The sequence below is a fragment of the Microcella sp. genome (assembly GCF_040286215.1).
GTDB lineage: Bacteria > Actinomycetota > Actinomycetes > Actinomycetales > Microbacteriaceae > Microcella.
The window spans coordinates 1-56,322 of the sequence record NZ_JAVKCK010000014.1 but is presented as its reverse complement, the minus strand read 5'-3'; the positions used below and the strand labels follow the sequence as shown (position 1 = coordinate 56,322).

The 56,322-nt window shown below is 69.8% G+C and carries 50 protein-coding genes (1 of these 50 only partly in view); 15 read left to right on the top strand and 35 right to left on the bottom strand.

Annotated elements, in window-relative coordinates:
• The 9 genes from murD to RJQ01_RS07500 form a co-directional block, all read right to left on the bottom strand.
• Positions 1 to 1,325, bottom strand: partial view of a UDP-N-acetylmuramoyl-L-alanine--D-glutamate ligase gene (murD, locus tag RJQ01_RS07540; RefSeq protein WP_350476126.1) — the 5' portion only. It extends 151 nt beyond the left edge of the window; only the first 1,325 of its 1,476 coding nucleotides appear in the window; its start codon is at positions 1,323 to 1,325; its stop codon lies beyond the left edge, outside the window.
• Positions 1,325 to 2,419 carry a phospho-N-acetylmuramoyl-pentapeptide-transferase gene (gene mraY / locus RJQ01_RS07535; RefSeq protein WP_350476125.1) on the bottom strand — a complete coding sequence of 365 codons (1,095 nt, stop codon included), beginning with the start codon at positions 2,417 to 2,419 and terminating at the stop codon, positions 1,325 to 1,327. Before mraY ends, murD begins: the two co-directional genes overlap by 1 nt.
• The gene (locus tag RJQ01_RS07530) at positions 2,416 to 3,066 is read right to left on the bottom strand and encodes a glutamate ligase domain-containing protein (RefSeq protein ID WP_350476124.1); all 651 of its coding nucleotides are present in this window, start codon (positions 3,064 to 3,066) and stop codon (positions 2,416 to 2,418) included. Before RJQ01_RS07530 ends, mraY begins: the two co-directional genes overlap by 4 nt.
• 3 nt (positions 3,067 to 3,069) lie before the next feature.
• Complete coding sequence (locus RJQ01_RS07525; RefSeq protein WP_350476123.1) at positions 3,070 to 4,608, bottom strand: UDP-N-acetylmuramyl-tripeptide synthetase; 1,539 nt, start codon at positions 4,606 to 4,608, stop codon at positions 3,070 to 3,072.
• A 25-nt stretch (positions 4,609 to 4,633) separates the two neighbouring features.
• Positions 4,634 to 6,406: a peptidoglycan D,D-transpeptidase FtsI family protein gene (locus RJQ01_RS07520; protein WP_350476122.1), complete on the bottom strand. Its 1,773-nt coding sequence runs from the start codon at positions 6,404 to 6,406 to the stop codon at positions 4,634 to 4,636.
• A gap of 31 nt (positions 6,407 to 6,437) precedes the next feature.
• Positions 6,438 to 7,043: a cell division protein FtsL gene (gene ftsL, locus RJQ01_RS07515; protein ID WP_350476121.1), complete on the bottom strand. Its 606-nt coding sequence runs from the start codon at positions 7,041 to 7,043 to the stop codon at positions 6,438 to 6,440.
• Positions 7,040 to 7,993 carry a 16S rRNA (cytosine(1402)-N(4))-methyltransferase RsmH gene (gene rsmH / locus RJQ01_RS07510; protein ID WP_350476120.1) on the bottom strand — a complete coding sequence of 318 codons (954 nt, stop codon included), beginning with the start codon at positions 7,991 to 7,993 and terminating at the stop codon, positions 7,040 to 7,042. The genes ftsL and rsmH overlap by 4 nt, the downstream gene beginning before the upstream one ends.
• A 102-nt stretch (positions 7,994 to 8,095) precedes the next feature.
• Complete coding sequence (mraZ, locus tag RJQ01_RS07505) at positions 8,096 to 8,527, bottom strand: division/cell wall cluster transcriptional repressor MraZ (protein ID WP_350476119.1); 432 nt, start codon at positions 8,525 to 8,527, stop codon at positions 8,096 to 8,098.
• Positions 8,528 to 8,818: 291 nt separating this feature from the next.
• Entirely contained in the window at positions 8,819 to 9,205 is a 387-nt protein-coding gene (locus tag RJQ01_RS07500) for an SCO2097 family morphological protein (RefSeq protein WP_350476118.1), read from the bottom strand.
• A gap of 85 nt (positions 9,206 to 9,290) precedes the next feature.
• Between RJQ01_RS07500 and RJQ01_RS07495 the strand changes: the two genes are divergently transcribed.
• Positions 9,291 to 10,412 (top strand): polyprenyl synthetase family protein, encoded by a 1,122-nt coding sequence (locus RJQ01_RS07495; protein WP_350476117.1) that lies wholly within the window; start codon positions 9,291 to 9,293, stop codon positions 10,410 to 10,412.
• A gap of 14 nt (positions 10,413 to 10,426) precedes the next feature.
• Here the strand turns inward: RJQ01_RS07495 and RJQ01_RS07490 are convergent, their stop codons facing one another.
• Positions 10,427 to 10,765, bottom strand: a complete 339-nt coding sequence (locus RJQ01_RS07490; RefSeq protein ID WP_350476116.1) for an Rv2175c family DNA-binding protein — start codon at positions 10,763 to 10,765, stop codon at positions 10,427 to 10,429.
• Between the two features lie 176 nt (positions 10,766 to 10,941).
• Here RJQ01_RS07490 and RJQ01_RS07485 point away from each other — a divergent pair, with 176 nt between their 5' ends.
• The gene (locus RJQ01_RS07485; RefSeq protein WP_350476115.1) at positions 10,942 to 12,294 is read left to right on the top strand and encodes a LysM peptidoglycan-binding domain-containing protein; all 1,353 of its coding nucleotides are present in this window, start codon (positions 10,942 to 10,944) and stop codon (positions 12,292 to 12,294) included.
• Positions 12,295 to 12,359: 65 nt separating this feature from the next.
• The gene (gene pknB / locus RJQ01_RS07480) at positions 12,360 to 14,306 is read left to right on the top strand and encodes a Stk1 family PASTA domain-containing Ser/Thr kinase (protein WP_350476114.1); all 1,947 of its coding nucleotides are present in this window, start codon (positions 12,360 to 12,362) and stop codon (positions 14,304 to 14,306) included.
• Here pknB and RJQ01_RS07475 read toward each other — a convergent pair.
• From RJQ01_RS07475 to RJQ01_RS07465, 3 genes are all read right to left on the bottom strand, one after another.
• On the bottom strand, positions 14,303 to 15,676 hold the full coding sequence (locus RJQ01_RS07475) for a class II 3-deoxy-7-phosphoheptulonate synthase (RefSeq protein WP_502885245.1): 1,374 nt from the start codon (positions 15,674 to 15,676) through the stop codon (positions 14,303 to 14,305). The genes pknB and RJQ01_RS07475 overlap by 4 nt on opposite strands.
• 62 nt (positions 15,677 to 15,738) lie before the next feature.
• On the bottom strand, positions 15,739 to 16,428 hold the full coding sequence (locus RJQ01_RS07470) for a lysophospholipid acyltransferase family protein (protein WP_350476113.1): 690 nt from the start codon (positions 16,426 to 16,428) through the stop codon (positions 15,739 to 15,741).
• Between the two features lie 42 nt (positions 16,429 to 16,470).
• Positions 16,471 to 17,418, bottom strand: a complete 948-nt coding sequence (locus RJQ01_RS07465; RefSeq protein ID WP_350476112.1) for an ROK family protein — start codon at positions 17,416 to 17,418, stop codon at positions 16,471 to 16,473.
• Positions 17,419 to 17,507: 89 nt separating this feature from the next.
• Here RJQ01_RS07465 and RJQ01_RS07460 point away from each other — a divergent pair, with 89 nt between their 5' ends.
• Positions 17,508 to 19,334 carry an AMP-dependent synthetase/ligase gene (locus RJQ01_RS07460; protein WP_350476111.1) on the top strand — a complete coding sequence of 609 codons (1,827 nt, stop codon included), beginning with the start codon at positions 17,508 to 17,510 and terminating at the stop codon, positions 19,332 to 19,334.
• A gap of 114 nt (positions 19,335 to 19,448) precedes the next feature.
• Here the strand turns inward: RJQ01_RS07460 and RJQ01_RS07455 are convergent, their stop codons facing one another.
• From RJQ01_RS07455 to RJQ01_RS07445, 3 genes are all read right to left on the bottom strand, one after another.
• On the bottom strand, positions 19,449 to 19,946 hold the full coding sequence (locus tag RJQ01_RS07455; protein WP_350476110.1) for a peptide deformylase: 498 nt from the start codon (positions 19,944 to 19,946) through the stop codon (positions 19,449 to 19,451).
• Positions 19,947 to 19,955: 9 nt separating this feature from the next.
• A complete protein-coding gene (locus tag RJQ01_RS07450) occupies positions 19,956 to 21,275 on the bottom strand; it encodes a MinD/ParA family ATP-binding protein (RefSeq protein ID WP_350476109.1) in 1,320 nt (439 codons plus the stop codon).
• Between the two features lie 122 nt (positions 21,276 to 21,397).
• A complete protein-coding gene (locus RJQ01_RS07445) occupies positions 21,398 to 24,802 on the bottom strand; it encodes a pyruvate carboxylase (RefSeq protein WP_350476108.1) in 3,405 nt (1,134 codons plus the stop codon).
• 114 nt (positions 24,803 to 24,916) lie between these two features.
• Between RJQ01_RS07445 and RJQ01_RS07440 the strand changes: the two genes are divergently transcribed.
• Positions 24,917 to 25,720, top strand: coding sequence for a ParA family protein (locus RJQ01_RS07440; protein ID WP_350476107.1), 804 nt, complete (start codon positions 24,917 to 24,919; stop codon positions 25,718 to 25,720).
• Positions 25,721 to 25,772: 52 nt separating this feature from the next.
• Here RJQ01_RS07440 and RJQ01_RS07435 read toward each other — a convergent pair whose 3' ends face one another.
• The 4 genes from RJQ01_RS07435 to RJQ01_RS07420 all read right to left on the bottom strand — a co-directional run bounded on the left by RJQ01_RS07435 (position 25,773) and on the right by RJQ01_RS07420 (position 28,268).
• Positions 25,773 to 26,318, bottom strand: coding sequence for a MerR family transcriptional regulator (locus tag RJQ01_RS07435; RefSeq protein ID WP_350476106.1), 546 nt, complete (start codon positions 26,316 to 26,318; stop codon positions 25,773 to 25,775).
• A gap of 118 nt (positions 26,319 to 26,436) precedes the next feature.
• Positions 26,437 to 27,141: a transcriptional regulator FtsR gene (ftsR, locus tag RJQ01_RS07430; RefSeq protein WP_350476143.1), complete on the bottom strand. Its 705-nt coding sequence runs from the start codon at positions 27,139 to 27,141 to the stop codon at positions 26,437 to 26,439.
• Positions 27,141 to 27,620 (bottom strand): FHA domain-containing protein, encoded by a 480-nt coding sequence (locus RJQ01_RS07425; RefSeq protein WP_350476105.1) that lies wholly within the window; start codon positions 27,618 to 27,620, stop codon positions 27,141 to 27,143. The genes ftsR and RJQ01_RS07425 overlap by 1 nt, the downstream gene beginning before the upstream one ends.
• A gap of 12 nt (positions 27,621 to 27,632) precedes the next feature.
• Positions 27,633 to 28,268 (bottom strand): CDP-alcohol phosphatidyltransferase family protein, encoded by a 636-nt coding sequence (locus RJQ01_RS07420; RefSeq protein WP_350476104.1) that lies wholly within the window; start codon positions 28,266 to 28,268, stop codon positions 27,633 to 27,635.
• A 77-nt stretch (positions 28,269 to 28,345) separates the two neighbouring features.
• Between RJQ01_RS07420 and RJQ01_RS07415 the strand changes: the two genes are divergently transcribed.
• Both RJQ01_RS07415 and RJQ01_RS07410 read left to right on the top strand, forming a co-directional pair.
• On the top strand, positions 28,346 to 29,179 hold the full coding sequence (locus RJQ01_RS07415; protein WP_350476103.1) for a DUF1295 domain-containing protein: 834 nt from the start codon (positions 28,346 to 28,348) through the stop codon (positions 29,177 to 29,179).
• A gap of 14 nt (positions 29,180 to 29,193) precedes the next feature.
• Positions 29,194 to 29,700: a hypothetical protein gene (locus RJQ01_RS07410; RefSeq protein WP_350476102.1), complete on the top strand. Its 507-nt coding sequence runs from the start codon at positions 29,194 to 29,196 to the stop codon at positions 29,698 to 29,700.
• Here RJQ01_RS07410 and RJQ01_RS07405 read toward each other — a convergent pair.
• Together RJQ01_RS07405 and RJQ01_RS07400 are read right to left on the bottom strand one after the other, a co-directional pair.
• Complete coding sequence (locus tag RJQ01_RS07405; protein ID WP_350476101.1) at positions 29,697 to 30,482, bottom strand: SDR family NAD(P)-dependent oxidoreductase; 786 nt, start codon at positions 30,480 to 30,482, stop codon at positions 29,697 to 29,699. The genes RJQ01_RS07410 and RJQ01_RS07405 overlap by 4 nt on opposite strands.
• 9 nt (positions 30,483 to 30,491) lie before the next feature.
• Entirely contained in the window at positions 30,492 to 31,856 is a 1,365-nt protein-coding gene (locus RJQ01_RS07400; protein WP_350476100.1) for a glucose-6-phosphate dehydrogenase, read from the bottom strand.
• Between the two features lie 52 nt (positions 31,857 to 31,908).
• Between RJQ01_RS07400 and RJQ01_RS07395 the strand changes: the two genes are divergently transcribed.
• Positions 31,909 to 33,699, top strand: a complete 1,791-nt coding sequence (locus RJQ01_RS07395; protein ID WP_350476099.1) for a glycoside hydrolase family 15 protein — start codon at positions 31,909 to 31,911, stop codon at positions 33,697 to 33,699.
• A 10-nt stretch (positions 33,700 to 33,709) separates the two neighbouring features.
• Positions 33,710 to 34,126 carry an RNA-binding S4 domain-containing protein gene (locus tag RJQ01_RS07390; RefSeq protein WP_350476098.1) on the top strand — a complete coding sequence of 139 codons (417 nt, stop codon included), beginning with the start codon at positions 33,710 to 33,712 and terminating at the stop codon, positions 34,124 to 34,126.
• A 45-nt stretch (positions 34,127 to 34,171) separates the two neighbouring features.
• On the opposite strand, the gene RJQ01_RS07385 is transcribed toward RJQ01_RS07390, so the two are convergent.
• From RJQ01_RS07385 to RJQ01_RS07365, 5 genes are all read right to left on the bottom strand, one after another.
• On the bottom strand, positions 34,172 to 35,128 hold the full coding sequence (locus RJQ01_RS07385; protein WP_350476097.1) for an L-lactate dehydrogenase: 957 nt from the start codon (positions 35,126 to 35,128) through the stop codon (positions 34,172 to 34,174).
• A gap of 73 nt (positions 35,129 to 35,201) precedes the next feature.
• Positions 35,202 to 35,495 (bottom strand): Fe-S cluster assembly protein HesB, encoded by a 294-nt coding sequence (locus RJQ01_RS07380; protein ID WP_350476096.1) that lies wholly within the window; start codon positions 35,493 to 35,495, stop codon positions 35,202 to 35,204.
• Positions 35,496 to 35,621: 126 nt separating this feature from the next.
• Positions 35,622 to 36,581, bottom strand: a complete 960-nt coding sequence (locus RJQ01_RS07375; protein WP_350476095.1) for an SDR family oxidoreductase — start codon at positions 36,579 to 36,581, stop codon at positions 35,622 to 35,624.
• Entirely contained in the window at positions 36,578 to 37,543 is a 966-nt protein-coding gene (locus tag RJQ01_RS07370) for a bile acid:sodium symporter family protein (protein ID WP_350476094.1), read from the bottom strand. The genes RJQ01_RS07375 and RJQ01_RS07370 overlap by 4 nt, the downstream gene beginning before the upstream one ends.
• Positions 37,540 to 38,970 (bottom strand): flavin-containing monooxygenase, encoded by a 1,431-nt coding sequence (locus RJQ01_RS07365; protein ID WP_350476093.1) that lies wholly within the window; start codon positions 38,968 to 38,970, stop codon positions 37,540 to 37,542. The genes RJQ01_RS07370 and RJQ01_RS07365 overlap by 4 nt, the downstream gene beginning before the upstream one ends.
• Positions 38,971 to 39,137: 167 nt before the next feature.
• Here RJQ01_RS07365 and RJQ01_RS07360 point away from each other — a divergent pair, with 167 nt between their 5' ends.
• Both RJQ01_RS07360 and RJQ01_RS07355 read left to right on the top strand, forming a co-directional pair.
• Positions 39,138 to 41,642, top strand: a complete 2,505-nt coding sequence (locus tag RJQ01_RS07360) for an FAD-dependent oxidoreductase (protein ID WP_350476092.1) — start codon at positions 39,138 to 39,140, stop codon at positions 41,640 to 41,642.
• Positions 41,643 to 41,664: 22 nt separating this feature from the next.
• The gene (locus RJQ01_RS07355; RefSeq protein ID WP_350476091.1) at positions 41,665 to 43,020 is read left to right on the top strand and encodes an FAD-binding oxidoreductase; all 1,356 of its coding nucleotides are present in this window, start codon (positions 41,665 to 41,667) and stop codon (positions 43,018 to 43,020) included.
• Positions 43,021 to 43,038: 18 nt separating this feature from the next.
• Here RJQ01_RS07355 and RJQ01_RS07350 read toward each other — a convergent pair whose 3' ends face one another.
• The 3 genes from RJQ01_RS07350 to RJQ01_RS07340 form a co-directional block, all read right to left on the bottom strand.
• A complete protein-coding gene (locus tag RJQ01_RS07350) occupies positions 43,039 to 43,752 on the bottom strand; it encodes a polyamine aminopropyltransferase (protein WP_350476090.1) in 714 nt (237 codons plus the stop codon).
• A 38-nt stretch (positions 43,753 to 43,790) separates the two neighbouring features.
• Positions 43,791 to 45,164, bottom strand: coding sequence for an NAD-dependent succinate-semialdehyde dehydrogenase (locus RJQ01_RS07345; RefSeq protein ID WP_350476089.1), 1,374 nt, complete (start codon positions 45,162 to 45,164; stop codon positions 43,791 to 43,793).
• 157 nt (positions 45,165 to 45,321) lie between these two features.
• Positions 45,322 to 46,518, bottom strand: a complete 1,197-nt coding sequence (locus RJQ01_RS07340) for a M20/M25/M40 family metallo-hydrolase (protein WP_350476088.1) — start codon at positions 46,516 to 46,518, stop codon at positions 45,322 to 45,324.
• Between the two features lie 62 nt (positions 46,519 to 46,580).
• Between RJQ01_RS07340 and RJQ01_RS07335 the strand changes: the two genes are divergently transcribed.
• Positions 46,581 to 47,390 carry an EI24 domain-containing protein gene (locus tag RJQ01_RS07335; RefSeq protein ID WP_350476087.1) on the top strand — a complete coding sequence of 270 codons (810 nt, stop codon included), beginning with the start codon at positions 46,581 to 46,583 and terminating at the stop codon, positions 47,388 to 47,390.
• Positions 47,391 to 47,398: 8 nt separating this feature from the next.
• Here RJQ01_RS07335 and RJQ01_RS07330 read toward each other — a convergent pair whose 3' ends face one another.
• Positions 47,399 to 48,541: a CaiB/BaiF CoA transferase family protein gene (locus RJQ01_RS07330; protein ID WP_350476086.1), complete on the bottom strand. Its 1,143-nt coding sequence runs from the start codon at positions 48,539 to 48,541 to the stop codon at positions 47,399 to 47,401.
• 69 nt (positions 48,542 to 48,610) lie between these two features.
• Between RJQ01_RS07330 and RJQ01_RS07325 the strand changes: the two genes are divergently transcribed.
• Positions 48,611 to 49,774 (top strand): acyl-CoA dehydrogenase family protein, encoded by a 1,164-nt coding sequence (locus RJQ01_RS07325; RefSeq protein ID WP_350476085.1) that lies wholly within the window; start codon positions 48,611 to 48,613, stop codon positions 49,772 to 49,774.
• Here the strand turns inward: RJQ01_RS07325 and RJQ01_RS07320 are convergent.
• From RJQ01_RS07320 to RJQ01_RS07305, 4 genes are all read right to left on the bottom strand, one after another.
• Positions 49,771 to 51,216 carry a glyceraldehyde-3-phosphate dehydrogenase gene (locus tag RJQ01_RS07320; RefSeq protein ID WP_350476084.1) on the bottom strand — a complete coding sequence of 482 codons (1,446 nt, stop codon included), beginning with the start codon at positions 51,214 to 51,216 and terminating at the stop codon, positions 49,771 to 49,773. The two genes, RJQ01_RS07325 and RJQ01_RS07320, sit on opposite strands and share 4 nt — an antisense overlap.
• Before the next feature lie 128 nt (positions 51,217 to 51,344).
• Positions 51,345 to 52,595: a dual-specificity RNA methyltransferase RlmN gene (gene rlmN / locus RJQ01_RS07315; protein ID WP_350476083.1), complete on the bottom strand. Its 1,251-nt coding sequence runs from the start codon at positions 52,593 to 52,595 to the stop codon at positions 51,345 to 51,347.
• Positions 52,596 to 52,658: 63 nt separating this feature from the next.
• Positions 52,659 to 53,441, bottom strand: a complete 783-nt coding sequence (locus RJQ01_RS07310) for a hypothetical protein (RefSeq protein WP_350476082.1) — start codon at positions 53,439 to 53,441, stop codon at positions 52,659 to 52,661.
• Positions 53,438 to 54,079: a SatD family protein gene (locus RJQ01_RS07305; protein WP_350476081.1), complete on the bottom strand. Its 642-nt coding sequence runs from the start codon at positions 54,077 to 54,079 to the stop codon at positions 53,438 to 53,440. Before RJQ01_RS07305 ends, RJQ01_RS07310 begins: the two co-directional genes overlap by 4 nt.
• 77 nt (positions 54,080 to 54,156) lie before the next feature.
• Between RJQ01_RS07305 and RJQ01_RS07300 the strand changes: the two genes are divergently transcribed.
• Both RJQ01_RS07300 and RJQ01_RS07295 read left to right on the top strand, forming a co-directional pair.
• On the top strand, positions 54,157 to 55,908 hold the full coding sequence (locus RJQ01_RS07300) for a DEAD/DEAH box helicase (RefSeq protein ID WP_350476080.1): 1,752 nt from the start codon (positions 54,157 to 54,159) through the stop codon (positions 55,906 to 55,908).
• 133 nt (positions 55,909 to 56,041) lie between these two features.
• Complete coding sequence (locus RJQ01_RS07295) at positions 56,042 to 56,287, top strand: hypothetical protein (RefSeq protein ID WP_350476079.1); 246 nt, start codon at positions 56,042 to 56,044, stop codon at positions 56,285 to 56,287.
• The last annotated feature ends 35 nt before the right edge of the window (positions 56,288 to 56,322 follow it).

Genomic DNA, 56,322 nt, shown 5'->3' with positions numbered 1-56,322 from the left:
ACTCGCTCAGTGTCGTGCTCCTCGACCTCGAACACCGGCACTGCGGGCGCGTGTCGCGCAAACGCCTCGCGCAGAGCATCCCGATCGTGGCCGATGAGAACCGCCGCCCGCAGCCGGTCGCGATGCTCGACAACGAGCGGGGCGAGGTCGACGCCCTTGAGAATCCCGCCGACGATCCAGACCACCGACCGGTAGGCGCTCAGTGAGGCGGAGGCTGCGTGCGCGTTGGTCGCCTTCGAGTCGTCGATCCAGAGCACCTCGTCGATCTCGGCCACGCGCTCGGTGCGATGGGAGTCGACCCGAAAGGCACGCAAGCCGTCGCGCACGGCGGCCGGAGGTGCGCCCGCCGCGCGAGCCAGCGCCGCGGCGGCGAGGGCGTTCGCAAGGCCGTGTGGGGTCGCGAGTCCCGCCTCGCGCAGGTCGACCAGCGTCGCGAGCTCGAGCGCGGTCGTCGCCCGCTCCTCGAGGAACGCGCGATCGACCAGCACGTCGTCGACGATCCCGACATCGCTCGGCCCCGGGGTGTCGGCGCCGAAGCCGATCGCCCGACAGCCCTCGATAACGTCGGCCTGCTCGACCATGCGCCTCGTGGCGGCGTCGGCGAGGTTGTACACGCACGCCACCCGGGTGTTCGCGTAGACCTTGGCCTTGGCGGCGGCGTACGCCTCCGGGCTGCCGTGCCAGTCCAGATGGTCGTCGGCGAGATTGAGGCAGGCGCTCGCCAGAGGATGCACGGCGCCGAGCCCCGTCGTGGGCAGCGAGTGCAACTGGAAGCTGGACAGCTCGACCACGAGCACGTCGAAGCCGGCGGGGTCGCGCACCGCGTCCAGCACGGGTGTGCCGATGTTGCCGCACGGCGCGACGCGCGTGCCGGCTGCGAGCAGCATCGTCGCCGCGAGCTGGGTCGTGGTGGTCTTGCCGTTGGTACCCGTGATGGTGATCCACTCGGCCGCGCGCACCTTGTCGCGCACGCGCCAGGCCAGTTCGACATCGCCCCACAGTTCCGCGCCGGCGCGACGGGCGGCGAGCACGAGAGGATGCTCCGGAGCAAGGCCGGGTGAGACGATCACGAGCTCGGGGCGACGGTCGATCAGCGCCTGCACCGCGGCCTCCCGGTCGGGCTCCACCACGAGCTCGACCCCGATGACCGGCAGGATGCGCGCCCGTTCCTCGTCGGCGTCTCGCGTCAGAACCGTCACCGCGCACCCCAGCTCGGCGAGCGTGTCGGCGGCAGCGAAGCCCGACACCCCGAGACCGAGCACGATCGCGCGCACGCCTGACCAATCGTCGTGCCAGCTGCTGAGCTCCGAGACCCTCGCACCCACTACTGGCTGACCCACTCGAGGTAGAAGAGTCCCACTCCCACGGCCACGAAGAGGCCGCCGATGAGCCAGAACCGCACCACGACCGTGACCTCTGCCCAACCCTTGAGCTCGAAGTGGTGGTGGAGGGGGCTCATAAGGAAGATGCGCTTGCCGCCGGTGAGCTTGAAGTAGACGCGCTGCACGATGACGGAGCCCGTCACGATGAGGAACAGGCCGCCGATGAGGATGAGGAGCAGTTCAGTGCGCGTGAGGATCGCGAGCGCGGCTATGGCTCCTCCGAGCGCGAGGGAGCCCGTGTCCCCCATAAAGATGTGCGCGGGCGAGGTGTTCCACCACAGGAAGCCGATGAGGCTTGCGGCGATCGACGCTGCGACGATCGCGAGGTCGAGCGAATCGCGCACCTCGTAGCACCGATCCGCGACGGACGGATCGGGGCCGTTGAAGCAGGACTGGTTGAACTGCCAGAAGGCGATGAAGATGTACGCGGCGATCGACAGGATCGAGGCTCCCGTGGCGAGACCGTCAAGACCGTCGGCGACGTTCACGGCGTTGGACGTGCTCACGACGATGAGATTGACCCAGACGGCGAAGAGGATGACCGCCGCGACAGAGCCGAAGACGGCGAAGTCGAGCCATTCGATGTCGCGCACCGCGGAGATCATGGTGGACGCGGGCGTCTGGCCGTCGGCGTTGGGGAACGACAGGGCGAGGACGGCGAAGACGCTCGCAACCACCACCTGCCCGGCAACCTTCGCCCAGCCTCCGAGGCCGAGACTGCGCTGCTTGCGCGCCTTGGTGAAGTCGTCGAGGAAGCCGACGAGACCGAGCCCGACCATGAGGAACAGCACGAGCAGCGCACTGAGCGTGATGCGCTCGCCACTGAGCAGGTGACCCACGAAATAGCCGAGCACGGCTCCGAGGATGACGACGATGCCGCCCATGGTGGGGGTGCCGCGCTTGGTGTGGTGCGACTGGGGGCCGTCGTCGCGGATGAACTGACCCCACTCGAGCTTGTTGAACAAGCGGATGAACAGTGGCGTCATGAAGAGGGTGAAGGCGAGGGAGAAGGCTCCGGCCAGCATCAGGGCGATCATGCGGCGCCGCCCGTCAAGCGATGTACGAGCGATGCGAGCGGGGTTCGGGAGGCTCCCGTCACGAGCATCACATCCTCTTCATCGACCCGAGTACGCAGCACATCGTATGCCTCGTCGACCGAGTCGACGAGGATCGACTCTCCATTCCACGAACCTTCCAGCCCTGCGGCATTGTGCACATGACGGGCGCCGTTGCCCACCACGATCAGCTGGCTGATGTCGAGCCGCACGATGATGCGGCCGAGAGCATCGTGATCGTCGAACCAGTCGGCGGCGGGGGTCTCCAGCTCGCCGATGACGGCGAGCGAACGGCCCGCACCCCGCGTCAGCTCGGCGAGCACCGAGAGAGAGCGTCGCACGTCGAGCGGAGTGGACGCGCCGGTGTCGTCGAGGAGGAGTGCGCCGCTCACGGTCGACTTGCGCTCGCACCGCCCGGGCACCTCGGCCTGCTCCGCCGCCCGCGCGAGTGCCGCCGACCACGGCCGCCCCTCGGCCAGCTCGCGGTGCAGCAGCGCGACTGCGGCCTCGACGGCGATGTCGCCGAGCGCAGCGATCGCGATCTGGCCGCTCTCCTCGGCACTCCTGACGTGGATGACCGTGCCGTCGCGATGGGGCACGACGTCATCGACGACGACGGCGGATTCCACGGACTACCAGCCCGCCTCGCGCAGGGCCGCGCGCGCTTCGTCGCGCGCCGAGTACTCGGTGCGCACTCCCCGGATCTCCCGGTAGTCCTGGTGACCGGGACCAGCCCACAGAATCGAGTCGCCCTCGCGCGCGAGGCCTACGGCGTGGCGGATCGCCTGCTCAGGCGGGCTGATCTCGTGGATCTCCGGTTGAGAGACCGCGGCCCTGGCCCCTTCCAGCAGCGCGCGGCGAATCGCCACCGGGTCCTCGAACCGCGGGTGGTGATCCGTGATGACGAGCACGTCGCACCCTTCGGCCGCGACGCGGGCCATCTCATGGCGCTTGGTGGCATCCCGGTCGCCGTCCGCGCCGAAGACCATGATCGTCCGCCCCGTGGTGAACCGGCGGACTGCCGCGAGCGTGTTCTCGAACGCGTCGGCGCTGTGGCCGAAGTCGACGTAGACGCTGGGGCCACGGTCACCCGACACGCGCTCGGTCCGCCCGGGCAGGTAGGCGTCGATGCCCCGCTCCCCCACAGCGCGTGCGATGTCGTCGAGCGCGTACCCGGCCTCGACGAGCATGACGATGACGAGACCGGCGTTGGCGGCCATGTGACTGCCGATGAGCGGGATGCTCGACTGCAGCGACCGCCCATCCGAGTGGCTCACGCGAAAGCCGGTGTACGCGGCGTCCTCCTCCGTTACCACGAGGTGCCAATCGGCCTCCACGCCGGCGCGCGACGTGATCGTCGTGACGGGGATTCCGGCGTCGGCCACCACACGGGCCCCGTAGTCGGAATCGAGCGAGACGACTCCTCGCCGCCCCCGCTCCGCCGTGAAGAGCGGCAGCTTGGCCGCGTAGTACTCCTCCATGTCCGCGTAGTCGTCGAGGTGGTCATGGCTGAGATTCGTGAACCCCACGACGTCGAAGAGCACGCCATCGACGCGGTGACGACTGAGCGCCTGAGCACTGACCTCGACGGCGACGGCACGCACACCCGCCTCCGCCATCCGCGCGAGGAGGGCGTGGAACTCGGTGGCCTCCGGCGTGGTCAGACGGCTGACGACGGTGAGGCCGGCGATGTGCCTCTCCGCGGTGGAACTCAGGCCGGTGACGACGCCGAGCTGACGCAGCACCGCCTCGAGGAGGTACACCGAAGACGTTTTGCCGTTCGTGCCCGTGATGCCGAACAGCTGCCCCTCGAACTCGGCGGTGCGGTATACCCAGGAGGCGAGCGCACCGAGCCGGCCCCGCGGGTCGTCGACGATGAGCACGGGGAGCCCCGATCCCTCGGCCAGTGCCGCGCCCTCGGCATCGGTGACGAGCGCGACGGCACCCGCCGCGCGCGCCTGCGCGGCGTAGGCAGCCCCGTGGGCATGAGCGCCGCGCACTCCCACGTAGACGTCGCCGGGCTGCAGGTCGTGAGTGCTCAGGGTGATGCCCGTGATCGCGATGTCGCCGAGGGCCCCGCGGCTGTCCAGCTGGAAGTGAGCCGCGAGTTCGGAGAGCTCGCGCACCGGTGGGTGCTCCGGCCGCAGAACGGGTGGAGTACGACCGGACAACGGAACCTCGATTCGTGAGTGGCGGCTACCAGGTCAGAGGATAGGCGGTCGCCTGCTGCGTCGATGGCGGAACCCGATAGGTCTTGAGCACCTGCGTCATGATGGTGCGGAACGTCGGTGCTGCCGCTGCTGACGTCTTCATCGTATCGGGACGTACATAGGTCACCACGACGACGAATTGAGGGTCATCGGCCGGCGCCATGCCGGCGACCGAGACGATGCGCTCATCGCCGTAGCCGCCCGCCTCCGCGACCTCGGCCGTGCCCGTCTTCGCCGCGACGCGGTACCCCGGAATCTCGAGGAGCGAGCGCATCCACCCCTCCGTGACGACCTCCTCGAGAATCCCGACCGTGGCGCGCGCAGACTGCTCGGACACGACCCGGGTCGGCTCCCCGGTGGGAGCATGGGTCGTCGTGCCGTCGGCATGGTCGCACCCGGTGACGAGGGTGAGGGGTGCTCGCACGCCGCCATTGGCGATCGCCTGATACGCGCTCGCCACCTGTGCGCTCGTCGCCGTCATGCCCTGGCCGAACATCTGGGTGACGGCACTGTGCCCGTCGATGCTGCCCGGGTCTCGGACGCTTCCGCGGGCCTCGCCCAGGAATCCCACTCCGGTCGTGTCCCCCAGACCGAACCGGGTCAGGTAGTCGTAGCGCCCCTCGAGCGAGAGCCGCTCGCTGAGCACGGCAGTGCCGGTGTTGGAGGAATTCATGAGCACGCCGGCGGAGGTCAGGCGCAAGTCACCGTGATCCCAGGCGTCTCCGATGCGGTACGACCCGATCGTCGCGTACGAGCGCGGGGCGATGACCTGGTCAGACGGCGTCGTCACACCCGCGTCGAACATCGCGGCGAAGCTCAGCGACTTGATCGTGGAGCCCGGCTCGTAGGGCGCCGCGAAGATGCGCGACCCGCGGTCGTCTGCGTCGCTGCCGTCCACGTCGTTCGGGTCGACCGAAGGCCATTCGGCCGCGGCGATGATGTGGCCGTCGTCCACGCGCACTACCATCGCGGTGGCCCAGTCAGCGCCGATCCTGGCGCCCTCCTCGGCGATCGCCTGCTGAGCGAACCACTGCACGTCGGAGTCGATCGTGAGGTGGAGTGTGCCGCCGTCGACGGGCTCCTGCTGCACGACCGTCGTGCCGGGAAGCTGCACACCGTCGGCCCCGCGTTCGTAGGTCGACGAGCCCGGACTCGACGCGAGACATTCGTCCAGGCCCAACTCGAGGCCGGCCAGTGGCCCGTCCGTTCCCATGAAGCCCACGAGGTTGCCTGCGACCTGCCCGTTGGGGTAGGTGCGACTCGCGACCCTCTCGGCGTAGACCCAGGGCACTCCGAGATCGCGCACCGCCTGGTAGATGTCGGTCACGACACCGCGCACGAGGTAGGCGTGATCGTCGTCGGGATCCGCGGCGAGCTCGCTCTCGATGCGAGCCAGCAAGGCTGCGGGATCCTCCCCCGTGAGGGCCGCGATGCTCGTGAGCGCCTCCCACACGGTGCGGGTCGTGATCTCGCCCGTCTCGTCGTCGAGCGTGTCGTAGTCCTTGACGAATCGAGGTGACACGGTGATGTCGTAACGGAACACCGAGTCGGCCAGAACGGCGCCCTGCCGATCCACGATGTCGCCCCGGGCGCCGTGCAGAGCGACCGGAATCGAGCGCCGGGCCTCGGACTCCTGCGCGAGCTGCTCGGCACGCACGACCTGGATGTCGACGAGGCGCACTCCGAACGCCGCGACGATCGCGACCACGACGAGGATCGTCGCAGCCAGTCGTCGTCGCGTTCTCCGTTGCTCGCTCATCTGCGCTCCCTCCCCCGTCGCGCGCACTGCATCAGCGCGTGACCGGCGAAGGCAGTGACCCTGCGAGGCCCGGCTGCGCTGGTTGTGAGGCTAGCGACCCCGGCACCGGCGGCGTCGATGCCACGCTCGACGCACCCCCGCCCGATGCCGGAGTCGCGAGCGCCATGTCGGCCAGCAGCACGTTTCCGATCATGGTGTCTCGACCGCCGAGGAGGCCGCCGCCGGCCTCTGCCGCGACGGGGGCTCCGAGCACGGTCGCGTCGGCGAGCTGCAAGTATGCGGGGCTCGCGTTGCTGACCATGCCGAGTGCCTCAGCGTTGGCGGCCAGGTGCTGCGGCGACCGCAGCGCATCGAGTGACTCGACGAGCACCTGCGCGTCTCGATCGAGCTCAGAGGCCTGTGTCGCGAGCGCTGAGATGCGATAGGCGCCCTCCGAGAGGGCGATGCTGAGCAGCAACTGGGTCACGAGAATCGCGAAGACGCCGACGACGGCGACGGTCGCGTAGACGATGCGCGGCCGACGGCGGCGACTCTCCCGCGGTGCGATGACCGGCGCGAGAAAGGGAGCGCTGCGCCGGGGCGCCGCCTGCGCGACCTGCTCCGCCGTAACAGGAACGAACGCCTGTGCCGCGCTCATGCCGCCTCCCGCACGCGTTCAGCGGCGCGCAGCCGCACGGGGATGGAGCGCGAGTTGCTCTGGCGCTCCGCCTCGTCCGCGAGCTCGGCTCCTCGCACCAGCAGCCGGAACTCCGGTCGATGCTCCGGCAGCTCGACGGGCAGTCCCGCGGGAGCGGTCGAGCGCGTACGTGCCGCCAGTTCGCGCTTGACGATGCGGTCTTCGAGCGACTGGTACGCCAGCACCACGATGCGACCGCCGACGGAGAGGGAGTCCAGCGCCGTGGGCAGTGCAGCCTCCAGCGCTGCGAGCTCGCCATTCACCTCGATGCGCAGCGCCTGGAACACGCGCTTGGCCGGATGCCCGGATCGCTGCACGGCACGAGGCGTCGCGTCGATGATCAGGCGGACGAGGTCGGACGAGCGCGTGAGGGGCCTCTCGCTGCGGTATTCGACGATGCGTCGGGCGAACCGGGGAGCGAGTTTCTCCTCGCCGTACGCGTAGAAGATGCGCCGCAGCTCCGCCTCTGAGTACTCGGCGAGGACTGCCTCGGCGGTAATGCCCGTCGTGCGGTCCATGCGCATGTCGAGCGGGGCATCCTGCGAGTACGCGAAGCCGCGGTCGGCCTCGTCCAACTGCATGGAGCTGACGCCGAGATCGAAGAGCACCGCCGTGACGCTGTCGATGCCGAGACTCCCGAGCGCCGACCGCAGCCCGGAGTACACGGCGTGCACGAGGTGCGCGCGGTCGCCGAAGCGCTGCAGACGACGGGAGGAGGCGTCGAGTGCGGCGGTGTCGCGGTCCAGACCGACGAGGACGAGCCCGGGATGCCTCTCGAGCGCAGCCTCCGCGTGACCTCCGAGTCCGAGGGTCGCGTCGACGAGGACAGCACCGTCGACGGCGAGAGCCGGCTTGAGGAGGTCGAGGCTGCGCTCCAGCAGTACGGGGGTGTGCGAGGTGGATTCGGTCATGCTCGTGCCGGCCTGCCGCGGGGCCCGGATCCCCATCCGTGCGACCTGGCACCGGGGAAGGTGCGCCAGGGCGTCTCACGGCTGGGAGTCCGAGTCACGCGATCAGAAGAGTCCGGGGATCACCTCCTCGTCGGTGTTGGCGAAGGCGTCTTCCTTCTCGGCGTAGTAGCTGTTCCAGGCCGGGGTCGACCAGATCTCGGCTCGATCGCCGGAGCCGATGACGGTGAGCTCGCGGTCCAGGCCCGCGTACTGCCGGAGCACCGCGGGAACGGTCACCCGCCCCTGTTTGTCGGGCTCCTCCTCGCTCACTCCCGAGAGGAAGAAGCGCTGGTACTCGCGCGCGGTCTTGCTGGTAAGGGACGCGGTGCGCAGCTTCTCGAGGACGTCCGCGAAGGTGGCGCGGCTGAAGACGTAGAGGCAGCGCTCCTGACCGCGCGTGAGAACGACTCCTTCAGCGAGCTCATCTCGGAACTTCGCCGGAAGGATCACCCGACCCTTGTCGTCGAGCTTGGGGGTGTGCGTGCCGAGAAACATCGCCTGGTCCCCCTCTCATCTCCGGCCCGAGATCAGGTTTGCTCCACTTTACTCCACTTTTCCCCACTAAGTAAAGGATATCGGCCACCCTAGACCCCGTATGGCCCCCTGTCACCAGTGATTGCGCGGGTTCCTCAGGTGGAGGACAGTGGAGGGGGGGGCCGGCGCGGGCTGGCCCATCGGCGGGGGGCGCACAAAAAAAGACCGGCCCGAAGGCCGGTCTGTGGCGGGCCGCAGAGGCCCGGAGTCAGCGGTGGTGGAAAGTGGGGTGCAGGGAGGCGCGCGGAGTGACTAGCTCTCGCGCCCGTCCTGCCGGCGGTCCCACCGCTCGTTCATACGCTCGGTCCACGACGTTCGCGAAGCGCTCGGTCGTGCGGTGTTGCTCGCTGCGGGGCTGCTCGGCGCGTCAGCGCCCTCGCGACGGCCCGGGGAGAGAACGATGAGCACGCCAGCGAGCATGAGCCCGAAGCCCACGACCCCGATGACGGCGAGCTGGGTGATCACCCCTGCCACGAGAGCAGCGACGCCGGCGATCGCCAGAAGCGCGCCCACGACCACGAGTGTGTAGTTGGGCTTGCCTCGTCGGCCCGCCACCGTCGCCACGAAATCGGCGTCGTTCTGATAGAGGTTGCGCTCCATCTCATCGAGAAGGCGCTGTTCCTGTTCTGACAGCGGCATGGTGACCCCTTTGGTGGCGACTCGTCGGTACGGTGATCCCCGTCCGCGCACATTCTACGGTCGCGCTCCTGGATAGGCTAGGCAGGTGCCTGAGAGATTGCGGTTAGTCGACGTCGTCCACGACCGGCTCCAGGAGTTCCTGAACGAGCGCGCCACCCACCTCGGCACGATCGCGGAGGACCTCGAACGCTTCACCGACGCGAGTCGTGATCTGCTCAGCGGAGGCAAGCGCTTTCGGGCACTGTTCTGCTACTGGGGCTGGCATGCCGTCGCCGGCACCGTGCGCCCGGATGACCTGCTCGCCGAGCTCGATGAGCACCCTGACCTGTCGAGCGTCATCGACGTCGCTGCCGGGCTGGAGCTGTTTCACGCCGCTGCGCTCGTGCATGACGACATCATGGACAGTTCCGACACGCGTCGAGGGATGCCCTCGGCTCATCGTCGATTCGAGGCCGAGCATGCTCGACGCCACTGGGTCGGCAACGCGAGCGGCTACGGGCTCTCCTCGGCGCTCCTCCTCGGCGACCTTCTGCTCGGGTGGAGCGACGAGCTGCTCGACTCGGGCCTGGCACGCCTCGACGACCTCGATGCCGCCAGAGCGGCCAGAGCAGAGTTCCAGACGATGCGCACCGAGGTGACGGTGGGCCAATACCTCGACATCCTGGAGGAGGTCGCCTGGCGCGACGCCGAGGATTCTGAGATGCTCCCGCGCGCGCACCGCGTGCTCGTCTTCAAGTCGGCCAAGTACTCGATCGAGGCTCCTCTCGCTCTCGGGGCTCTCATGGCGGGAGGCACGCTCGAGCAGGTCACGGCTCTGCGCGCGTTCGGGCTGCCGCTTGGTGTGGCGTTCCAACTGCGCGACGACCTGCTCGGCGTGTTCGGAGACCCCGACGTGACGGGAAAGCCTGCAGGCGACGACCTCCGCGAGGGCAAGCGCACGGTGCTCATCGCGCTGGCGCGCGATGCGCTTCCCGGCAGCGCGGTGCGCCTGATCGACGAGCTCCTCGGCGATCCCGAGCTCACCGAGCACCAGATCCGCACCCTGCAGGCGACCATCCGCGATAGCGGCGCGGTCGAGACCGTCGAGTCGATCATCGCGCGCTCGGTCACCGAGGCCCTTGCGGCTCTCGAGACGGCGGCCATCAGCCGCTCGGCGCATGCCGAGCTCATCGGGCTCTCCGATCTGGTGACGCGGCGGTCGCACTAGGCGGCCGACCGCCGTCAGAATGCCAGCGCCTGCGCCACCCGTCGAACCTCGGCCTTGCGGCCAGCGCGCAGAGCGTCGATCGGCGCTGCCCCCAGGGCATCCTCCGGCTCGAGCATCCAGCGCATCGCCTCATCATCGCTGAAGCCGCTGTCGGCCAGCAGCACGAGCGTGCCGCGCAGTTCGCGCAGGGGCTCGCCGTCGACGAGGAAGGCCTCAGGTACGACGAGCACGCCCTCGCGACGCACCGCGAGAAGCTGGCGATCCTCGATCAGGCGGCGCACCTTGCCGGGGCTCAGCCCGAGAATCTCCACGAGATCGGGAATCGTCAGCCAGGTCGAAGAATCAGCAGCCACGCCTACTAGAGTGCCACGCGCCCGCGCAGATCGCGCCCCCTGCCGAGCACACGCGTGCGCATCACACGAGTCACATCCTTCACATTGGCCACTAGTGGTAGTAGCGTGGTAAACGGGTGGATCGGGGGATCCTCCACGCCCTCCGGGGTGACACGGGTGAGAGAGGCCAGCGCCACATGAGCGATACGCACCTCGCTGCGGACGGACGGCACGACCCGAGCGCCACGATCGCCACCGCCGATCGCGCGCGCATCGTGTTTGCCGGCCTCGCGCCACGCAGCCCCGCACCTGCAGCGATCGGCTCGCGCCCCTCCGGCCAACGTGCGCGCACCGCCCTCTCCAGCACGGTTCCCCTCGTCCTCACGGGAGCGATCGCCCTCGGGCTCGGGGTCGCCGGCCCGGTCGACGCAGCCCCGGTGCGCAAGCCCTCGCCGCCGCAGCCTGATCAGAGTCCCGCGCCGGGAGGTCTGCGGGCACTGCTGTCGCAGTGGGGCGCCGCGATCACACCCGGCGCGCAGAGCCTCGACGCGGTGGCCACCTCAGCGGCGCCCGCCGCTTACCTCGTGCAACCGGGCGATACCGTGAGCGACATCGCCGCACGATTCGGCCTGCCGACCGCGGTCGTCCTGGCGCGCAACGGTCTCAGTTGGAAGTCGACGATCTTTCCCGGTCAGGTGCTCTCGCTCGGTGCCGACGGCGTGAAGCGCGCTGGCCGCCCGGCCGTGATCGCCGAAGCGGGGCTCTACGTCATCGCGCGCGGAGACACGCTGTCGAGCGTCGCCGAGCGCTTCGGCATCTCTGTGCGGTCGATTCTCGAGCGCAACGGTCTCGCCCCCGCCAGCATCATCTACCCCGGACAGAAGATCGTGATTCCCGGTCACAGCCCGAGCGACGCCGAACCGCAGCTTGCCCTCGAACAGGAGGGCGGTGAGGCCGTGCCCGAACTCACGCTCGCCTCCGTGGAGTCGACGACTGTTGCCGGCAGCGCGGTGTCCCTCGCCGCTGCTCCCGACGTATCCTCGCTCACGATCGCCGAGCGCCCGGTGCTCCCCGCGGCGCCGCCCCGTGCCCCTTCGCCGAGCCCTGGCGGCACGGCGCCGAGCGGTCCGCCGAGCAGTGGCGGCAGCATCACGCCGCTCACGAGCGAGATGCGCGGCCACGCGCTCACGATCATCCAGGTGGGCCGCCAGCTCGGCGTGCCCGACTACGGCATCGTCATCGCCCTCGCGACGGCCATGCAGGAGTCGACGCTGCGCAACCTCTCCTGGGGCGATCGCGACTCGGTCGGGCTCTTCCAGCAGCGACCGAGCTCGGGGTGGGGAACCGCCGCCGAACTGCAGATTCCGAGCCACGCGGCCCGCCTGTTCTACGTGGGACGCAGCGGCTACACGCGCGGCCTGCTCGACATCCCCGGGTGGCAGGGCATGACTCTCACGCAGGCCGCCCAGGCGGTGCAGATCTCGGCCTACCCCAACCACTACGCCAAATGGGAGGCGAGCGCGTGGGCGTGGCTCTACGAACTGACGTGAGCCCACGCCGCCGAAGCACCGTGCGCCTCCCCTGATCGACCGCCTGCCCGACCTACACTGGCGCGGTGACTGCCTCCTCGAGCGACCCCCTCATCGGGCGTCTGATCGACGGTCGATACCGGGTGCGCTCCCGCATCGCGCGAGGAGGCATGGCGACCGTCTACCTCGCAACGGATGAGCGGCTCGAGCGCCTCGTCGCCGTCAAGATCATGCACGGCCACCTCGCCGACGACAGCCAGTTCAAGGAGCGCTTCATCCAGGAGGCGCGGTCGGCGGCCCGCCTCGCGCACCCGAACGTCGTCAACGTCTTTGATCAGGGTCAGGACACAGAGTCTGCCTACCTCGTCATGGAGTACCTGCCGGGCATCACGCTGCGCGACCTGCTCAAGGAGTACGGCGCACTGACCCCGGCCCAGACGATGGACATCACCGAGTCGGTGCTCGGGGGTCTCGCCGCCGCGCACAAGTCGGGCATCGTGCACCGCGACCTCAAGCCCGAGAACGTGCTGCTCGCCGACGACGGCCGCATCAAGATCGGCGACTTCGGCCTCGCTCGCGCCGCCACCGCCAACACCGCCACCGGCCAGGCGCTGCTCGGGACGATCGCGTACCTCTCACCGGAGCTGGTGATGCGCGGCATCGCTGACACCCGCAGCGATATCTACGCGGTGGGCATCATGATGTTCGAGATGCTCACCGGCGAGCAGCCGTTCAAGGGCGAGCAGCCCATGCAGATCGCCTATCAGCACGCGAACGATTCGGTACCCGCCCCGAGCACGCTCAATCCCGACGTGCCGGCCGAGTGGGACGAGCTCGTGCTGTGGGCAACCGCGCGCAACCCCGACGATCGACCCACCGATGCCCGCGCGCTGCTCGAGCAGGTCACCGAGACGGGGCGTGAGCTGCAGACCGCGCTCTCCTCCACCGGAGCCCAGAAGACCCTCCTGCTGACATCCCCCATTCCCACGTCTCCCGCCCCACCGACCGGAGACGACAGCGAGACCCAGGTGATCGGCGGCGTCTCCTCCCCGGCGACGCGGCCCTCGACGAGCGCGGCTGCTCTCGCGGAGCGCGGCGCAGCAGGCCGACGCCGCGGATGGCTGCTCTTCGCCGTCGTGCTCGCGCTCGCCGGTCTCGCGGGCGGAGTCGGGTGGTGGTTCGGTGCTGGACCCGGCTCGACCGTCACCGTCGAGAGCGTGCGAGGTCTCGGCGAGGAGGCGGCACGCGACGTGCTCACGGGGCAAGGCCTCGTCGTCGCCGACACCGTCGAGGAGGCTTTCGACCCGGAGATCGAGGCCGGGCTCGTCGCGGGCACCGACCCTGAGGCGGGATCGGTCGTGGACCGCGATGCGGTGGTCGCGCTCGTGATCTCCCTCGGGCGCGAGCCCACCACGGTGCCCGACGTGCTCGGTCTGCCCGAGGCCGATGCACGCGACGCCCTCGCCGAGAGCGGATTCGAGCTCGAGGAGAGCGCCCTGCAGTTCGATGCTGATGTCGCCGACGGTTCCGTCATCGCGCTGCTCGACTCGACGGGCGCAGCACTCGCGGCGGGAGACTCATCCTTTGTGGGCACGAGCGCACAGCTCGTCGTGTCGGTCGGTGCGATTCCGGACGTGCGCAACCTCTCCGTCGAGGCCGCGCAGGAGGCGCTCGCGGCCCGGGATCTGAACGGGATCGTGGGCGGAGAGCCCGAGTTCGACAACGAGGTCGCGGAGGGCGACGTCCTGCGTGTGCAGGCACTCGGCGACGGGCCCGTGCGGCCCGGCGACACGGTGACGCTCATCATCTCGCGAGGCCCCGACCTGGTCACGGTGCCCGACGTCGTGGGGCTCAGCATCAACGACGCCGTCGAGCGGTTGGAGGCGGAAGGTTTCGAGGTCATCCTGGACACGAATGTGCCCCGCGGGCTGAGGGGCTCGTCGCTCGCTCCCGTGCAGTCCACCGACCCTGCGGCAGGCACGCAGGTGTTCCGGAGCCCCCGTCCGCCGGTAACGGTGACCGCGCAGTACTAGGAGTCGGCCCCGAGTTCCTCTGCCACGAGAAAGGCCAGCTCGAGCGACTGCATGTGGTTGAGGCGCGGATCGCACAGCGACTCGTACCGCGTCGCGAGCGTCGCCTCGTCGATGTGCTCGGAGCCGCCCAGGCACTCGGTCACGTCGTCGCCCGTGAGCTCCACGTGAATGCCGCCCGGGTGCGTGCCGACAGCACGGTGTGCCTCGAAGAATCCCTTGACCTCGTCGACGACGTCGTCGAATCGGCGCGTCTTGTAGCCGGTCGGGGTGGTGAGCCCGTTGCCGTGCATGGGGTCGGTGACCCACAGCGGTTGAGCATCCATGCTCGAGATCGCCTCGAGGAGCGGCGGAAGAGCATCCCGGATCGTGCCAGCGCCCATCCGGGTGATGAAGGTGAGGCGACCCGGCTCGCGATCGGGGTCGAGAACGTCGATGAGCCGCTCCATGTCGTCGGGGCTCGTCGTCGGCCCGAGCTTCACGCCGATCGGATTGCGGATGCGCCGAAAGAAGTCGACGTGGGCCCCCTCGAGCTCGCGCGTGCGTTCGCCGATCCAGAGGAAGTGGGCGCTCGTGTTGTACGGCGCGCCCGTGCGCGAGTCGATGCGCGTCATCGGCCGCTCGTAGTCCATCAGCAGCCCCTCGTGGCTGGAGTAGAACTCGACGCGCTTGAGCTCATCAAAGTCGGCTCCCGCCGCCTCCATGAAGCGCACGGCCCGGTCGATCTCGCGAGCCAGACCCTCGTAGCGGGCGTTCGCGGGGTTCGCCGCGAAGCCCTTGTTCCAGCTGTGCACCATGCGCAGGTCGGCGAAGCCACCCTGGGTGAAGGCGCGGATGAGATTGAGCGTCGATGCGGCCGTGTGGTATCCCTGCACGATGCGACGAGGGTCTGCCGCGCGCGACTCGGGGGTGAAGTCGTAGCCGTTGACGATGTCGCCACGGTAGGCGGGCAGGGTGACGTCGCCCCGTGTCTCCGAATCGCTCGAGCGCGGCTTCGCGAACTGCCCGGCCATGCGGCCCATCTTGATGACGGGCATCGAGGCGCCGTAGGTGAGCACGATCGCCATCTGCAGGATCGTCTTCACCCGGTTGCGGATCTGGTCGGCGGTCGCACCCGCGAAGGTCTCGGCGCAATCGCCGCCCTGCAGCAGGAAGGCGTCACCGCGCGCAGCACGGGCGAGACGGTCGCGCAGCATGTCGACCTCACCGGCGAAGACCAGAGGCGGCAGAGTCGCCAGCTCGGCTGACGCGGCGGCGGCCGCCGCGGCATCCGGCCACTGAGGCTGTTGCTTGATCGGCAGGGTGCGCCAGTGGTCGAGACCGCGAATCACGTCAGGGTCAGCGTGCACGACGGTTTCGTCTGGGTCGACCACCGGGAGTGTCCTTTTCGATGCGGGGGCGGGATGCGCGGCTCGAGAAGCCGCGACTATCCAGCCTACCGGGCCTTCGCCGGGCGCTTGTCCTTCACGCTCGTCGCGTAGACGTCGCGGTACTCCTGGCCGCTGAGGCGGCCGAGTTCGTACATGATCTCGTCGGTGACCGAGCGCAGCACGAAGCGATCGGACTCGAGGCCCGTGAAGCGCGTGAAGTCGAGCGGCTCGCCGAACACGACGCCGGGGCGCATGACCTTCGGGAGTCTCGTGCCAATCGGCATGACCTTCTCCGTGTCGATCATGGCGACCGGGATGACCGGCGCGCCCGACTCGAGGATCATGCGCGCCACCCCCGTGCGGCCCCGGTACATGATGCCGTCGGGGCTTCGCGTGCCCTCCGGATAGATGCCGAGCGCGAGCCCGTCGGCGAGCACGCGGAGTCCTGTGTTGAGCGACGCCTCGGAGGCCTTGCCGCCGGAGCGGTCGATCGGCAGCTGCCCCGTGCCGACGAAGAACAGCTTGGTGAGCCAGCCGCGCAGCCCCTTGCCGGTGAAGTAGTCGCTCTTGGCGAGGAATACCACGCGGCGATCGAGCACGAGGGGCAGGAAGACCGAGTCGACGAAGGAGAGATGGTTGCTCGCCAGGATGACCGCGCCATCCTTCGGCACGTTCTCGATGCCGCGCACCCAGGGACGGAATGCGGTCATGATGATCGGCCCCACCACGAGGTTCTTCATGAGCCAGTAGAACATCGCCGCATCCTCCTTTCGCCCCGGTGAAGCCTAGCTCGCCCGTCAGGCCGTTGCGGCATGGATGCGGGCGAGGTCGGCCGCCCCGACGACGCCGGCATCGTTGACCAACTGCGCCACTGCGAAGCGCGGCTCGGGGTGGAAGCCGCGCGCCGGAAGGTGCGCGAGGTAGGACTCCCGCACTGGATCGAGGAGAAGATCGCCGGCGACCGCGACGCCGCCGCCGAAGACGAAGAGCTCCGGGTCGAGCACGGCGCTCAAGCTCGCGCAGGCCTGGCCCAGCCACCCGCCCAGCTGGCGCAGCGCGTGCAACGCGCCCGCGTCGTGCTCGGTGATGAGCTCGGCGAGCACGCCGCCCGTGAGCCCACCTGAGCGCTCTCGAGCTGCGGCCAGGCCGAGCCCGATACCGCCCGCGTCGGCGATCTCGTTTGCCATCCTCAACAGTGCGCGGCCCGAACCGTACTGCTCGATGCAGCCTCGGGCGCCGCACCCGCACGGCAGTCCTTCCGGGACGATCCGCAGATGACCGAGCTCGCCGGCCGTGCCGAAGCCTCCGCGCAGCAGCCTGTCCCCCGTCACCACGGCTCCACCGACACCGGTCCCGATGGTGAGCATCGTCATGTGGTGGGCCTCGCGCGCGACCCCGAACCGGAATTCGGCCCAGCCCGCGGCGTTCGCGTCGTTGTCGATCGTGACATCGAGGTCGACGCGGGCGCGCAGCTGGTCGCGGAACGGCTCGTGGCGCCAATTGATGTTGGGCGCGTAGTACACGGTCGACTGATCGGCGTCGATGAAACCGGCCGCCGCGACGCCGGCCGCGATGACCTCCTGACCCGAGCGCAGCCTCTCGATCATCGCCACGACCAAGTCCATGATGGCTGCGGGGTCGCCGGCGGGGGTCGGCTGGCGCACCTCGTCGAGGATGCGCCCGTCGTCGCTCACGAGGGCACCGGCGATCTTCGTTCCGCCGATGTCGATTCCGATGGAGTGCACGAGCGCAGAGTCTACCGAGCGCAGGTCGTGCTCGGCCGTCGCGGGTACAGTGGGGGCATCAACCACCGACCGGTGCCGAAGGAGTTGCCGTGAAAGAATTTGTCGTCCCCGCCGTGGTGACCGCCGACCCCGACGCCAATGCGTCCGATCTGCTGGTCGACCGCGTCGCTCTGACTCCCGAGGGAGCGCTCTTCTCTCTGCCGACCGCCGACGGCGGGTGGTCGGACGTCACGGCGCGCGAGTTCCACGAGCAGGTCGTCGCGCTCGCGAAGGGCTTCATGGCCGCGGGTGTGGAGCCGGGCGACAAGATCGGCTTCATGTGCAAGGTGCGCTACGAGTGGACGCTCGTCGACTTCGCCGCGTGGTTCGCCGGCGCCGTTCTTGTGCCGATCTACGAGACGAGCTCGCCGAGCCAGATCCAGTACATCCTCGAGAACTCCGAGGCGAATCACATCATCGTCGAGACCGCCGACCACTTCGCCCGATACGACGAGGTCGCAGGCGACATCGACGGCGTCGGCCACGTCTGGCAGATGCACGTGGGAGACCTCGAGAAGCTCGCCGGCTCCGGCTCGAGCGTGAGCGACGACGAGCTGGAAGCGCGACGAACCATCGCGAAGGGCTCGGATGTCGCGACGCTCATCTATACGTCGGGGTCGACAGGCACTCCGAAGGGGGTCGTGCTCACCCACTCGAACTTCGTCGAGCTCAGCCGCAACGCGGCGATGGCGATGAAGGAGGTGCTCGCTCCGGGAGCGTCGACGCTGCTGTTCATCACGACCGCCCACATCTTCGCTCGATTCATCTCAATCCTCGCCGTGCACGGCGGAGCGCGCGTCGGCCATCAGGCCGACACAAAGCAGCTGCTGCCGTCTCTCGGCTCCTTCAAGCCCTCCTTCCTCCTCGCCGTGCCCCGTGTCTTCGAGAAGGTCTACAACTCGGCGGAGCAGAAGGCGGAGGCCGGCGGCAAGGGCAAGATCTTCCGCAAGGCCGCCGACGTGGCCGTGGCGCACTCCCAGGCTCTCGACGCCGGGTCGGTGCCTCTCGGGCTGCGTCTGCAGTTCGCGCTCTTCGACAGGCTCGTCTACAGCAAGCTGCGCGCCGCGATGGGTGGCAAGGTCATCTACGCCGTGAGCGGCTCCGCCCCTCTGGGATTGCGGCTCGCCCACTTCTTCCGCAGCCTCGGCATCAAGATTCTCGAGGGCTACGGCCTCACCGAGACGACGGCCCCGGCGACCGTCAACCTCGTCGACCGCTTCAAGATCGGCACGACCGGGCCGGCGCTGCCCGGCGTCGGCCTCAAGATCGATGACGACGGCGAGATCCTCGTTTCCGGCGTCAACGTCTTCAGCGGCTACTGGAAGAACCCCGAGGCGACCGCGGAGGTCATGGATGGCGAGTGGTTCCGCACCGGCGACATCGGCGCCCTCGACGACGACGGCTACCTGACGATCACCGGTCGGAAGAAGGAGATCCTCGTGACCGCGGGAGGCAAGAACGTCGCGCCGGCCGCGCTGGAGGATCCGATTCGCGCCAACCCGATCGTCGGGCAGGTCGTCGTCGTGGGAGACCAGAAGCCCTTCATCTCCGCTCTGGTGACCCTCGACGGAGAGATGCTGCCGACGTGGCTCGGCAACAACGACGAGGACTCCTCGATGTCGCTCGCCGACGCCGCCCAGCACCCGAAGGTCATCGCCGAGGTGCAGCGCGCCGTCGATGCCGCCAACAGCCGGGTGTCGCGCGCCGAGTCGATTCGGAAGTTCACGGTCCTCGCCACCGAGTTCACCGAGGCGAGCGGCCACCTGACCCCGAAGATGAGCATCAAGCGCCACGTCATCACGGCCGACTTCGCCGATGTCATCGAGGGCATGTACAGCGGCGCTCCTCAAACGCAGGGCGTGTCGATCCAGCACTGACGCAGGGCGTGTCGATCCAGCACCGACGCAGGGCGTCGTGATCCAGCACTGACGCAGCGTGTCGCGCCCGGGTGCTGACGCCAGGCCGTGCGGCGCCGAGCGGTGCAGCTCTCGCTAGAGGCTGAACCACTCGGCGCTGCGCACGGCGCGCATCGCCTCGCGCTTGACCTCCGGTTCGAGGCCCTCGATGTAGAGTCTGCCGCGCAGGTGGTCGGTCTCATGCTGCAGCGCCTGCGCCATCAAGCCTTCGCCGCTCAGATCCACGGCGCGGCCGTCGAGGTCGGTTCCTGTGACCCGGGCCCACGGGTGGCGCAGCCGGGGGAAGCCCAGCCCCGGCACCGACAGACATCCCTCGTCGACCGGCTCCGCATCCCCTCTCACCTCGATGAGCTCCGGGTTGAGCACGTACCCGACGTCGCCGTCGATGTTGTAGCTGAACGCCTGCAGCCCGACGCCGATCTGCGGCGCGGCGACTCCGGCTCGGCCGGGCACCTGGACGGTGTCGAGGAGATCGGCGACGAGCATCCGCACCCGGTCATCGATCGTCGTGATGGGGTCGGCGGGGCTGCGCAGAACGGGGTCGCCGAACAAGCGGATAGGCCGGACGGTCACGGAAGCTGCTCAGACTCCGCGGCGCTCAGGCATGCCCTCGGCGACGAGGGCGGCCAGCTCGCGGGCGGCAGAGCGAGTGAGCGGCCGCAGCGAAGCCCAGGTGATGACGGAGCCGGAGGCGAGGTGCTCGTCGTACGGCATGCGCACGATCGCCCGCACGCGCGAGGCGAAGTGCGCCTCGATCTCCTCCAGCTTGACGAGATTGGTGCCCTGCGTTCCCGTGTTGATGGCGACCACGGCGGACCGTACGAGCTCGCCGTAGCCGTTGGCCTCCAGCCAGGTGAGGGTCTCGGAGGCGAGCCGTGCCTCATCGACGCTGCCGCCCGAGACGATGACGATCGAGTCGGCGCGGCGGAGCGTGGCGCGCATGACGGAGTGGACGATGCCGGTGCCGCAGTCGGTGAGAACGATCGAGTAGAACCGGGCGGAGAGGTCGGCGACCACGTTGTAGTCGTTCTCGTCGAACGCCTCGGAGAGCATCGGGTCGGTGTCTGACGCGAGGATGTCCAGGCGCGTCTCGTCGCGCGAGACGAAGGTGGAGAAGTCGGTGAAACCCGAGATGCTCGGTGCACGATTCACGACGTCGCGCACGGTCGCGCGGGTCTGGCGCGCGACGCGCTCTGAGAGCGTGCCCCGGTCGGGGTTGGCATCGATGGCGACGACACGGTCGTCGCGCACGTCGGCGAGGGCCATGCCCAGCAGGGTCGTGACGGTCGTCTTGCCGACACCGCCTTTGCGGGTCAGGACGGGCACGAAACGGGCACCGCCGACGAACGGAGTGGCGATGCGCGCGTCGAGCTCTTTGCGCGCCCTCACCCTGGCCGAGTCTCCCAGGTTCAGCAGGTGGAAGCTCAGGGTGTAGGCGAGCCGCGGCCAGAAGCCCTCCGGCGCAGGACGGCGACCGCGCGGGTGGTCAAGCAGGCGATCGGCGGTGAGCATCGCGGCGGTCTCGGGCCCCTCGCTCGTGCCGTCGAGGCGGTCGCGCCTGGTGGTGGTCGCGGTAGGGAGATCGAGGGCTCCCGTGATGGGCTCCGCGGGCGTCATCGCCGCGAGAGCGTCCTCAGAGAGTGAGATGGTCGTGACGCCCGAGGTGAGCACCTGCACGACAGCGGGATCGATCTCGTGATCGTCGAGGGCGACGGCCTGCTCTTCCTCCGGCGTCTCGCGCACGGGGGCGGGAAGCTCGACGTCGATCGACATGCTCGGCGGCAACGACGCAGCGAGATCTCCGTCCGCGGTCGGCTCGCGCCCCTCCTCGACGGTGTAGGCCTCGTCGTCGATCGCGCGCGAGGTGCGCGATGACGAGGTCGATCGCTTGGCGGCAACCACGAAATCCCCCTCGGTCAGTGAACGTGCTCGGTCGATGAGCGTCCTCGGTCAGGCGACCATGACAAAGCACCAGAGTCTAGCGCCCTCCGCCGTATCGGAGCGGAGCGCTCCGCGGGGGGCGCTCAGGCGTCGCCGACGACGACGAGCAGGTCGCCCGCCTCCACCTGCTGGGTCGTCGGCACGGCGAGGCGCGAGACCGTGCCGGCGAGGGGCGAGGTGATCGCTGCCTCCATCTTCATGGCCTCGATGGTGGCAACGCTCTGCCCCGCTTCGACCGAATCGCCTTCCCCGACCTGCAGGGTCACGACCCCGCTGAAGGGCGCGGCGATGTGGCCGGGCTGCGCAGGGTCGGCCTTCTCGGTCTTGGTGCTCTCCACCTCGATCGAGCGGTCTCGCACGAGTACCGGTCGCAGCTGACCGTTGAGGGTGGCCATCACCGTGCGCATGCCCTTCTCGTCCGGCTCACTGATCGCTTCGAGGCCGACGAAGAGGCTCACTCCCGTCTCGATCTCGATCGTGTGCTCGACCCCCGGCTTGAGCCCGTAGAGGTAGTCGGGCGTGCGCAGCACGGAGAGATCACCGTACTGCTCGCGCACCTGGAGGAACTGCTGGGTCGGCTGGGCGAAGAGCAGCTGGTTGAGCATGAGCCGCCGGTCGTCGGTCTCTCCTGCAAGCTTGGTCCGCTGCTCATCGGTGAGCTCGGTGAGCCCGATCTTGGGAGTGCGCCCCTCGAGAACCTTCGTGCGGAAGGGCTCGGGCCATCCACCGGGGAGGTCGCCCAGCTCTCCCGCCATGAATCCGATGACGGAGTCGGGAATGTCGTACGCGCCCGGGTTCTCCTCGAAGTCGGCCGGGTCGGCGCCGGCGGCGGCCATCTGCAGGGCCAGGTCGCCGACGACCTTGCTCGAGGGAGTGACCTTCGTCGGGCGGCCGAGAATGCGGTTGGCCTCGGCGTACCAGTCCTCGATGAGCTCGAAGCGGTCGGCGAGTCCGAGTGCGATGGCCTGCTGGCGCAGATTGGAGAGCTGACCGCCCGGGATCTCGTGCTTGTACACCCGCCCGGTGGGGCCGGCGAGACCCGACTCGAACGGCTTGTACGCGGTGCGCACCGCTTCCCAGTAGGGTTCGAGATCGCTCACTGCCCGCAGCGGGATGCCCGTGTCGCGCTCGGTGTGCGCGAGCGCGGCGACGAGGGCAGAGAGGGGCGGCTGCGAGGTCGTTCCCGCCATGGGCGCGCTCGCGGCATCCACCGCATCGGCGCCGGCTCGCGAGGCGGCGAGCAGCGTGGCGAGCTGGCCGCCGGCGGTGTCGTGGGTGTGAAGGTGCACGGGCAGGTCGAAGCGGTCGCGGAGGGCGCCGACGAGCTTCTCGGCCGCGCTCGCGCGCAGAAGCCCTGCCATGTCCTTGATGGCGAGGATGTGCGCACCGGAGTCGACGATCTGCTCGGCAAGCCGCAGGTAGTAGTCGAGCGTGTACAAGTCCTCCGCCGGGTCGAGCAGATCGCCCGAGTAGCACATCGCGACCTCCGCGATCGTGGTGTCGGTGCCGAGCACGGCGTCAATGGCCGGGCGCATCTGATCGACATCGTTGAGCGCGTCGAATATGCGGAAGATGTCGATGCCGGTCGCCGCGGCCTCGGCGACGAACGCGTCGGTCACCTCGGTGGGGTACGGCGTGTAGCCGACCGTGTTGCGACCGCGCAGCAACATCTGGATGGCCACGTTGGGCAGCGCCTCCCGCATGGCGGCCAGGCGCTGCCAAGGGTCCTCTCCGAGGAAGCGCAGGGCGACGTCGTAGGTCGCTCCACCCCAGGCTTCGACGCTCAGCAGCTGGGGGGTCATGCGGGCGACGTGCGGCATGACGGTCGTGAGGTCGGTTGTGCGCACGCGGGTCGCGAGCAGCGATTGGTGGGCATCCCGGAACGTCGTGTCCGTCACCGCGAGAGCCGTCTGCGCACGTAGGTCTGCCGCGAACCCGGTGGGGCCCAGTGCGAGAAGCCGCTGGCGCGAACCGTCGGGCGCGGCCGCCTCGAGATCGATGGCCGGCAGCTTGACGGCGGGGTCGAGGATGCCCTCACCGGTGCCGTGCGGCTGGTTCACCGTGACGTCGGCGAGCCACGTCAGCACCTTCGTCCCGCGGTCCTTGGAGGGGTTGGCGGTCACGAGCTCGGGGCGCTCGTCGATGAACGAGGTGCTCAGGTCTCCCGCGATGAATTCCGGATCGTCGAGGACTGCCTGGAGGAACGGGATGTTCGTCGTGACGCCGCGGATGCGGAACTCTGCGAGCCCACGCCGGGCGCGGGAGACGGCCGCGGCGAAGTCGCGACCGCGGCAGGTCATCTTGGCGAGCATGGAGTCGAAGTGGGGAGAGATCTGAGCCCCGGAGGCGATCGTGCCGCCGTCGAGCCGGACTCCCGCGCCGCCCGGAGAGCGGTAGGTGGTGATCTTGCCGGTGTCGGGGCGAAAACCGCTCGCCGGGTCCTCCGTGGTGATGCGGCACTGCAGGGCCGCACCGCGCAGGTGGATCTGCTCCTGCTTTAGACCGAGCTCGGCGAGGGACTGGCCGTAGGCGATGCGCATCTGGGACTGCACGAGGTCGACGTCGGTCACCTCCTCGGTGACGGTGTGCTCGACCTGGATGCGCGGGTTCATCTCGATGAAGACGTGCTCGCCCTCGCGCTCCCCCGCGGTGTCGAGCAGAAACTCGACCGTGCCGGCGTTGACGTAGCCGATCGACTTCGCGAAGGCGATCGCGTCGCGGTACATGGCCTGGCGCACGTCGTCGTCGAGATTCGGGGCGGGGGCGATCTCGATGACCTTCTGATGGCGGCGCTGCACCGAGCAGTCGCGCTCGAACAGGTGCACGGTCTCGCCGCCAGCGTCGGCGAGGATCTGCACCTCGATGTGGCGCGGGCGCACGACCGCCTGCTCGATGAACATCGTCGCGTCGCCGAACGCGCTGTCGGCCTCGCGCATGGCGGCCTCGAGCGCTTCCTTGAGATCGTCGCGCTTCTCGACCCGGCGCATCCCTCGCCCGCCGCCGCCGGCCACGGCCTTCGCGAAGACGGGGAAGCCGATGTCGTCCGCTGCGTCGAGGAGCACCTGGAGGTCGGTCGTCGCCGGGGAGGACTTCAGGACGGGCACACCCGCGGCGATCGCCTTCTCCTTCGCCGTGACCTTGTTGCCGGCCATCTCGAGCACCGAGCTGGGAGGCCCGATGAAGGCGATGCCCGCGTCGGCTGCCGCCTGCGCGAGGTCGGGGTTCTCGCTGAGGAAGCCGTAGCCGGGGTAGATGGCGTCGGCGCCCGACTCCTTCGCGACGCGGATGATCTCGCTGACGTCGAGGTAGGCGCGCACGGGGTGCCCCTCGTCGCCGATCTGGTACGCCTCGTCGGCCTTGAGCCGGTGCATCGAGTTGCGATCCTCGTACGGGAAGACGGCCACGGTCTTCGCCCCCAGCTCGTACGCGGCGCGGAAGGCGCGGATCGCGATCTCGCCGCGGTTGGCTACCAGGATCTTGCGGAACATCTTGTCCTTTCGCGGGCGGCCCGGGCGGAACCCGGGAAACCGCCGGACGGTGGGGCGGATGGCGTCGGCGCGAATGCACGCGTCTCCAGACTAGTAAAGGTAGGGTCGGTGTTCGTGCACGTACTTAGCATCAGCTCCCTGAAGGGAGGCGTGGGCAAGACCACCGTGACCCTCGGCCTCGCTTCGGCGGCGTTCGCGCGGGGCCTGCGCACCCTCGTCGTCGACCTCGACCCGCAGTCCGATGCCTCGACGGGCATGGACATCCAGGTCGCCGGCCACCTCACGATCGCCGATGTGCTCGGCGCGCCGAAGGAGCGCACGGTGCGCCAGGCGATCGCGCCGAGCGGCTGGACGCGCGGCCGCCCGGGCACGGTGGACGTGCTCATCGGCAGCCCGAGCGCGATCAACTTCGACGGCCCGCACCCGAGCATCCGCGAGATCTGGAAGCTCGAAGAGGCCCTGGCCCACGTCGAGGCCGACTACGACCTCGTGCTGGTCGACTGCGCTCCCTCGCTCAATGCGCTCACGCGCACGGCGTGGGCGGCGAGCGACCGGGTGGTCGTCGTAACCGAGCCCGGCCTGTTCTCGGTCGCGGCCGCCGACCGTGCGCTGCGCGCCATCGAGGAGATCCGGCGCGGTCTCTCCCCCCGTCTGCAGCCTCTCGGCATCATCGTCAATCGTGCTCGCGTGCAGTCGCTCGAGCACCAGTTCCGCATCAAGGAGCTGCGCGACATGTTCGGCCCGCTCGTGCTCGCCCCCCAGCTTCCCGAGCGCACCTCGTTGCAGCAGGCGCAGGGCGCGGCCAAGCCCCTGCACATGTGGCCGGGCGACAGCGCTCTGGAGATGGCGCGCAACTTCGACCAGCTGCTCGATCGGGTGATGCGCACCGGTCGGCTGGGCGAGTTCGCGGCTCAGTAGGCGGAGAGGGGCCTGCCCCGGAGGGGCGGCACGGCCGCGGGATGCTCGTGGTTCAGCTCGCGCGCGTGGAGCGCCGCGCGGCGAGCTCGTCCTGCGGGTCAGCCGCCGGCGTCGAGTCGAGGTCGACGAGGCTCGATTCGACCTCGCGCAGCACTTTGCCCACGGCGATGCCGAAAACGCCCTGGCCGCGGCTGACGAGGTCGATCACCTCGTCGTCGCTCGTGCACAGGTAGACGCTCGCGCCGTCGCTCATGAGCGTGGTCTGGGCGAGATCGTTCACGCCGGCTTCGCGCAGCTGGTTGACGGCGGTGCGAATCTGCTGGAGGGAGATGCCGGTGTCGAGGAGCCGCTTCACGAGCTTGAGAACGAGGATGTCGCGGAATCCGTACAGGCGCTGCGTGCCTGACCCGGAGGCACCGCGCACGGTGGGCTCGACGAGCTCGGTTCGCGCCCAGTAGTCGAGCTGGCGGTAGGAGATGCCGGCGGCGCGAGCTGCGACTGCACCGCGATAGCCGGCCTGGTCGTCGAGTTCAGGCATACCGTCGGTGAACAGCAACCCGAGGTCGTATCGCTCTGCACGGCCGCTGACGTCGCCCATTGCCCCACCTAACCTTCATGTTGAACGTGACAGTTGCTGTCCCGTCGTTCACAGTAGCGACCCGTCCCGCGTCGACCGGAGACATTCGCTCGGACACGTCGGCGTGTCGGGGCCCTGCCTACGACTGTAGCCTGCCGAGAGCCGTTCGGATGAGACTCGACCGCACGATTTCGAGCTGACCAGCGATCTCGCGAGCAAGTTCCGCAGCTTTCGCGCGACTCGACGGATCGTTGCGCCGGGAGACCGGCACGAGTGCCGACTCGATGAGCCCTAGCTCCCGTTCCGCGGCCGCCCGGAAGCCCCTGAGGTGACGCGGCTCGATGCCCGAACGCTGCAGCTCGACGAGCGCCCGGACAACCGCGAGCGCGTCCTCGCCGAAGGTCTCCGCGGCGGGGATGAGCGATGCGCTCACGGCATCGCTCAGCAACCCGGCGGTCGCGCCGCTCTCGCGCAGGAGCTCCTCTCGGCTCAGGCGGCGCTCTGTCGCGAGCATCGAGGGCAGCGGCACAGAGCCGAGCGGCAGGGCGGGCATGCGCCCCGCCTCCAGCTCGACGAGGTGGCTGCGGATGACCTTGAGCGGCAAGTAGTGATCACGCTGGAGGGTGAGGACGAAGCGCAACCTGTCCACGTCGCGCGGCGAGAATTTGCGGTACCCCGACTCGGTGCGGTCGGGTGCGACGAGCTGCTGCTCTTCCAGGAAGCGCAACTTCGAGGGAGTCAGATCGGGAAACTCAGGGCTGAGCTTCGCGAGCACTTGACCGATGCTGAGCAGGGCACCCTTGCCTGGCTCGCGGGCCGGGGTGGCGGCGGGCCGTGCGGGCATCATGCGCTCGAGGGGAGGTCGTGCCGGGACGCGTAGAACGTGAGGTGGAACTTGCCGACCTGCACCTCGGAACCGTCGACGAGGGGCACCGTCTCCTCGATGCGCTCGCCGGCCATGAACGTGCCGTTGAGCGACCCGAGATCGCGCACCGAGAACTGCGCGCCGTGCCGCAAGAACGAGGCGTGCTTGCGCGAGACGGTCACGTCGTCGAGGAAGATGTCGGCGTCCGGGTGACGGCCGGCGACCGTGACATCGGAGTCGAGAAGGAACCGCGCACCGGTGTTGGGACCGCGACGCACGATCAGCAGGCCCGAGGAAGCCGGCAGAGCCGCGATGACCTCGAGCTCCTCCGGCGAGATGCCCGCCTCCATCGCCGCGAGCTGCGCTGCGAATTCGGGCCCGTAGTGCACCGTCGTCTCGTGCGGGCGGTACTCGGTCGACTCATCACCGGTACGACCGTTCTGCGGGGCCTCAGCCATCAACGCACCTCCTCACGCACTCAGCGTATCCGATGCTCCGGAAGCGGATTGCGCCGATTCCGCGACAAGAGCGAGCGTCTGGCGCAGGTAGAGCACACCCGCCCACCAGTACAGGAAGCCACCCCAGAGGATGAACGCCCAGCCGATGGGATCACTCACGGCCGCGAGCTGTGGAAAGGCCTGACCCAGCACGAGGATCGGGAGGGCGTAGAACAGAGCGAACGTCGCGAGTTTGCCGAGATGGTGCACCGGCAGGGGGCCGTAGTCATGCTGGGCGAGGACGACGCCGAGCACGGCGAGCAGCACGTCCCGGCCCACGATGACGACGACGATCCACCACGGCACCACCTCGCGCACGGCGAGGGCGATGACGGCGGCGAAGATGAACAGGCGGTCCGCCGCAGGGTCGAGCAGCTGGCCGAGCTTCGTGATCTGGCCGAAACGGCGGGCGATGATGCCGTCGAGATAGTCGGTCGCACTCGAGACGACGATGACGATGAGCGCCGCGAGATCCTGCCCCGTGAGCACGAACGCCAGAAAAACCGGCACGAGCAGCAGTCGCACGGTGCTGAGGGCGTTGGGGATCGTGACGATGCGGTCGCTCACGACGGCGCTCGCTCCGCTCGTCCGCACTTCCCGCTCTGCCACAACGTCAGTCTAGTGATGCTCGCCTCCCCCGCTCTGTGCACTATCCGGCACCGCTCTGGAGTCGCTAGCATGCGGGCATGGACCCCCTTCTCGTGGCCCTCGGCATCGCCGCCGGGGTCAGCCTGTTCACGTGGATCGCCTCCCTCGTCACGGGAGACCACTCGTGGGTCGACCGCATCTGGTCGATCGTCCCTGTCGTCTACGTCGCCGTGTTCTGGGCGGCGAGCGGCTTCACGGATGCTCGGCTGACGATCATGACGGTGCTCGTCGCCCTGTGGGGTGCGAGGCTGACCTTCAACTTCGCTCGCAAGGGCGGCTACCGGGGGGTCGAGGACTATCGCTGGCCGATCCTGCGCGAACGCATGTCGACCGGGCAGTTCCACGTTTTCAACGTCGTGTTCATCGTGCTCTTCCAGAACGCGCTCCTGCTGCTCATCGCCCTGCCCGCCCACGTCGCCTTCGAGAACCGCGGGGCGGCCGTGGGCGCGCTCGATCTCGGACTTGCCGCGCTCTTCCTCGCGCTGCTCGTGGGCGAGTTCGTTGCCGACCAGCAGCAGTGGTCGTTTCAGCAGGCGAAGGCCGCGACGATCGCGGCAGGCGGAGAGCCTCGGGAGCGCTTCGTGACCTCGGGACTGTGGCGGGTGAGCCGACACCCGAACTTCTTCTTCGAGCAGGCGCAGTGGTGGGTGCTCTACGCCATGGGCGCCGTCGCCCTCGGCACAGCGCTGCACTGGACCATCGTGGGCCCCGCGCTGCTGACCGCGCTCTTCATCGGGTCGACCGTCTTCACGGAGTCGATCACGAAGGGACGGTACCCCGAGTACGCCGAGTACCAGCGGTCGACATCGATGCTCATCCCGTGGATTCCCCGTGACCGTCGTGGCGCTACCGCCGACGCGCCAGCCTCCTGACTACCCTCGCCTGCATGTCGTGCATTCGCTTCAACACTCCAGCTCAGCGCCGGCAGCTCGCTGCGAACGCCCCTGCCATGCTGTCCGAGCGTGGGGACGACCGTGCCGATGCGCCCGTCGCGCGCTTCCTCTCCCCCGCCGTGACCGACTCGAAGGTTGCGCGCATCCGACGCCTCGCCGCTGACCGCAACCCGAAGATCCGCGCGAGCGCCGCGGCGTCGTACCACGCGCCCGAGGAGGTCTACGAGGCGCTCTCGCGCGACGAGGACGCCGAGGTGAGGGCGTGCATTGCGAAGAACGAGCGGGTTCCCTGCGACATCCTGCGTCGACTTGCTCACGACCCCGACGAGCGCGTGCGCGGTTTCGTGGCGCTCAACTTCTTCGTGCCGGCCGACGCCATGACCGACCTCGCCCAGGATCCGAGCGCCGTCGTGCGCGGCCTCGTCGACTGGAAGGCGCGCCTCGCGGAGGAGGACGCCGCGGAGAGCGCCGAGCGCGCCCGCGAGCTCACGACGGCCTAGCCCCGACGCTCACCGGCGTCGCGGTCGCCGCCCGAGCGGAAACCGCCGGACCCGGCGACGCGATCGGGTAGCACGCGTGCCAGACCCGAGATCACGCGGTAGCGGAGGGTGGGGATGACGACCGAGCGCCCGCGCTGGATGCCGCGCAGGGCGAGTCTCACGACCCGCGGCGCGTCGAGCCAGAGAAAGGCCGGGATGCCCGTGGTGGAGACCTCCATGCGCTCGTGGAACTCGGTGTGGACGAACCCCGGGCACACGGCCGTGACGCTCACCCCACGGTCGCGGTAGGCGAGGTTCGCACCCCGTGCGAAGGTGACCCCCCACGCTTTCGCCGCAGCGTAGGTGCCGCGCGGCGTGAACGCGGCTACGGAGGAGATCAGCACGATGCGCCCCGAACCGCGCTCGAGCATCCCGCCGAGAGCGGCCTGGGTCAGCCGTAACGGCGCGCTCACGTGGATGTCGAGGTGGCGCTTCTCCTGCTCGACCGTGTTCTCGTGCAGCGCGCCCCGCTCGCCGTACCCGGCATTGTTGATGAGGAGGCCGATCGGACGACGGCGCTCCTGCAGGCGCGCCGCGACGGAGTCGAGCCCCGCGGGGTCGAGCAGATCGGCGGGCAGCGCCTCGACTCGCACCCCGAACTCATGCTGCAACGACGCCGCTCTCTCGGCCAGACGAGAGGCGTCCCGCGCGACCAGCACGAGGTCGTATCCCTGCCCGGCTAGCTGGCTGGCGAACTCGGCGCCGATGCCGGCGGTGGCTCCCGTGATGAGTGCGGTGGTCATGCGTCCACGCTAGCGAGCGCTCCAGTGCGCGGGCCCCGCGCTGCCGGCGGCGTACTCCTCGAGCTCGACGTCGTCGCGGCGCCAGGCGTCGAGCACCGGCTCCACGATGCGCCAGCACTCCTCGGCGAGATCACCGCGCACCGACAGCGTGTCGTCACCGGTGAGGATGCCCGAGAGAACCTCCCCATAGGCACTCAGCTGGCCCGCGCCGAACTCCGACTCCAACCGCACCCGGTCGAGGTCGAAGGGATCGCCCGCACCGTTGATGTCGAGATCGATCGAGAGGCGCTCGGGCATGAGCGCGATGCGCACCATCGCGGGAGGCTGCGTACCGCGCAGCCCGCTCGGCCTGTGCTCCACCGGTCGCAGCGTGAGGCGCAGCTCCGTGAGCGGCGACCCGAGTGCCTTGCCGCTGCGCACGGTGAAGCGCACTCCCCGCCACCGCGGCGCGTCGACCTCGACCTCGATCTCGGCGAGCGTCTCGGTGCGGCGTTCCGGGTCGACGCCCTCCTCGCTCGCATAGTCGGGAACGCTGCGTCCGTCGACCTCTCCCGCAGCGTACCGAGCGCGTCGGGTGGCGGAGCTCGGCGTGCCGACGACGCGCGTGCGTGAGAGGGCGTCAGCCATCGCGTCGTGAAGATCGTCGGCGTTCACGCTCGCCGGAGCCTCCATCGCGACGAGAGCGTGCACGAGCAGGAGGTGGCTCTGGATCATGTCGACGAGCGCTCCCGCGCGATCGTAGTAGCCCGCCCGTCCCTCCAGCGCGAGGGTCTCGTCGAAGACGATGTCGACCCGTTCGACGTGCTCGGCGCTCCAGAGCGCCTCCAGAACGCGGTTCGCGAACCGGAGCCCGAGAAGGTTGATGACGGTGGCGAGGCCCAAGAAGTGGTCGATGCGGAACGTGCGAGACTCGGGCAGCAGCCGTGCGAGCGCGGCGTTGAGCCGGGCGGCCGAGGCGCCGTCCACCCCGAAGGGCTTTTCGAGCGCGAGCCGCGTGTCCGGGGGCAGATCGACGTCGCTCAGGGCCTCGATGGCGCGCTCGGTGACGGCCGGCGGCAGAGCGAAGTAGAGGATGGGGGGATGCTCGGCCGTCTCCAACAGCGAGCGCAGAGCATCCGGATCGGTCGCGTCGGCCTCCTCGAATCGCGTCCCCGCCACGACGGCATCGCGCAGCGCACCACGGCCGAGGGCCGTGCGCACCTGGTCGCGCCAGTCCGCCTGCGGCACCGCGTGGTGCCCCGCGCCGATGAGCTGCAACGGGTCGGCGTCGCCCCCGGCCTCGGCCTGCGCAAGGACGCCGTCGAGGCCCGGCAGCAGGAGTCGCCGGGTGAGGTCGCCCCCAGCGCCGAGGATGATGAGGGTGCGTCCGGTCATGCCTCCACGCTAGCGAGGCGACCTGCACGCCGCGTCTGATTGGATGGATCGCATGCCTGAGCCTCTCGAGAACTACGCCCTCATCGGAGACTGCCGCTCAGCGGCCCTCGTTGGCCGCACCGGCTCGATCGACTGGCTGTGCATGCCGCGCTTCGACTCCGCGTCCCTGTTCGCGCGCATCCTCGGCGATGAGACGCATGGTCACTGGTCGCTCAACCCGGTCGGCGCGGCGGAGTGCACCAGTCGGCACTACGAGGAGGACACGTTCATCCTGGTGACGCGCTGGGTGACCGACAGCGGCGAGGTGGAGGTCATCGACGCGATGCCGCACGGCGACGGTGCCGCCGATGTCGCGCGCCGCGTCGTGGGCATCAGCGGCGAGGTCGCGATGGAGCAGGTGCTGCGGATCCGATTCGACTACGCAGACGCGATGCCGTGGGTGCGGCAGGTCGGCTCCGAGGACGAGCCGGAGCTTGTCGCGATCGCCGGGCCCGACGCGGTGATCGTTCGCGGGCCGCAGTTCCGCGCGATCGACCACGCGCACCGCGCCGAGTTCACCGTGCGCGAGGGCGAGACGGTCGACACGGTGCTCACCTGGTTCCCGAGCCACAAGACTCCGTACCCGCCCCTTGACCTCGACCAGCAGCTCGCCGACACGCGCGTGTGGTGGCAGCGCTGGGCTCGGGCCTGCCGCGAACCGGGCGCCTACGACACAGAGGTGCGCCGCTCCCTGCTCGTGCTGCGCGCGCTCACCCACGAGACCACGGGCGGCATCGTCGCCGCCCCCACGACGAGCCTCCCCGAGGACATGGGCGGCAGTCGAAACTGGGACTACCGCTACGTGTGGCTGCGGGATGCCGCTCTCACGCTCGAGGCCCTCATGCTGCACGGCTACGAGCGGGAGGCGCACGAGTGGCGCGACTGGCTGCTGCGCGCGATCGCGGGCGACCCGGAGGACGTGCAGATCATGTACGGGCTGTCGGGCGAGCGTCGACTCGACGAGCGCGAGCTGCCGAGCCTGCCCGGCTACCGCGGCTCCTCGCCCGTCCGCACGGGCAACGGTGCGTACACGCAGTTCCAGGGCGACATCTTCGGCGAGGTCATGATCGCGCTCGAGGACGCGCGCGACCTGGGTGTCGCGGAGGACGACTTCTCCTGGTCACTGCAGGTGGCTCTGCTCGAGCACATCTCGCAGAACCTCGATCGGGAGGACAACGGCATCTGGGAGATCCGCGGCCCGCACCAGCGCTTTACGCACTCCCGCGCGATGATCTGGGCGGCCTTCGACCGCGGAATCACGGCGGCGCGCACGCACGGCCTCCGCGGCCCCGTCGAGCGCTGGGAACTCGTGCGCGCGCAGCTCGGCGACGAGATCGAGCGCCTCGGCTTCGACGCGGAGCGCGGTCACTACGTGCAGCACTACGGAACGACCGAGGTCGACGCCTCGCTGCTGCAGCTTGCTCAGATCGGCTACGTCGCCTATGACGATCCCCGCATGCTCGGCACGGTCGCCGAGATCGAGCGCACGCTGCTGAGGGACGGCCTGCCGCTGCGCTACCGCACCGAGAGCGGTGTCGATGGCCTGGAGGGGGACGAGCATCCGTTCCTGACCTGCGCGTTCTGGCTCGTCGAGCAGTACGCCCGCTCCGGTCGCCTCGACGACGCTGTCGCGCTCATGGACAGGCTCGTGGGCCTCGCCAACGATGTCGGGCTGCTCTCGGAGGAGTACGACACCGTGAACGAGTGCCACATGGGCAACACCCCCCAGGCTCTCTCGCACCTCTCCCTCGTGCGGGCGGCCGACTCGATCGCCTTCGCTCGGCAGGAGGCGGTCTCCGCGTGAGCAGCGCGTCATGAGCGGCAGCGCGACCGGCGGTCACCCCGCCGCCAGCGCCCGGGTGGACGCCTGGGTGTGGGCGATCCGCCTGTACTCCACACGATCGGCGGCGACGGCGGCGTGCAAGGCCGGCCACGTCAAGGTCAACGGCGCCTCGGCTAAGCCGGCGCAGCTCGTGCGCCCCGGGGACACCGTTCGCGCGCTCACTCCCGGTGGCGAGCGGATTGTCGAGGTGGCGGGCATCATTACGAAGCGTACGAGCGCGCCGCTCGCCGCTCGCCACTACGTCGACCGCACTCCCCCGCCGCCGCCGAAGGTGGAGCGGCCCGCGGCGATCCTGCGGGAGCGCGGCTCGGGACGCCCGACGAAGCGCGACCGTCGGCTCACCGAGCGCCTTCGGGGGCGCGACCGCGCTCGCGACACGGACTACTGAGCCGGGTCGGTGACGTGCGGCCCGCCGAGCCCGCCGAGCCCTTCGCTACTCGAGGTCGAGTGCCTCCAGTGAGTGCTGGATGGTCTCTGCCGAGTGATGGAACGCCCGCTCCTCCTCCGCCGAGAATGGCAGGTCGATGACCTGGGCGACGCCCTGGGCGTTGACGACAGTCGGAACGGAGAGCGCGATACCGCTCACCCCGTGGTAGTCGGTGAGCACCGAGCTCACCGGCAGGATCGCACCCTCGTCGTTCAGAATCGCTTCGACGATGCGCGCTCCTGACAGGCCGATGGCGTAGTTGGTGGCGCCCTTGCCGGCGATGACGGCGTAGGCGGCGTGCTTGACGTCCTCGGCGAGCGTGTCGAGCTCGTCGACGCTCAACCGAGCGCCGTGGTGGTCCGTCCACTCACGGATCGGCACCGGACCGATGCGCGCCTGCGACCAGAGCGCGAATTCGCTGTCGCCGTGCTCGCCCACGATCATGGCGTGCACGCTCGAGGGGGCGACATCGAGTCGTTCCGCGAGCCGCCAGCGCAGTCGGGACGAGTCGAGCACGGTGCCGGAGGAGAACACCCGGGCCGGGTCAAGCCCGCTCAGACGCTGCGCGGCGACGGCGAGAACGTCGCACGGGTTCGTCACGAGCATGTAGATGGCGTCGGGCGCTCTCTCGAGGAGGCGCGGCATGAGCTCGCGCAGGATTCCGACGTTGGTCGCGGCCAGGTCGAGCCGACTCTGCCCGGGGTGCTGCTTGGCGCCCGCCGTGATGACGACGACATTCGCCCCCGCCACCGCATCGAGGTCCCCGCCGCCCTCGATCGTGGACGACCCCACGAACGGCGTGCCGTGGGCGAGGTCGAGAACCTCCGCCTCGGCGCGTGACGCATCGATGTCGTAGAGGACGACCTCACGGGCGGAGCCGCGGATGAGAGAGGCGTACGCCAGGGACGAGCCGACGGCCCCGGCACCGACGATGGCAAGGCGGGAATTTTCAGTCGCAGTCATGATGCGACCACCCTAGCCAGTCGGCGCGCGGGGCCGTCGGGTGCGAGCACAGCTCGCGGAGGTGCGGGGTCAGCTACTCGGCGGGGGCCTGGTCGCCGATCGCGAAGCGCACGGCGCCCTCGTCGCTGACCTGCGCGTCGAGCACCTTCTCGTCGAGCGCGACGGAGGCGTTCGACTCGAGGAAGACGCGCGCTGCTCCGGCCTCGACGACCTGGTCGCCGGGCTGCGGCTCGGGCGCCACGGCGACAGCGAACTCGGTCGACTGCGGACCGCCGCTGTCGATGCGCAGACCGGCGGTCTGCGGGTCGGCCTCACGGGAGACGAGGTTCTCGATGACGGTGCTGGCGGTGGGGGTAAGAGTAAGCATGCGGCGGGATCCTTTCCCGTTGAAACGGATGGACAGCCAGCCACGCTTCCGAGAGCGCAGCCCCGGGTCAACCGTGGGGGCAGTTCTCCCAGGCGCCTCCCACGTGATGCTGAGTGGACTCTGCGGTCAGCCCGCGCGTGTCGCCCACCACGCGAGAAAGGCCTCCCGGGAGGTCTTGCCCGGCGTGAAGCCGAACTCCTCACGCAACCTCCGCGTGTCGAGCACCGGTCGGTAGCGCAGGAACCCGACACGCTCGGGCCCGTGGGGCGTGAGGTGCAGAGCTCGCCCGATACGCAGGGCGAGCGCCAGGACGCTCGCCGGCACGGTGAGGGTGCGTTTGCCCATGAGACGCGCGAGCTCGGGCACCGTCACGGCCCCCTCACCGGCGAGGTTGACGACTCCCGTGCTGTCGCCGGTGACAGCGTGCTCCATGGCCGCCGCGACGTCTTCGTCCCAGATGAACACGAAGGGGCTGTCGCTGCCGCGCACGACGAGCGGACGACGGCGCTCGAACAGGGCCGTGATCGGGTTGCGCACCGTCTCGCCGAGGATCGTGCCGATGCGGAAGACCACCTGCTGCAGCTCGGGATGCTCCGCGCGGGCAGAGGCGAGAAGCTCCTCCACCTGCCGCTTGTGATCGGAGTACGAGAACTCGGGGTTTCCCCGCACGGGATCGTCCTCCGTGAGCCACGCAGGGTTATCCGGGTGGTAGCCGTACGCCGCCCCGGAGGAGGAGACCACGAGCCGCCTCACGCCGGCGGAAAGGCACGCCGCGAGCACGGCGCGGGCGCCCCCGACGTCGATGCGCCACTCGTCATCGCGGCTCAGGTCGCGACCCGGGTTCACGATGGAGGCGAGATGCACGACGGTGTCGATGCGGTGGCGCACGAAGGCCTCGCGCAGCAGCTGCTCCTGCGTCACATCGGCGAGCTCGTGAACGACGCCGTCGAGCGGAGCGCGCGGCGCCACGACATCGCCGCTCACGAGATGCTCGACGTGCGGGCTCCGCGCGAGACGCGCCACCACGGCGGTGCCGAGGAACCCCGAGCCGCCCGTGACATAGACGCGCCGCAGCGCGGAACTCACGAGGACGCCGCTGGACCGCTGTGCGAGGCCCCTCCCCCGGCCCCGCTCGCGGCGGCACGGGTCTCGCGGCGGCGGGAATGGCGCGCCCAGAGGGTCGCCAGAATGAGGCCAGCGACGATATCCCAGATGCCCCACCAGCCGGCGACGATGGCCATGCCGCCGAGGCCGTCGAAGAACGCGAAGGTGAGCCCGAGACCGAGACCGGCGTTGCGGATGCCCACCTCGAAGGCCATCGCCCGGCGTTCCGGCGAGGCGAGACCGCTCACGCGCGCGAGGCCCCACCCGAGCGAGAGGGCGATCGCTTCGTGGAGGAACACCGCGAGCAGGATGACGCCGATGAAGGCGATGAAGAACTGCCAGTTGCCGGCGAGCGCGATGACGATGAAGGCGACCAGAGCGAGGAGGCTGACACCGCGTACCCACGGCTGCACGCGTGCGACCGGCTTCGGCCAGCGGTTGCCGATCAAAAGGCCGAGGGTGAACGGCAGCGCGATGATGAGGAGGATCTTGAGGAGCATCTCGACGGGGTCGAGCTGCACGGTGCGGAGGATTTCGCTGCCCGTGGGGTGCAGGCCGCCCCACAGCGCGAAGTTCAGCGGCAGGAGCACGATCGCGAGCGCGTTGCCCACGGCGGTCATCGAGACCGACAGGGCCACGTTGCCGCGCGCCTGGTGGGTGAGCACTTGCGAGATGTTGCCGGGCGGGCAGCACGCGACGAGGATGAGCCCGAGCGCGATCGAGGCCTGCACCTGCAGCGCCAGGGTGAGCAGGAAGGTGAGAGCGGGCAGCAGGAGGAACTGCGCGGCGATCGCCACGGCCATGGCTCGCGGGCTGCGCAGGACGACCGCGAAGTCGTGGTAGCTCACGCCCAGGGCAATGCCGAACATGATGAGTGCGAGCACGATGTCGAGCAACAGCAGGCTCGTGGGGGTGAAGTTGAGGGCGACCTCGTCGATGCTCATGCGCGTGCTCCGGTCTCGTGCGGCTCAGGGGGGTCGGTGGCGGGCAGGTGGGTCATGACGGGCAGCGCTCGTCGAGCATCCCGCCCCAAGCGGTCTCGGTGGCGCCGCACCTCGCGCCGGTACGCGTGCTTGTTGACGTAGTACGACATGCGCTCGAGCGCGAGGTAGCGGTAGCCGGCGGTGAGGTCAGGCCACGGCCGGTTCTGCACTCGGGCTCGGAACGCCGCCTGCGCCTCGACCGGCGCCGCGAGGTAGTCGGCGAGCAGCTCGGCCTGCTCGAAGCGGCCCTGCCAGCCGATGCCGCTCGCCTCGATCATGCCCATGACGTACACCCCGCGGAAGGACGGCTCGAAGATGTTGAGGAACAGCCGCGGCGCCATGCCCTGCCAGTTGAGGTGCTCGCGATCGATGAACGGGTAGTCGAGCCGGTAGCCGGTGGCGAGCAGGATCACGTCGTACTGCCCCGTCGAGCCGTCGGTGAACGTGACCGTGTCGCCGTCGACGCTGAGCAGGCCGGGGCGAATGCGCACGTCGCCCTGCCCCGCGTGGTGCAGCACGAGCGTGTTCACGATCGGGTGCGACTCGTAGATCTTGTAGTCCGCGGCGGGGAAGCCGAACCGAACGGGATCCCCCGTGAACAGCCGCAGGAGGCGCGCGTCGAGGAACTGCTTGAGCGGGCGAGGCAGCGGACGACCCTCGTTCAGCGTGTCCGCTGGCTTGCCGAACAGGTACTTCGGCACGAAGTAGTAGCCGCGGCGCACGCTCATGTCGACGCTCGCCGCCGTGTGCACCGCATCGACAGCGATGTCGCAACCGCTGTTGCCGGCACCGACGATGAGCACCCGCTCACCCGCGAGCGCGCTCGCCTCCCGATAGTCGCGGGTGTGCAGAACGCGGCCGTCGAAGCTGCCCGGCAGCTCGGGCACGGAGGGCTCGGCGAGCGTGCCGTTGGCAAGAATCACGCCGTCGTAGACCTCCGCGCGCGTGGCCCGATCGTCGTCGACCCCGCTCGGCCGGAACGCGACGCGCCACCGCGGTGCGGCATCACTGCCCACGTCGGCCAGCGGCTCGACCCGGGTGACCGTCGTGTCGAACCGGATGCGCTCGCGCAGCCCGAAGCGATCGGCGTAGTCGCCGAAGTAGCGCCGCAGGGCGCGGTGGCCGGGGTAGTCGGGTGTGCCGGGCGGCATGGGGAACTCGGCGAACTGCGTCGTCGTGCGCGACGAGATGAGGTGCGCCGAGTCGTAGACTGTGCTGCGCGGATTGTCGATGTTCCAGAGCCCGCCGACGTCGCCCGCCGACTCGTAGACGTCCACGTCGAGACCGCGCGCCGTGAGCGTGCGCGTCGCCGCGAGCCCCGAAGGGCCTGCGCCGATGATCGCCCACCGCTGCCGGTGAGAGTGCTCCGGCCTCTCTGCCCGCCTCACTGCCTGCCTCCTGACCCGGCGGCCTCGATGCCACACCGGGCCAGTATGCCAGCGGCGCGGTGCGCCAGCGGCCTCGAACCGCAGCGCGGCAAGGGGGTCTTTCGGCTCTGGTCGTCGCTGCCCTGCCTTCCTAGCCTGAGCGCAGGACAACCGTCAGGAGAACCGCAGTGAAGCTAGTCATCGTCGGCGGAGTCGCCGCCGGAGCATCCCTCGCCGCCCGTGCCCGCCGCCTCGACGAGTTCGCCGAGATCGTCGTCCTTGAACGGGGTCACCATGTCTCTTTCGCGAACTGCGGCCTGCCGTATCACATCGGCGGTGTCATCACCGATCGCAGCCGGCTTCTCGTGCAGACACCGCAGAGCCTGCGGGAGGCCCTCGACCTCGACGTGCGCATCGGCAGTGAGGTGATCGCGATCGACCGCGCGGCCCGGGTGGTCACGGTGCGCTCGGTCGACGACGGCCGGGAGTACACCGAGTCGTACGATGCGCTCGCCCTCTGCCCCGGGGCCGAGGCCGTGCGGCCCCCAATCGTTGGCATCGACCTGCCCGGCGTGCACGTTCTGCGCCGCATGGGCGACATGGACCAGATCAAGGATCACCTGGACGCGCTCCTCGCCGAGGCTGCCGCCGGTCGCCGCGCACCCGTGCGTACGGTGGTCATCGGAGCCGGGTACATCGGGCTCGAGATGGCCGAGAATCTGCGGCACCGTGGGGCGGAGGTCGATGTCGTGGAACTCGCCGACCAGATCCTGCCCCCGATTGACCACGAGCTCGCGGTGCCCGTCGAGACGCACCTGCGTAGCCGAGGAGTGGCCGTGCACCTCGAGACGGGCGCGGCGGCACTTCGGGAGTCGGCGACCGGCGTCGACATCGAACTGACCAACCACGCCGTGCTGCGCGCCGACCTGGTCATCCTGTCAGCGGGGGTGCGCCCGAACGCGCAGCTCGCCCGAGAGGCGGGCCTCGAGATCGGCGCCCACGGCGGCATTGTCGTCGACACCCACATGCGCACCTCCGACCCGAGCATCTGGGCAGCGGGCGACGTCGTGGAGACCGCCAACACGGTGATCCCGGGTTCCTGGCTCGCCCCACTCGCGGGGCCGGCCAACCGGCAGGCCCGCGTCGCTGCCGAGAACATCTGCGGTCGCACCACCGAGTACCGCTCGACCCAGGGCACGTCGATCGTGAAGGTCTTCGACATGGTCGCGGGTGGAACCGGCGCGACTCAGCGGCAACTGCTCGCGGCCGGCGTGCCTCATCGGGCCGTCCACGTGCACCCCTCCGGGCACGCCGGCTACTACCCGGGCACGGCGATGATGCACCTCAAGCTGCTGTTCGACCCGCAGACTGGCACCGTGCTCGGCGGTCAGGCCGCCGGGTTCGACGGCATCGACAAGCGCATCGATGTGATCGCCACAGCGGTGCGCAATCAGCTCACCGTGTTCGACCTCGAAGAACTCGAACTCGCGTACGCACCACCGTTCGGCTCGGCGAAGGACCCGATCAACATGGCGGGATTCGTCGCCGCGAACGTCGTGCGCGGAGATCTCGAGCTCTGGTACGCGGAGGACTACCCTGCCGCGGTCGAGGGTGCCCGCATCATCGACGTGCGCACCCCCGAGGAGTACGACATCTGGCACCTGCCGGGAGCGGAGAACGTGCCGCTCGACACGGTGCGCGCGGTCTGTGCCGAGTGGGACACGGCGACTCCCCTGCGGCTGTACTGCGCAGTCGGGTTCCGCTCCTACCTGGCGTACCGCGCGCTGCGGCAACGCGGCTTCAGCGACCTCGCGACCCTGTCGGGCGGGTCGACGACCTTCCGCGCGTGGCACGAGCTCGACGAGGCGGAGGTACCCGTGCGACGCGCGCCGATGGAAAACTATGCGGAAGCGCACTCGCTGTTCGCGCTCGCCCCGACGGGTGTTGGCGCATCCATCGATCTCGACGCGCGCGGGCTCGCGTGCCCTGGCCCGATCATGCGGCTTGCGCAGACCGTCGGCGACGCGGATGCGGGCGATGAGGTGACTATCCACGTGAGCGACCCCGGTTTCGCCGCGGATGCTCCCGCGTGGGTCAAGCGAAACGGCCACGAGCTCGTCGCCATCGAGCCGGAAGGACCTGGCTACGTCGCCGTCATCCGCAAGGGAGGAGCCGGCGCGATGGCATCGGCGCGCCCCGCATCGGGCACGACCGTCGCGGGCCAGGGAAAGAACTCCTTCGTCGTGTTCTCCGGAGACATGGACAAGGTGCTCGCCTCCTTCATCATCGCCAACGGAGCTCTCGCCATGGGCGAGCAGGTCTCCATGTTCTTCACCTTCTGGGGGCTCAACGCGCTGCGTCACGAGCAGCCGCCGAAGCGCCAGAAGACGATGATGGACCGGATGTTCGGCATGATGATGCCCTCGAGCGCGAACCACCTGCCGCTCTCGACCATGAACATGGCTGGCATGGGCCCGGTCATGATCAAGAACGTCATGAAGCAGCACAACGTGCCGAGCCTCCCGGAGCTCATCGCCTCGGCGCAGGCCGGCGGTGCGCGACTGATCGGCTGCACGATGACGATGGATCTGCTCGGCATCGCCCACAGCGACCTGATCGACGGCGTCGAGCTCGGCGGCGTAGCCACCTTCCTCGGCGAGGCGTCGGAGTCGACGACGACACTGTTCATCTAGAGTCGTCGCCTACCATCGGCACATGGCCGAACTGCCCGCGCTGCTGCGTGCCGAACTCGGCGACGCCGTCGTCACCGACCCGGCCGCCCTCGACGCGGCGCGCAGCGACTACTCCGGGCAGCGCAGCGGATCCGCCCCTCTCGCGATCGTCGAAGCCCGCACGGTCGGCGACGTGCAGACCGCTCTGCGCTTCGCGCACGCGCACCGCCTGCCCGTCGTGCCGCGCGGTGCGGGTACGGGGCTCACCGGCGGCGCGATGGCGTCGGCGGGGCAGATCGTCGTCAGCACGACGCAGCTCACGGGCATCCTCGAGGTCAACGCCGCCGACCAGCTCGCCGTCGTCCAGGCCGGGGTTCTCAACGCCGAACTGGGGCGCGCCGTCGAGCCGCACGGGCTGTTCTTCGCGCCCGACCCGGCGAGCAAGGCCATCTCCACCATCGGCGGCAACATCGCCACGAATGCTGGCGGACTGCTGTGCGCCAAGTACGGTGTCACGCGCGAAGCCGTGCTCGGCCTGACGGTCGTTCTCGCCGACGGGTCGCTGCTGCAGCTCGGGCACCGCACCGTCAAGGGCGTCACCGGTCTCGACCTCACGGCTCTCATGATCGGCAGCGAGGGCACGCTCGGCATCATCGTCGAGGCGACCGTGCGCCTGCTGCCGCTGCCGACGGGAGACCCCGCGACCCTCAGCGCGACCTTCGTCGACGTCGTCGCGGCGGCCGCCGCGGCCGCCGCGATCACCGCCGCGCGCGTGCGACCGGCGGCGATGGAGCTCATCGATGCGCGTGCGCTCAGCGCCATCCACGAGCACCTCGCCCTGCCGCCGCCCGCTCCGGAGTCGGTGCAGCTGCTCGTACAGTTCGACGGGCCATCTGCCCCGGCCGACGCACGGGTGGCGCTGGCCATCCTGCGCGACCTCGGTGCGGATGTCTCCCTGTCGCTCGATGCGGAGGAGGGCGAGGGGATGCTCGCGGTGCGCCGCGCCTTCCACTCCGCCATGGCAGCACGCGGTTCGGTTCTCATCGAGGACATCGCTGTGCCGCGCTCCGCACTGCCGGCGATGGTCGCCGAGATCCGCGCGATCGAGGAGCGCTTCGGACTCGAGATCCCCACCGTCGCACACGCGGGCGACGGCAATCTGCACCCCAACCTCATCTACTCCGGCGACACCGTGCCCGCCGTGATCTGGGAGGCCGCGGGAGAGATGTTCCGTGCCGCGCTCGCCCTCGGCGGCACCCTCACGGGCGAGCACGGCGTCGGCACGCTCAAGCGGCGCTGGCTCGAGGAGGAGCTCGGCGCCCCGCAGCTCGACCTTCAGCGCCGCATCAAGGCGGTCTTCGACCCGCTCGGCATCATGAACCCGGGAAAGGTCTACTGACACCGTGGCCGTACGCCGCTAGCTGCGCCTGGCGACATAGACTCCGTTGCGCGACATGCCCTCGGTGAGCGGGTTGGCGAACTGCACCGTGTGGCCCTCCACCACGTCGAAGACCTCGCCCAGCACCGCGAGGAATGGCTCTTCAGGGGGGTCGTCCGACCACAGGGCGAAGACGCCGCCGGGCCCCAGGTGGCGCGCGAGCCGCCGCATGCCCACCTCGGAATAGAGATCGGCGTGACTCGCGTCGAGCGTGAAGGTCGGCGTGTGGTCCACGTCGAGCAGAATGGCGTGGAGCTCTGCCGGAACGTCGGCGTGCGCGCCGGGCGCGTCGCGCATGAGGGCGAAGAAGTCGGCGTGCACGAGCCGGGTGCGCGCATCGCCCACGAGCGACCCGCTTACCGGCAGCAGGCCCTGCTGGTGCCAGCGGATCACCTCGGGCAGGGCATCCACGACCGTCAGCGAGCCGAGGCGATCGTCGGCGAGCGCGGTGACCGCCGTGTACCCGAGACCGAGACCCCCCACGACGACGTCGAGTGGACCTGCAGCCTCGACGGCGGAAAGGCCCAGCCGGGCGAGCTCCTCCTCCGCGACCGTGAAGAGGCTTGACATGAGGAACTCCTCGCCAAGCTTGACCTCGTAGACGTCCGCGTCGACCGCCGCGACGTGGCGACGGCGCAGGGTGAGCTCGCCCATGGGCGTGGACGCATAGGCGAGCTCCTCGAAACGCAGCATGCCGCCCAGCCTAGGAGGCGAGCGGCATGCGGCGCGGATCAGGCGATGCGGATCATCTTCTTGTTGACGAATTCATCGATGCCGAGCGTGCCCAGCTCCCGCCCGGAGCCGGATCGCTTGACGCCGCCGAACGGCAGCTCCGGGCTGTCGGCGAGCACGCAGTTGACGTAAACCATGCCCGCTTCGATGCGGTCGGCCACCCTCGCCGCCTGCTGCGGGTCGGTCGTGAAGACGTACGAACCCAGGCCGAAAGGCGTGTCGTTGGCAAGCTCCACCGCCGCATCCTCGTCCGCCACGCGGAAAACCTGTGCGACCGGCCCGAAGAACTCCTCGTAGAACACCTCGTTGCCCGGGGCCACTCCCGTGAGCACGGTCGGCGTGAAGAACGTGCCCTCGCGCGTGCCCCCCGTGACGATCGTCGCACCGCCGTCGACCGCACGCGCCACCTGGCTCTCCAGGGTCTCCGCCGCCGTCGCCGATGAGAGGGCACCCACGGGTCCGCTGCCCTCGCCCATGGGGTCGCTCGGGCTGACCTCCGCCATGGCCGCCGTGAACTTCTCGAGGAACGCGTCGTAGAGCTCGTCGACGATGATGAAGCGCTTCGCCCCGTTGCACGACTGGCCGCTGTTGTCGAGGCGAGCGTCGACCGCCATCTGCACCGTCGCGTCCAAGTCGTCGGTGCTCAGCACGATGAAGGGGTCGCTGCCACCGAGCTCGAGCACGACCTTCTTGAGGTGACGCCCCGCCTGCTCGGCGACCGCGGCGCCGGCGCGCTCGGACCCCGTGAGCGACACACCCTGCACGCGGGGGTCGGCGATGATGTCAGCGATCTGCTCGTTCGTCGCGTAGAGGTTCGTGTAAGCGCCCGCCGGGAAGCCCGCATCGACGAAGATCTGACCAATCGCCGCGGCCGACTCGGGGCATTGCGCGGCGTGCTTGAGCAGGATCGTGTTGCCGAGCATCAGATTCGGGCCGGCGAATCGCGCGACCTGGTAGTACGGGAAGTTCCAGGGCATGATGCCGAGAAGAACGCCCATGGGGCTCTTGCGAATGACCGCCGAGCCCTCGCTGCCCTCGGCGAGATCGATCGGCTCGTCCTCGAGCAGCTCGGGGCCGTGGTCGGCGTAGTACTGGAAGATGTCTGCTGCGAAGTCGACCTCGCCGAGGGCATCGCCGATCGGCTTGCCCATCTCGCGCACAATGATCTCGGCGAGCTGCTGCCGGCGCTCGCGGTGCAGCTCGGCCACCTTCGTGATGAGGGCGGAACGGTCATCCGGTGTCGTCGTGCGCGCCCACTGGCGGTACGCCGCGGCAGCGCTGTCGATGGCCGCGGCGACGTCCGCGTCGCTCGCGGTCGGATACGTGGAGAGCGTCTCCCCGGTCGCGGGGTTGACGACTGCGTACTTGCTCATGAGGCTCCTCAACAGTTCGCTCGGTGCACCTCGAGTCGCGCCGATGGGCGCGACGGTGGCGGCGATGCACGACTGGGCAACAGCCTAGGGCTCGGGTGCCGCGCACCGGAAGCCGACGGGCTCAGCATCCGCTGAGGACTGCTCCGACGACCGGGATTCAGCGGCAGGTCTGCCGGATCGTCCCCGCCACGATGTCGGCGAGGGCGACGACGGAGGCGGCATCGGCCCACTCGAGGTCGGCATGCGCTCCCCCGCCGTCGGCACCGATCACGACGCACGGGATGCCCGCCTCCTGCACGAGACGAGCATCCGTCCAGAAGGGCTCCCCCCGCGTCGCCGCCGGCCGGCCCAGCACGCGCTCGACGTGTTCGGCCACCGTGGCGACGATCGTGGATTGCGGCTCGGTGGCGAACGCGGCGCGAGCAACGTGACGGCGCACCGCTCCCACCGCGCCGGGCACCGCGGCGACCGAGTCGGCGACAAGAGCCCTCAGGTCTTCCTCGACCACGTCGAGGTCCTCGTCGGGCAGCGTGCGCCGCTCCACGGTGAGCACGCAGCGGTCGGCGACGGTCGCGGCGTCGGTGCCGCCGGCGATCGTGGAGACGCGTACCGTGCCGTGGCCGAGGAGCGGGTGCGGCGGCGTGCTCTCGAGCCGCGTGCGCAGGCCGTCGAGCCCGCGCAGGAAGACGCCGGCCGCGGCGATCGCGTCGACCCCCTGCTCGGGCATCGAGCCGTGGGCGGCGACCCCGGCGAACTCCACCTCGAACCACGCGAATCCGCGGTGCGCGACCGTGAGCTCGAGCGCGGAGGGCTCGACGACGATGCCCGCATCCGGCCGCACGCCCGTCCCGGCGAGGTGGGCGAGAGCCTCGACCGTCCCGGTGCTGCCGAACTCCTCGTCGGCGACAAGCGTGAGCAAGATATCCCCGCGCAGCTCGCGCGGGGCGTGAACGCGCGCCGCCGCGACCATGACGGCCGCCACGCCGCTCTTGGTGTCGAAGGCTCCGCGCCCGACGACCCGCTCGATGCCGTCGACGGTCTCGATCGCGCCCGAGAACGGGTAGCCGTCGTACCCGGCCACGCCGACCGTGTCGAGGTGGCCGTTGAGCAGCAGCGTCGCACCACCCCCGGCGCCGCGCGCGATCGCGACGAGGGAAGGATGCCCGGCGCGGCCCTCGAGGCGCGCCACCTCGAATCCGCGCTCGCCCAACCACGCGGCGCACCAGTCGGCGATCGCCGACTCCCCCGCGCCGCCCGGCACGAGGTCGCTGTTGACCGAGTCGATCGCGATGAGCTCGGCGAGCACGGCCAGCACCTCGGGGGTGCTGCGGGGGTCTGCGGGCGGGTGCGTCACGCGAGCCAGCGTAGACGGCATCGGCGCGTGCCCGAGCAGATCGACGCCTCTACGCTGGGGGCATGGCGAGACGGGCGGGCGGCGTGCGCAGAGCATCCCGTGCCCGAAGCATCGTGCGCGAGTTCCTCGACGGGGCCGCGCTCGTCTTCCGCGGCTTCGCGACGTGGCGGCGGCGGCCCGGCCTCATGCTATTCGGGATGCTCCCCGCGGGAATCTCTGCGGCGATCATCGTGACCGTGCTCGTCGTCATGGGGCTGAACGCCCAGGAGCTCTCCGCGGTGCTCACCGGCTTCGCCGACGGGTGGGAGGCCGGCTGGCGCGACGCGCTGCGCGCCGTCGTCGCGATCCTGCTCGTCGCCGGGGTCATCATCGCCGCGGTCTACACGTTTACGGCACTCACGCTGCTCATCGGCGACCCGTTCTACGAGCGGGTGTGGCGCCGCACCGAGGAAGACCTCGGTGGCTTCGCGCCGACACCGCTGACGTTCTGGCGATCCTTCGGCGGCGGCATCCTGCTCGTGCTGCGGGCGATCGGCTACGGCCTGCTGACGTTCCTCGCGGGGCTCCTGCCGGTCGTCGGCGCCGTCGCGGGCCCGGTGACGGGCGTGCTCCTGGGCGGCCACCTCATCCAGCGCGAGCTCACGACGCGCCCGCTCGAGGCGCGCGGCATCGACGGGGCTGCGCGCGCGCGGCTCATCCGGGGCTCACGGGCGCGCGCGCTCGGCTTCGGCGTCGCGACGCAGCTGCTCTACCTCGTGCCGGGCGGCGCGATCGTCGTGATGCCGGCCGCGGTCGTCGGGGCGACCCTGCTCGCGCGCGACGCTCTCGCCCGCACGGAGCGCGCGCCCTCCGTACCGACCGCTGACTCCTGAGGGTCTTCTCAGGCGTCGGTGGTCAGCCAGCGGCGCACCTCGTCGCCGTGCTCATCGAGCGCGGGTGGTGCACTGGGCGGCACGGGCGCGAAGGCGGAGTAGCGCACCGGGTGCGTCCACTGGTCCGGATGCCCTGGGCCTACCGGCACGGTCGGGTCGAGCCCGAGCCTGCGCGCGAGGCTGAGCGCCTCGTCGATGCCGTTGACCGTGCCCGCGGGGACGCCCGCGGCGAGCATGCGCCGAGCCCAGGCGGCCGCGTCGTCGGCGGCGAGCAGCCTTTCCAGACGTACCTGCAGCGCGTCGCGGTTCGCGACGCGCCCTGCGTTGGTGGCGAAACCCGGGGCGCCCGCGAGCTCAGCATCGCCCAGCACACGGCACAGGGCCGCGAACTGCTGGTCGTTGCCGACCGCGACGGCGAGCATCCCGTCGCGGCAGCGCAGCGTTTCGTAGGGTGCGATGGAGGGATGCCGGTTGCCCATCGCGTGCGGCACGTGGCCGGTCGCGAGATACCCGCTCGCCTGGTTGGCGAGGGAGGCGATGAGGCTCGAGAGCAGGGCGACTTCGACGTGCTGGCCCGAGCCGGTGCGCGCGCGATGCAGCAGCGCCGCCAGCACAGCCATGACGGCGTCCTTCGCCGCGAGAAGGTCGACCATCGCCACTCCGACCTTGCGGGGCTCGCCTCCGGGGTCGCCGGTGATGCTCATGAGCCCGCCGACGGCCTGCACGAGAAAGTCGTAGCCCGGCATCGTCGCACCCTCGCCCCGCGAGCCGAACCCCGTGATGGAGCAGTAGACGACGCCGGGGTTGCGGGCGAGCACGCTCGCGGCGTCGAGGCCGAAGCGCCGTAGCGCGCCGGTGCGGTAGTTCTCGATCACGATGTCGGCGCGATCCACCAGCCGACGCGCGAGCGCACGGTCGCCGTCGTCGGCGAAATCAAGCGCGATCGACTGCTTGGAGCGATTGGCCGCCTCGAAGTAGGAGCTCGATGATCCCGCCCATGGCGGCCCCCACCCTCGCGTCTCGTCGCCCGCGCCGGGTCGCTCGACCTTCACCACGCGCGCACCCAGGTCGGCGAGCATGACGGCCGCGGTCGGGCCGGCGAGCACGCGGCTGAGGTCGGCCACGAGCATCCCCTCAAGCGGCCTCGTCATGCGCCAACTGTACAAGTGGACAAAAGCACTGTCACGCGACAGCATGAGAGCACCCCAGGAAGGACCGCCATGACCGACTCCCCCCTCGACCTCGTCGGGTTCGACGCGCTGCTCACGGCGGAGGAGCGCGCCACCCGCGACCGCGTGCGCGCGTTCGTGGAGAGCCACGTGCGACCGGGGATCGCCGAGTGGTACGACCGGGGCGAGTTCCCGCGCGAGCTCATCACCCCGATGGCCGAGGCAGCCCTGCTCGGCATGCATCTGGAGGGGTACGGCGGCGGTGGTCGCTCCGCCGTCGAGTACGGCCTCGCCGCGGCAGAGCTCGAAGCCGGCGACAGCGGCATTCGCACCTTCGTCTCCGTGCAGGGCTCGCTGGCCATGACCGCCCTTCACGCCTTCGGCTCGGAGGAGCAGAAGACGCAGTGGCTTCCGCCCATGGCGGCAGGAAACATCATCGGATGCTTCGGCCTCACCGAGCCGAATGCCGGCAGCGACCCGGCTTCGATGCAGACCTTCGCTCGCCGCGAGGGCGACGACTGGATCATCACGGGCAGCAAGCGCTGGATCGGCCTCGCGTCGATCGCCGACATCGCCGTCATCTGGGCTCAGACCGACGGAGGCATCCGCGGGTTCATCGTGCCGACCGGCAGTGCCGGCTTCACGGCGACGCCGATCGGGCAGAAGCTCTCCCTGCGCGCGTCGATCCAGTGCGACATCGCGCTCGACGAGGTGCGGGTGCCGGCCGACGCGCAGCTCCCGGGCGCCGAAGGACTGCGCGGCCCCTTCACGTGTCTCAACCAGGCGCGCTACGGCATCATGTGGGGCGTCATGGGGGCGGCGCTCGACAGCTACCGCGCGGCGCTCGCCTACGTGCAGCAGCGCGAGGTGTTCGGCAAGCCGGTGGCGGCGTACCAGCTGACGCAGCAGAAGCTCGTCGACATGGCGCTCGAGATCGACAAGGGCTTCCTGCTCGCTCTGCAGCTGGGCAGGCTGAAGGATGCCGGCCAGCTGCAGCCGCACCAGATCTCGGTCGGCAAGCTCAACAACACCCGCGAGGCGATCGCGATCGCCCGCGAGGCTCGCGCGATGCTCGGCGGCAACGGCATCACGCTCGCGCACTCGCCGCTTCGGCACGCCAACAATCTCGAGTCGGTGCGCACCTACGAGGGCACCGACGACGTGCACACCCTCATTCTGGGCAGCGCGATTACCGGCATCCCCGCGTTCCGCTAGACCGCGACACGCTCCGGCAGCACCGCCGGGTGGGTGCCGACCATGGTCTCGAGCACGCGGACGACCTGGGAGCTGTAGCCGTACTCGTTGTCGTACCAGACGTAGACGATCGCGGTATCGCCCGTGCAGATGGTCGCGAGGCCGTCGACGATGCCGGCGCGGTGCGATCCGATGAAGTCGGTCGACACGACCTCGGGCGACTCGATGTAGTCGATCTGCTTCCGCAGGCTGGAGTGCAGGGAGGTCGTGCGGAGGAAGTCGTTGAGCTCTTCGCGGGTCGTCGCCCGCTCGAGCCGCAGGTGCAGGATCGCCATGGACACGTCGGGGGTCGGCACGCGGATCGCGTTGCCCGTGAGCTTTCCGTCGAGCGCGGGGAGCGCTTTGGCCACGGCCTTGGCGGCCCCGGTCTCCGTGATGACCATGTTGAGCGCGGCGGAACGCCCCCGCCGGTCGCCGCGGTGGAAGTTGTCGATGAGGTTCTGATCGTTGGTGAAGGCGTGCACCGTCTCGACGTGCCCGTGCACGACACCGAACTCGTCGTGCAGCACCTTGAGCACGGGGGTGATGGCGTTGGTCGTGCACGACGCCGCCGTGACGATGCGGTCATCGGGGCCGATCAGCTCGTGGTTGATGCCGTGCACGACGTTGAGCAGCGATCCCTTGCCGGGGGCCGTTAGCAGCACGCGCGCGACGGCTGTCGAGCGCAGGTGCTGCGCCAGCCCGGCCTCGTCGCGCCACCGGCCCGTGTTGTCGACGACGATGGCATCGCTGATGCCGTAGGCGGTGTAGTCGATCTCTCCCGGGTCATCGGCGTAGATGACCTGGATGAGCGTGCCGTTGGCGAGAATGGTGTTCGCCTCCGGGTCGACACTGATCGTGCCGTCGAACGGCCCGTGCACAGAGTCGCGCCGCAGCAGGCTGGCCCGCTTGATGAGATCGTTCTCGCCGCCGCGTCGCACGACGATCGCCCGGAGGTGGAGGCCGGCGCCGTTGCCGGCGTGCGAGATGAGGATGCGCGCCACGAGCCTCCCGATACGGCCGAAGCCGTACAGCACGACATCGGTGCCGACGGTGTCTCCGCTGCGCGCCGGGCCGAGCACGTTTCGCAGGTAGTCGACGAGCGTGCCCTCGCCGCCAGCGTGCTCCTCGAAGTCGCTGAGGAGGCGCGCGATGTCGAGCGAGGCCGGTGCGGGGTCGAGCGTGAGCAGGGCATCCAGCACCTCTTTCGTCCGCTCGAGCGGCAGCACCGAGCCGGTGACGTGCTGCGCGTAGCGGTGAGCCTTGATGACGCCGATCGGCGACTGGTTGATGAGGCGCCGACCGTGAATGGACGTGATGACCCCGTACTCCCGGTAGAGGTGCCCGATGAGGGGCATGAGCTGCTCGGCGAGGGTCTCGCGGGCCTTCCAGGCCTCGCGCTGGGCGACTACGGCGTCGGTCATGGGCCAACGCTATCGACCTCGGCGTTACGCCGGGCGTCGCACGGGCCCCGTGAACGTATTAAGAATCCTGAATCTTCAGTCTCGCGAAATCTTCGCCCGCAGCGCTGCGCGGAGGGGCTGGGTGCTCGTCAGGCGTCAGCCGCGGCGAGCTGCCCGCACGCCCCGTCGATCTCCTTGCCACGCGTGTCGCGCAGCGTCGTGGGGATGCCCGCGGCGTCGATGCGGCGCACAAACTCGCGCATGACGGCGGGCTCCGAGCTCGTCCAGATCGAGCCGGGCGTCGGGTTGAGCGGAATCGGGTTGACATGCACCCAGCCGCGCCCGCGAGCGTTGAGCTTCTCGGCGAGCAGGTCGGCGCGCCAGGCGTGGTCGTTCATGTCTTTGATGAGCGCGTACTCGATCGATACGCGCCGGCCAGTCTTCTCGAAGTACTCGCGGGCCGCATCCAGCGCCTCGTCGACCTTCCAGCGCGAGTTGACGGGAATCAGCTCGTCGCGCAGCTCATCATCGGGCGCGTGCAGCGACAGCGCGAACGTGACGGGCAGCTTCTCGTCGGCGAGCGTGCGAATCGCGGGTACGAGGCCGACGGTGCTGATGGTCACGTTGCGGGCGGACATCCCGAGGCCTGTCGGCTGCGGAGCGACCATCGTGCGTACCGCGCTCATGAGGCGCTTGTAGTTGGCGAGCGGCTCGCCCATGCCCATGAAGACGATGTTGCTGACGCGCTCGGGCGTCGTCTCGCCACGCTTCTTGCCGCCGAGCTCGCCGTCTCGGATGGCCGCGTTGGCGCGCACCACCTGGTCGACGATCTCGGCTGCCGACATGTTGCGCGTCAGCCCCGCCTGGCCGGTCGCGCAGAACGGGCAGTTCATGCCGCAGCCGGCCTGGCTCGACACGCACAGCGTGATGCGGCCCGGGTAGCGCATGAGCACGCTCTCGACGAGGGCGCCGTCGTGCAGCTTCCACAAGAACTTGATGGTGTCGCCGTTGTCGGTGCGCAGGCGTCGCACCTCCGTCAGGAGCGGGGGCAGGATGCTCGCCACCAGCTCCTCACGGCCGGCGGCCGGCAGATCGGTCATCCGCTCGGGGTCGCTGGTGTGGTGCGTGAAGTAGTGGGTCGCGAGCTGCTTCGCCCGGAACTTCGGCAGACCCTGCTCGATCACGGCCTGCTCGCGCTCGGTGACGCTCAGGTCGGCGAGGTGAACCGGCGGCTTGCCGCGCTTCGGCTCGGCGAACTGCAGGGCCGGCCGGCCGTCGGGGCCCAGCTTCTGCTGCCAGCCCTCCGCCTGCGGGCGGATCTGCGGCCGCTCTCCGGCAGCTCGGGCTGCGCGCGGGGTCGCGGGCGCGCCGTTGTTGCCGATTCCCCGTGCAGAAGCCATGCCTTCAGGGTACGGGGCGCGCGCCGGAAAGCGTGCATAAGCGCAGAGCTGATGAGGGCCCCGTTATGAGGCGTTCTGCGCAGCGACGATGAGCAGGAAGCCGAGCCCCGCGAGCCCCCAGCTCGTGAGGCTGCCGATGAGGAACTCCTCGGCCTTCGACCCCGTGCCGCGATCGGCCGAGATCTCCGGGAACCGCACGATGCCCTTCGCCGCGAGCAGCGCCGCGATGAGCGTGGGCGCACCCGCCAGGGCGAGGAAGACGATGAGCAGTCGCTCGAGCGGGCCAATGATGCGGCCCCCCAGCAGCGCGCTCGGTGCCGACTCGGCGGGCGCCTCTGTGCGCGGCTCGATGCTGCCGATCGTGCGACGGCCCAGGCGCAGTCGCCAACCCGAGGTCTGGGCCGGCGAGCCCTCGCCGCCGCCCCGCGCAGCGGCGAGGATCGCGCGCGTCACGACATTCGCGGTCGTCACGAGCGAGACACCCACGGCGGCCGTGACCACTACGACGGTAGAGTCGAGCCCGAACGCCGCCCAGCCGTCGAGCGGGACGCTCGCCAGGCTCGGCCACGGGCCTGCCCAGGCCGCGAGAGAGACGGCGGCGAGCAGCACCGCGACCGGCCACCACGGGGCGCGCGCTTCGTCGTCGATGCGGAGGGCGAGCATCCACGTGAGGGCGACGAGAGCGGCGCCGATGACGAGCGCAACGGGCAGTGCGATCGCGAGACCACTGGCGACGATGACGGCGACCGCGACGCTCGCGCCGACGGCGGCGTGAGCGCGGCCCGGCACTCGGCGGCGAGCGAGATCGCCGAGTCCGACCCCGAGCAGCAGCAGCGCGCCGATCATGCGGACTCCCCGGCGAGGGCGCGATCGGCCGCGACGAGCGCGGCTGCCCCGGATCGGCGCAGGTTCTGCGACACCGCCGATTGGCTGATGCGCTCACGCGCGGCGAGCTCGCTCTGGGTGGCGCCGCTCAGCGTGCCCGCCGCGAGACGGCGCGCGCGCGGCGACATCGTGCCGATGAGGTGATCGCGCAGCAGCAGGTGAGCGGTGAGGGCTCCGACGCGCTCGGCGTCAGACTGTTCCCCGATGAGCCAGGTGCGGGCGTAGGGGGCGGTTCGCTCCTGATCGCGCTCGACCCTGTCGAGGGCCTCGCGGGCTCGCCACCACGCCGAGCCGTCGTAGATCGGGCCGCGGTTGCCCTCGCCGACCTCGCGCATCTCGCCCTCCCCCAGGCCGAAACGGCAGTCGATCTCGACCGGCAGCGCGAGGCGCACGAGGGCGGTCGCCCGCACGGCGTCGGCGACCGTGGCGAACACGGCCTGGAACTCATCGCCGACGGTCGCCCACAGCGGAACCTCCACGGGGATGCCGCGCGCGGCCCCGTGAAAGGCCTCGAGGATGGCGGACTGCGCGAGAGCACGGTCGTGGAGAGCGCGCGAGTCGACGATGTCGACGAGCAAAGCCACCCGCATCCCGGTCATGCCATAAGCCTAGCAGTGATACCGACATAGATATAAGCAGTTCTGCGAGAAGAACGGCACGGCGTACCGTTAGGGGTATGACGCCTCCCGAGACGCCCACCACCACCGAGGCCGATTCCGCCCCGACCACCGTCCCCTTCACCGAGCTCGGCCTCAGCGACGCCGTGCTCGCCGCGCTGCGCGACGTGGGGTACGAGCATCCCAGCTCCATCCAGGCCGCCACGATCCCCACGCTCCTCGCCGGCCGCGACGTCGTCGGCCTCGCCCAGACCGGCACGGGCAAGACGGCCGCCTTCGCGCTGCCGATCCTCTCGCGCCTCGACCTTGCGCAGAAGACGCCGCAGGCCCTCGTGCTCGCTCCCACGCGTGAGCTCGCCCTGCAGGTGTGCGAGGCGTTCGAGAAGTACGCCGCCCACCTGCCCGGCGTGCACGTGCTGCCCGTCTACGGCGGCCAGGGCTACGGCGTACAGCTCTCGGCCCTGCGCCGCGGCGTGCACATCGTCGTCGGCACCCCGGGCCGCATCATGGACCACCTCGACAAGGGCACGCTCGACCTCACAGCGCTGAAGTACCTCGTGCTCGACGAAGCCGACGAGATGCTCAAGATGGGCTTCGCGGAGGACGTCGAGACGATCCTCGCCGACACGCCCGACGACAAGCAGGTCGCCCTGTTCTCGGCGACGATGCCCGCCGCGATCCGCCGCATCTCGCAGCAGCACCTGACCGATCCGCACGAGATCACCGTCAAGACCAAGACGACGACCTCGGCGAACACCAGCCAGCGCTACCTCGTGGTCTCCTATCAGCAGAAGGTCGACGCCCTCACGCGCATTCTCGAGGTTGAGAACTTCGAGGGGATGATCATCTTCGTCCGTACGAAGAACGAGACCGAGACGCTCGCCGAGAAGCTGCGCGCGCGCGGTTACTCGGCGCAGGCGATCAACGGCGACGTGCAGCAGGTTCAGCGTGAGCGCACCGTCGAGCAGCTCAAGGCGGGCACCCTCGACATCCTCGTCGCCACCGATGTCGCCGCGCGCGGCCTCGACGTCGAGCGCATCAGCCACGTCGTCAACTTCGACAGTCCCACCGATACCGATTCGTACGTGCACCGCATCGGCCGCACCGGCCGCGCCGGCCGCAGCGGCGCGGCGATCAGCTTCGTCACGCCGCGCGAGCGCCGCCTGCTCGACGCGATCGAGCGCGCCACGCGCCAGCCGCTCACCCAGATGCAGCTGCCGACCGTCGACGACGTCAACGCCACGCGCCTCGCCCGCTTCGACGAGGCGATCACCGAGGCCCTGTCGAACGGCGAGCTCATGAGCGTCTTCCGCGACATCATCGGCCACTACGTCGAGCACCACGACGTGCCGGAGGCCGACGTGGCCGCCGCGCTCGCGGTCGTCGCGCAGGGCGGCACCTCCCTGTTGCTCACCGAGGACGACCTGCGCCCGCCGCGCAGGGACCGCGATGATCGGGATGCCCGTTCCCACCATGCTGATCGCGCCGAGCGCGCCGACCGCGGCGAGCGACCTCCGCGCCGCGGCAACGGCCCCGCCCTCGCGCCCTATCGCATCGAGGTCGGCCGACGCCATCGGGTGGAGCCTCGCCAGATCGTCGGCGCGCTCGCCAACGAGGGCGGCTTGAGCCGCGAGGACTTCGGGGCGATCGACATCAAGCTCGACTTCTCCGTCGTCGAGCTGCCCGCCTCGATGCCGCCCGCGACGCTCAAGAAGCTCGAGGCGACGCGCATCAGCGGGCGCCTCATCGAGCTCAAGCCTGACCGGGGTCCCCGTAAGCCGCGCACCCAGCGCGCGACCCGCGCCGACTGAGGCAGTGCTCAGCGCGTACTGCGTCGCTCGCCGCGCGTCAAGGGCCTTCTACCCCCGTTCGGGGGGCACTACTGTGGCAGCACATCGTTCCATCGCGCGGCGGGTGGGTGCCGCGCAGTGAGGGGGAAGCACTGTGGCCGTTGTCAGCGAGAAGCGCGGGTCGACGACGACCTCGCGCACTCCCCTCGTCCGCTGGACGGTCGTGCCGCACACGCCGGCTCTCGTACTCGTCGGGTACTGCGGCGAGGAGCCTGCCGCCATCATCGAGCGCGACGCCGGTCAGCGCTATCGACTCGTCAGCTGCCGCGGCGCCGAACTGGGCTCTTTCGACACCATCAGTGAGGCGCAATCGTCGTTCGAACGCGAGCTGCGCGGCTGACGACCGGGGCGGCCGTGCCACGAGGGGGCTCACGG

What these genes read in the sequence shown, in the direction of transcription:
- mraY (WP_350476125.1), bottom strand. Translation starts at nt 2,419, where the DNA reads ATGATCGCCCTGATGCTGGCCGGAGCCTTCTCCCTCGCCTTCACCCTC.
- RJQ01_RS07520 (WP_350476122.1), bottom strand. Translation starts at nt 6,406, where the DNA reads ATGAGCGAGCAACGGAGAACGCGACGACGACTGGCTGCGACGATCCTC.
- ftsL (WP_350476121.1), bottom strand. Translation starts at nt 7,043, where the DNA reads ATGAGCGCGGCACAGGCGTTCGTTCCTGTTACGGCGGAGCAGGTCGCG.
- rsmH (WP_350476120.1), bottom strand. Translation starts at nt 7,993, where the DNA reads ATGACCGAATCCACCTCGCACACCCCCGTACTGCTGGAGCGCAGCCTC.
- mraZ (WP_350476119.1), bottom strand. Translation starts at nt 8,527, where the DNA reads ATGTTTCTCGGCACGCACACCCCCAAGCTCGACGACAAGGGTCGGGTG.
- RJQ01_RS07500 (WP_350476118.1), bottom strand. Translation starts at nt 9,205, where the DNA reads ATGCCGCTGTCAGAACAGGAACAGCGCCTTCTCGATGAGATGGAGCGC.
- RJQ01_RS07485 (WP_350476115.1), top strand. Translation starts at nt 10,942, where the DNA reads ATGAGCGATACGCACCTCGCTGCGGACGGACGGCACGACCCGAGCGCC.
- RJQ01_RS07470 (WP_350476113.1), bottom strand. Translation starts at nt 16,428, where the DNA reads ATGTTCTACTGGCTCATGAAGAACCTCGTGGTGGGGCCGATCATCATG.
- RJQ01_RS07445 (WP_350476108.1), bottom strand. Translation starts at nt 24,802, where the DNA reads ATGTTCCGCAAGATCCTGGTAGCCAACCGCGGCGAGATCGCGATCCGC.
- RJQ01_RS07435 (WP_350476106.1), bottom strand. Translation starts at nt 26,318, where the DNA reads ATGGGCGACGTCAGCGGCCGTGCAGAGCGATACGACCTCGGGTTGCTG.
- ftsR (WP_350476143.1), bottom strand. Translation starts at nt 27,141, where the DNA reads ATGCCCGCACGGCCCGCCGCCACCCCGGCCCGCGAGCCAGGCAAGGGT.
- RJQ01_RS07425 (WP_350476105.1), bottom strand. Translation starts at nt 27,620, where the DNA reads ATGGCTGAGGCCCCGCAGAACGGTCGTACCGGTGATGAGTCGACCGAG.
- RJQ01_RS07415 (WP_350476103.1), top strand. Translation starts at nt 28,346, where the DNA reads ATGGACCCCCTTCTCGTGGCCCTCGGCATCGCCGCCGGGGTCAGCCTG.
- RJQ01_RS07410 (WP_350476102.1), top strand. Translation starts at nt 29,194, where the DNA reads ATGTCGTGCATTCGCTTCAACACTCCAGCTCAGCGCCGGCAGCTCGCT.
- RJQ01_RS07405 (WP_350476101.1), bottom strand. Translation starts at nt 30,482, where the DNA reads ATGACCACCGCACTCATCACGGGAGCCACCGCCGGCATCGGCGCCGAG.
- RJQ01_RS07400 (WP_350476100.1), bottom strand. Translation starts at nt 31,856, where the DNA reads ATGACCGGACGCACCCTCATCATCCTCGGCGCTGGGGGCGACCTCACC.
- RJQ01_RS07395 (WP_350476099.1), top strand. Translation starts at nt 31,909, where the DNA reads ATGCCTGAGCCTCTCGAGAACTACGCCCTCATCGGAGACTGCCGCTCA.
- RJQ01_RS07390 (WP_350476098.1), top strand. Translation starts at nt 33,710, where the DNA reads ATGAGCGGCAGCGCGACCGGCGGTCACCCCGCCGCCAGCGCCCGGGTG.
- RJQ01_RS07385 (WP_350476097.1), bottom strand. Translation starts at nt 35,128, where the DNA reads ATGACTGCGACTGAAAATTCCCGCCTTGCCATCGTCGGTGCCGGGGCC.
- RJQ01_RS07380 (WP_350476096.1), bottom strand. Translation starts at nt 35,495, where the DNA reads ATGCTTACTCTTACCCCCACCGCCAGCACCGTCATCGAGAACCTCGTC.
- RJQ01_RS07370 (WP_350476094.1), bottom strand. Translation starts at nt 37,543, where the DNA reads ATGAGCATCGACGAGGTCGCCCTCAACTTCACCCCCACGAGCCTGCTG.
- RJQ01_RS07355 (WP_350476091.1), top strand. Translation starts at nt 41,665, where the DNA reads ATGGCCGAACTGCCCGCGCTGCTGCGTGCCGAACTCGGCGACGCCGTC.
- RJQ01_RS07350 (WP_350476090.1), bottom strand. Translation starts at nt 43,752, where the DNA reads ATGCTGCGTTTCGAGGAGCTCGCCTATGCGTCCACGCCCATGGGCGAG.
- RJQ01_RS07345 (WP_350476089.1), bottom strand. Translation starts at nt 45,164, where the DNA reads ATGAGCAAGTACGCAGTCGTCAACCCCGCGACCGGGGAGACGCTCTCC.
- RJQ01_RS07335 (WP_350476087.1), top strand. Translation starts at nt 46,581, where the DNA reads ATGGCGAGACGGGCGGGCGGCGTGCGCAGAGCATCCCGTGCCCGAAGC.
- RJQ01_RS07330 (WP_350476086.1), bottom strand. Translation starts at nt 48,541, where the DNA reads ATGACGAGGCCGCTTGAGGGGATGCTCGTGGCCGACCTCAGCCGCGTG.
- RJQ01_RS07325 (WP_350476085.1), top strand. Translation starts at nt 48,611, where the DNA reads ATGACCGACTCCCCCCTCGACCTCGTCGGGTTCGACGCGCTGCTCACG.
- RJQ01_RS07320 (WP_350476084.1), bottom strand. Translation starts at nt 51,216, where the DNA reads ATGACCGACGCCGTAGTCGCCCAGCGCGAGGCCTGGAAGGCCCGCGAG.
- rlmN (WP_350476083.1), bottom strand. Translation starts at nt 52,595, where the DNA reads ATGGCTTCTGCACGGGGAATCGGCAACAACGGCGCGCCCGCGACCCCG.
- RJQ01_RS07310 (WP_350476082.1), bottom strand. Translation starts at nt 53,441, where the DNA reads ATGATCGGCGCGCTGCTGCTGCTCGGGGTCGGACTCGGCGATCTCGCT.
- RJQ01_RS07305 (WP_350476081.1), bottom strand. Translation starts at nt 54,079, where the DNA reads ATGACCGGGATGCGGGTGGCTTTGCTCGTCGACATCGTCGACTCGCGC.
- RJQ01_RS07300 (WP_350476080.1), top strand. Translation starts at nt 54,157, where the DNA reads ATGACGCCTCCCGAGACGCCCACCACCACCGAGGCCGATTCCGCCCCG.